The sequence below is a fragment of the Citrobacter sp. Cc139 genome, from assembly GCF_030334645.1.
Lineage (GTDB): Bacteria > Pseudomonadota > Gammaproteobacteria > Enterobacterales > Enterobacteriaceae > Citrobacter > Citrobacter werkmanii.
Map to the genome: position 1 here is coordinate 242,866 of NZ_JAOWDM010000090.1, position 55,261 is coordinate 298,126.

Consider the following 55,261-nt stretch of genomic DNA (forward strand, 5'->3'; position numbering starts at 1 on the left):
TTTGGAGCGGGAAACGAGACTCGAACTCGCGACCCCGACCTTGGCAAGGTCGTGCTCTACCAACTGAGCTATTCCCGCATCACCAAGTAACTTTGTTAATCACTTGATTTTGTTATCGTCTGGCAATCAGTGCTGCCGTTCGATGCGTTGCATTCTACTTACCTGACGCAATGAGTCAACGATATTTTTCACCACTGACGATCGTTTGCTGAAATTTGCGCCGAAACGATCACTGTTCAAGCAAATCTCCCCATGCAGCGCTCAAATACTGGAACATTGACCACAAAGTCAGTACCGCAGCGACGAAGAAAAGTGCGATTCCGGCATACTCTACCCAAATATTTGGACGCCACAGCAGCCACGCCAATGCGGCCATCTGCGAAGTGGTTTTCACTTTACCGATCCAGGACACTGCCACACTGCTGCGTTTACCCAGTTCTGCCATCCATTCACGTAGCGCAGAGATGATAATTTCACGCGCGATCATCGTGGCGGCAGGAAGCGTCACCCACCAGCTGTGATAGTGCTCCGTCACCAGCACCATCGCGATAGCCACCAGCACTTTATCAGCAACGGGGTCGAGGAAGGCGCCAAAACGCGTGCTTTGGTTCCAGCGACGCGCCAGATAGCCATCAAACCAGTCGGTGACCGCCGCAATACAGAAGATCAGCGCACAAACAAAGGGAGCCCAGGTGAATGGCAGATAAAACGCCAATACAAAGAATGGGATCAGGATGACGCGAAACAGCGTGAGCAACGTAGGGATATTAAATTGCATATGACGGATAACTATCTGTTGTCAGTGAAATTACCCCTATGTTGCTACAGAGGGCCTAATGTTTCAACGAGTAGAAGATCTTTTCTGCCAGAGCTTGCGAAATACCCGGCACTTTTGCAATTTCTTCAATACTTGCGTTACGAAGACCTTGCAAACCGCCCATATATTTCAACAACATCTGCCGACGCTTAGGCCCAACGCCTTCAATGGTCTCAAGCGTGCTGGTACTTTTCACCTTCGCACGTTTTTTCCTGTGTCCGCTAATCGCATGATCGTGAGATTCATCGCGGATATGCTGTATCACATGCAACGCGGGCGAATCCGGCGGCAGGCTAAAGCCCTCGCCTTCCGGCTCAAAGAATAGCGTTTCCAGACCCGCTTTACGATCGGCCCCTTTCGCCACCCCCAGCAAAAGTGGGTGCTGTTTATCCCAGGGAACATCCAGCTCAGCAAAAACGGCTTTCGCCTGTCCCAACTGACCTTTACCGCCATCGATCAATATGACGTCCGGAACCTTACTTTCTTCTATCGCCTTACCGTAACGCCGACGCAGAACCTGATTCATCGCCGCATAATCGTCGCCCGGCGTAATGCCGGTGATGTTGTAACGACGATACTCTGCGCGCAGTGGGCCATTGGCATCAAAAACCACGCAGGAGGCGACCGTCTGCTCGCCCATCGTATGGCTGATGTCAAAACATTCCATGCGTTTTACAGCGGGTAACTTCAATACCGATGCCAGCGCCGTCAGTCGCTGAGAAATGGTCGACTGCTGAGAAAGCCTGGTGGTTAACGCTACTGCCGCGTTGGTACGCGCCAGCTTCAGATAACGCGCACGATCTCCGCGCGGTTTCGTCTGAACATTAATCTTCCGCCCGGCCAGTTCAGACAATGAATCCGCCAGCAGAGTTTTATCGCTAAGATTAAAATCGAGCAGGATCTCGCCGGGTAAGGTACGCATCTGACTTCCCTGCAAATAAAACTGCCCGACAAAGGTTTCCACCACCTCGCCGAGTTCTGTTCCATTCGGTACTTTCGGGAAATAGCTGCGACTGCCCAACACTTTACCCTGACGAATGAACAGTACGTGCACACAAGCCATGCCAGCGTCAAACGCCACCCCGATAACGTCCAGATCATCCCCGGAATTCGAGACAAACTGTTTTTCGGTGACGCGACGTACAGCCTGAATTTGGTCACGAATACGCGCAGCCTCTTCAAATTCGAGATTTTGGCTGGCCTTTTCCATCCGGGCGATCAGTTGGGTTAATACCTGATCGTCTTTCCCGGACAGGAATAAACGGACGTACTCGACCTGCTGTGCATACTCTTCCTCACTCACCAGGCCCGCCACACAGGGACCGAGGCAACGGCCAATCTGATATTGCAGGCAAGGTCGCGAGCGATTGCGATACACGCTGTTTTCGCACTGGCGGATGGGAAAAATTTTCTGCAGCAGCGCCAGCGTTTCTCGTACGGCATAGCCGTTGGGGAACGGTCCAAAGTACTCGCCTTTGGCATGCTTGGCCCCGCGATGCATCGCCAGGCGTGGATGAGTATCGCCGCTGAGGAAAATAAAAGGATACGATTTATCATCGCGCAGCAATACGTTATAGCGCGGCTGATACAGCTTGATGTAGTTGTGTTCAAGCAATAACGCTTCGGTTTCGGTGTGTGTCACCGTGACATCAATCTGCTGGATTTGCGCGACCAACGCTTCGGTCTTACGCGACGCGAGATTAGTACGGAAGTAACTGGAAAGCCTTTTTTTCAGGTCTTTCGCTTTCCCGACATAGATAACCGTCCCGGCGGTATCATACATACGATAAACGCCGGGCTGACTGGTTACGCTCTTCAGGAACGCTTTGGCATCAAACTGATCGGTCACTGGCTTGTTAATGTCTCCGCATTACACAGGCCATGGCGAATTGCCAGGTGAGTCAACTCGACATCGCCGTGAATGTTTAATTTACTGAACATTCGATAGCGATAGCTGTTCACCGTTTTAGGACTAAGATTCAGTTGTTCTGAGATCTCATTGACCTTCTGACCTTTGGTGATCATCAGCATAATCTGCAACTCGCGTTCAGACAAACTGGCAAACGGGGTTTCCGTTTTCTCAGGTTCAATCTGGCTGAGCGCCATCTGCTGAGCGATATCGGAGGCAATATAACGTTGCCCGGAATAAACCGAACGAATGGCACTCACAACTTCCTGGGGGGCGGCTCCTTTGCTGAGATACCCCGCGGCACCTGCCTGCATGACCTTTGCAGGTAACGGGTTCTCGGTATGTACCGTCAGCATAATCACTTTAATGTCTGCCGTTGAACGCGCAATTTTGCGGGTTGCTTCGAGACCGCCAATACCGGGCATATTCATATCCATCAGCACAACGTCCACGGTATTTGAGCGGCACCATTTCACCGCATCTTCACCGCAGCACGCTTCGCCGACAACTTTTATGCCTTTTATATCTTCCAGAATGCGTCGTATCCCTGCGCGCACCAGTTCGTGGTCATCAACAAGAAAAACGTTGATCAAAGGAATATCTCCAGAATAGGGATAACGCTACCGATAGTTAATCGGTCCTATGTTAACGGGTTTTATCTCAACTTTGAAATGTAAAAAACGTCCGACTTTCGATTTTGCTCTCGTTTTTGGAAATTAGATTGTACGGCGGGTGGAAAATTTCAGGCCTCATAGCCTGCTGCCACGGTTATATCTGCATAGCTGTTTCAGAATAGTGACAAAAAATTCATATTCCTGCGCTGAATGCAAAACAGGCAGCCAAAGTTGTAACAATAATTAACGAGTAAAATACTCGAAATAAACAACAAGTGGAGAAAATATATGCACTGCAACATGTTGTTTATTTTAATGTCCATCCCTTTAGCTTGCACAAAAAACAACCACTGATATTTTTAGCCTCGCTTATGGTATACTCCGCCGCCTTAAGATCTGACATCGCACTTTTTCATTGAAACATAACGAGGAAAATAAATGAGTACGCCTGACTTTTCCACTGCTGAGAATAACCAGGAACTGGCCAATGAAGTCACCTGTCTGAAAGCCCTGTTAACACTGATGCTGCAGGCAATGGGTCAAGCCGATGCTGGACGCGTGATTCTTAAAATGGAAAAACAGATCGCGCTGATTGAAGATCAATCACAGGCTGCGGTATTTTCCAGCACTGTTAAGCAAATTAAACAGGCCTACCGCCAGTAACAAGAAACCGGCTGACAGCATTGCTATCAGCCGGTTTTGCGTCTGACACTCAGAACGATAATTTATTCAGATAAGCCCGGTCGCAGCGGCGTAACACGCTATCTGCGTTTTGTTTGGCGCATTGAATTTCTTTTGCATATTCTTCTGGTGAAAGTTAACGGTATTTTCAGAAATCGACAGTATTATCGCTATCTCCGAAGACGTTTTCCCCTCTGCGGTCCACTTCAATATTTCTTTTTCCCGCTTGCTAAAACGCATCTCTGGCACCATGACCATGTCATCTTCCAGTCGCGTCAGCACCGACAGGCTTTCCCGCACCAGAAGCTGCATTCTGAGCTCCACTTCATCATTCGCAAAACGACTATTTTGGACACTCGCTCGCGATACTGATAAAAATCCCAACGCCCGATTCGGCAACATTAAACATTGCGTCATCCCTTTGCGTAAACCGTGATTGCGTGCGGCGTCCCACAGGGGTTGCGCATCACGAAACAAGCTATCGTCCCAGGGTAAATGCCCCTGGCTGAAGTTTTCAGGCTTCAGCACCGGATCAATGGCAAAATAATTCTCGGACTGATAATGCGCCACCCATGCTTTGGGATAGGTCGTATGAAGTGACGTTTTAGGACGGGTAAAGGGTACGGGATGACGAACACAGAGTGCGTAGAAATCGAACTCTAAATGCTGCGTCTGTTGTTGTAACTCATTATAGACATCCTCTGCCGTCGCCATTTCCTGAAAGCGTAACAGCATGCTCCGTCGCCAGGTAAAGAAATCATGATCCTGCATACTAAGTGGTAATGCCCCTGCGATTGATAATCATCCAAACATATGAAACAAGCTAACACATAAATGTATTTTATATATGCAAATTATCGGACAAATGAAAAATTACTTGAGCGTGACTCAATCGCCAGAGTAAGCAACAGAATCAAGCATTAATAATAAAGCAATATTTATAAATAGTTATGCGCACAGCACTCACCATAAAACAATGCCGGTGAGTGCTGCTTGTACTATTTATTGCATGAGGAATTTTTCGAGAAACTGACGGGTTCGCGGCTGTTGCGGATGCGTAAATAAAGATTTAGCGGGTCCCTGCTCCACTATCCGTCCTTGATCCATAAATATCGCCCGGTCAGCCACATCACGCGCAAAGCTCATTTCATGCGTCACAATCACCATGGTGCGTTTTTCCTGCGCCAACTGGCGAATGGTATTAAGCACCTCGCCAACCAGTTCAGGGTCAAGCGCTGAGGTGGGTTCATCGAATAAAATAACCTCTGGTCGCATCGCCAGCGCCCGGGCAATCGCCACGCGCTGCTGCTGCCCACCGGACAGGCGGCGCGGATAGCTGGTTTCTTTTCCCGCCAGCCCGACTTTTGCCAGCAGTTCGCGCGCACGGGCAGTCGCTTCGGCTTTAGGTTCGCCTTTGACAATCACCGGACCTTCAATAATGTTTTCCAGCACCGTACGATGGGGAAACAAATTAAAGTTCTGGAACACAAAGCCTACGTGCTGGCGCAACTGGCGAATCAGTCCTTTCTGCTGAGTTAACGACCGCGCGGTATCAATGGTTATCTCACCCACTTTAATGGTGCCCGCCTCCGGTTGCTCCAGCAAATTAATGCTCCTCAGCAGCGTGGTTTTGCCCGAACCGCTCGGTCCGATAATCGCCACAACTTCACCGGGTTTGACGTCGAGATCGATCCCATGCAGCACCGTTTGCCCATGGAATTTTTTGACCAGGTTTCTGACTTCAATAGCACTCATTTCGGCTCTTTCTCCTGGCGGTTCAGTTGTTCTTCAAAATAGTTCTGCAGCGCAGAAAGCACTGTCGCCATTACCCAATAAATCAAGGAGGCCGCCAGATACATAGTGAACACTTCCAGCGTACGCGAGGTAATCAGCTGCGCCTGACGGAACAGTTCAGGAACCTGAATAGTCGCGGCCAGCGAAGTGTCCTTCACCAGGCTGATAAAGCTGTTGCTCAGCGGCGGCAGCGCAACGCGTGCCGCCTGCGGCAGGATCGCCCGGCGCATGGTCTGCCAGCGCGTCATGCCAATACTGGCCCCCGCCTCCCACTGCCCTTTGTCGATGGAAGAGATTGCCGCCCTCAGCGTTTCCGCCGCGTAGGCCGCCGTATTCAGCGACAAACCAATCATCGCCGCCGGGATGGGATCCAGCTCAATACCAAACTGCGGCAGACCGTAATAGATCATAAAAAGTTGGGCGATCAACGGCGTTCCGCGAAAGACAGAGATATAAAAGCGCGCCAGCCAACGTACAGGTAATAGCGGCGACAGGCGCATTAGCGCCAGGATAAACCCCAGCACGAGGCCAAAGAACATCCCGCCGATACTCAGTTGCAGCGTAAAAACCGCGCCTTTAAGCAGATACGGTAGGGAATCGATCACCAGTTGGATACTTTCTTGCATTACGTTTTTCTACCTGATTGTTACACGTGAGGATGGTAGGCAAACAATGCAGGCGCCCCACCGGTATGGATAAAGAGAATTGGCCCTTCATCTTTAAAGCGCTTCTGGCTGATGCCGTCAATCAGACCCGCCATCGCCTTGCCGGTATAGACCGGATCCAACAAGATGCCTTCCAGCCGCGCCAGCAGTTTTACCGCTTCCATGCCCTCTTCGTTTGGCGTACCGTAGCCTGGCGCATAATAATCATCCCATAACAGGATATCCGCTGAGGCCGTCAGTTCCAGTTCACGGGCAATGTCCTGTTGTAGCGTAACAACTTTGGGCTTTTGATCGGCCACGCTGCGCGAGACGGTCACGCCAATCAGCTCGACGTGCGGCATCAGCTGTTCAAGACCAACAGCCAGTCCGGCATGCGTTCCCGCGCTGCCCGACGCCACGACTACGGAAGACAGCTCTACGGCCCCTTCACACTGTTGCGTAATTTCCAGCGCGCTTTCCACATAGCCCAGCGCGCCCAGAGCATTGGAACCCCCAACCGGGATCACATACGGACGGAATCCCTGCGCTTCAATCCGCGTCGCCAGTTCCTGAAGTTGCGCATTCGGATCGGTCAGCGCATCGCACATTTCAATCTGGGTATTAAACAGGTCCAGCAGCAGACGGTTGCCGTTGCTGAGATAGTTTTCCGCCGTGGTGCCAATCGGGTTTTCCAGCAGCGCCACGCAATGCAGGCCAAGTTTAGCCGCTACCGCCGCCGTCTGGCGCACATGGTTAGACTGGATAGCGCCCGCGGTTATCAACGTATCGGCCCCTTCACGCAGCGCATCCGCCGCCAGAAACTCCAGCTTACGCAGTTTATTGCCGCCCATGGCCATCGGCGTAACGTCATCGCGTTTGATGAAAATATCGCACCCAAGATAGTCGGAGAAGCGTGGAAGATATTCGAGCGGTGTTGGTGCGCCAATAAATTCCAGACGTGGAAAGCGCGTTAAGTTATGCAGCGGCATACAGCCTCCGGTATTTGTTGTTGTGATGTTCTTTTTATTATGCACGTTCAGGCGCAATGAAATAAAAAAAGGCGCTGTTAAAGGCGCCTTTTTTCATCGGATGACGATTATTTCGTCACATCCGCTCCAAACCATTTTTCAGACAGCGCTTTCAGCGTACCGTCTTTTTGCATTTCAGCAATGGCGGCATCAACCGCTTTCAGCAGATCTTCATTGCCCTTGCGCAGCGCCACACCAGATTCCTGGCGGGAGAAGGCCTCACCGGTGACGGCCAGCGTATCTTTGGTTTTCTTCACCAGATCCAGCGCTGCCAGACGGTCAACCAGAATCGCGTCGATACGGCCTACACGCAGATCCTGATATTTGGTCGGGTCATCATCATAGGTACGAATATCCACGCCCTGCACGTTCTGGCGCAGCCACTCTTCATAGTTGGTGCCCAGACCCACGCCGACTTTTTTACCTTTCAGATCGGCAGCGGTCTTGATAACGCCTTCATTGCCTTTCTTCACCAGCGCCTGGATACCAGAGACCGTATACGGGGTAGAGAAATCGTATTTTTTCTTCCGTTCGTCAGAGATGGTCACCTGGTTGATAACCACGTCAATGCGTTTGGAATCAAGCGAGGCCAGCATGCCGTCCCACTTGGTCGGCTTCAACGTGGCTTTCACCCCAAGGTGCTTTGCCAGTGCTTCGGCGAACTCCACTTCGAAACCCGTCAGCTTGCCGTCATCGCCCTGAAAACTAAACGGGGGATAGGTCCCTTCCAGGCCCACCAGCAGCGTACCGCGCTCTTTAACTTTATTTAACAGACCTTCATCTGCATAAGTCTTTACGCTCATTCCGGCGACAAGTGCAACAGCCATTACACCCATCAGAGCCTGACGTCCCAGAAGTGCTAATTTCATAGTTACCCCGAATATTGTCATTAGTGACTATCATTTATGACCGTAGTGTAGAGCGTTTGTCGTGATTCACAAACACCACTCCGTTACACCTTATTCGTTTTTAATATATATCAGAACTGGCTGTCCAGGAGGATTTCTGCATATGCCCCATATGCGTATGGGCTTTAAACTGCTCATACTTACGCAATGCGATGCGATAATTGTTGGTACTGGTTTCCGGCAGCCACGGGGCAAGGTTTTCGTCGAGGAACCCTTCCTGCAGCAATTCGTGAGAGATATTTTGTTCGGTCAGATGATTGCCAAGGCGGCGCAGGCGGACAACGTATTCACGTACCGTGCCGTGGCTCATTTCGGTCTGCTCAAATAAAAATTGTTTAAATCCGATGATGTCAAAAAAGTCGCTCTGCTCTTTGCAATGCAAATCACCGCAAAAACGACACAGCGCCACCCACTCTTTTTTCTCCTGTTCCCACTCTGCTTCATCCAGCAACGTGTCCAGGCGGGCGATGGCGATTTTATTAACAATTTGTCCACGGCGAACCAGCGTGATCCTGTCGAGCAACTTCAGGCAATGGGCGCAATGCGTCTGGCTGTGTTTGAAATCTTTGAGGTAGCGGCTTAGAGGCCGTCTTTTTGATTGCTGCACCGTCATGAGAACTCCTGGTAGTCAATTCGTAATGCGGCATTGTTCAGGGGTAATGATTACCCCTATAGCTTACCCAGCTTGGTGCGTAGACGTTTGATGGCCTGGCTGTGCAACTGGCTGACCCGCGACTCCCCGACTTCCAGTACCGCGCCGATCTCTTTCAGATTCAGCTCTTCCTGGTAGTACAGCGTTAACACCAGCTTTTCGCGCTCCGGCAACGCCTCGATCGCCTCCATCACGCGCTGGCGGAGGTTACCCTCAAGTAACTGTTGTAACGGGTTTTCCTGCTGATGTTCTTCCGTCACCAGCTCAATACTATCGCCATGCTCTTCCCGCCACTCGTCGTAGGAGAAGAGTTGGCTGTTATTGGTATCAAGCAACATCTGACGATACTCTTGCACAGGAATAGCCAGACGCTCCGCCACTTCGGTTTCCGTCGCGTTACGCCCTAACTCCTGCTCCAGTTGTCCCATCGCCTGTGCCACTTCGCGAGCATTGCGCCGAACGCTACGCGGCACCCAATCCCGGCTACGTAGTTCGTCCAGCATCGCTCCACGAATACGCTGCACTGCGTAAGTGGTAAATGCCGTTCCTTGCAAAGCGTCATATCGGTCAACTGCATTCAATAACCCGATGCCGCCCGCTTGTAGCAGGTCATCCAGTTCTACGCTCGCCGGCAAACGCACCTGAAGGCGCAATGCTTCGTGACGCACCAACGGTACATAACGCTGCCACAGCGAGTGTTTATCCATTACACCTTCAGCGGTATACAGTGAATTCACGATAAACAGCCCTGCGTTAAATGAGTTATCGGCATGATTATCCGTTTCTGCAGGGGTTTTAATCGGGTGAATAGTGGGTGAAATGGGGGGTTATTTGGGGGTTACGGGTAAAGCTAAATGTAAAAAACCCCGCCGGAGCGGGGTTTGCGCAGTAAGCGTAAATTAACGCAGCAGAGACAGAACGTTCTGCGTGGTCTGGTTAGCCTGCGCCAGAACAGAAGTACCCGCCTGTTGCAGAATGTTTGCACGAGACATGTTGGACACTTCGGTCGCGTAGTCAGCATCTTCGATACGGCTACGAGCTTCAGACAGGTTGTTTACGGTGTTACCCAGGTTGGTGATGGTAGAGTTGAAACGGTTCTGTACCGCACCAAGGTCGGAACGCAGGTCAGCAACCTGAGCCAGCGCCGCGTCGATTTTCGCCAGTGGGCTATCGGTAGTTGCAGTAGCTGCTTCAGACAGTTTAGGTTCTGCCTGGAAGTTGTGACCTTTTGCTTTAGCAGCTGTGTATGTTTTACCTGCAATTTCTACCAGTTCAGTTTTACCGTCAACGCCGCCCAGTTGGTTAAGTGCAGTTGCAGATTTACCAGAAGCATCAGTGTAGGAAGTTGTCTTAAGTTCTACTTTGCCATCTGTATAGGTTGCGGCATATGTTTTGCCACCAACTTCCAGAGCGTAACCACCATCAATTGTCTTATTATTTTTATCGGTATAAGACATTTTGACTAATTTCGCAGCATCAGCATCGGTTGCATCAACACCGGCATCCTTCAATGCCTGAATTGCTGAAGGAGTTACAGTTACAGGAGTACCAACCTGCTCAGCTTTAACGAACCCCGCGGCAGTCCCAACATCAGTAGCAGCGTTTAGTTTAGGGGCACCGTTGGCCAAACTGACATTGCCGTCTTTATCAACAGCGACCTCATACTTACCATTTTTACCAAGATCACCGGCAGCCGTATATCCGCCAACAGTGGCGTAATATTTACCATCTTTGAATGAAATATCAGCTGTGATAGTGTCCCCGGATGTTGCTGGACTACCAAGAGCCGCCTTAACAGCAACGTCATCAAGTCCTGTCAAAGCTGTTTTAGTATCGGTATAGGTAACTGCCGTACCAGTTGTTACTGCTGTAGCTTTAACATCGTAGGCTTTCTGGACGTTCAGTGAATCCAGACCCAGCGTTTTGGAGTTGATTTCTTTCAGGTTGATATCGATGGTTTCGCCATCGTTGGCACCGACCTGGATGGTCAGGGTGTTGTCTTTCGCCAGTACTTTTACGCCGTTGAACTGGGTCTGACCGGATACACGGTCGATTTCGTTCAGACGCTGAGTGATTTCAGCCTGGATGGAGTCGAGGTCAGACTGGGAGTTGGTACCAGTAGAAGACTGAACCGCCAGTTCACGAACACGTTGCAGGTTGTTGTTGATTTCAGACAGAGAACCTTCAGTGGTCTGCGCGATGGAGATACCATCGTTGGCGTTACGGGACGCCTGAGTCAGACCTTTGATGTTAGAGGTGAAGCGGTTAGCAATCGCCTGACCAGCAGCATCGTCTTTCGCGCTGTTGATACGCAGACCAGAGGACAGACGCTCGATAGCGGAGCTCAGAGAAGACTGAGATTTGTTCAGGTTATTCTGGGTCAACAGCGACAGGCTGTTTGTATTGATGACTTGTGCCATGATCTTTTCCTTATCAATTACAACTTGATGTTATTGGGCTGTTGCCCACGGTTTCTCACCGTAACCCTTGTATCGGCACCTTAATTTCGAACTTTAGAAAATTTTTACTTTCCGTCGTTTTTTTTCTTAGCCGCTGAAATACCCTCTATATGCATCACTATTCCGCGCATTATTTTTGCAAAACTATTATTAAACTTTGCGCGCAGATTGCCGATAAAGCGGTTAACTACTGTTTGCAATCACAAGGAATTAGGCATGCCTTCATTTACATCACTGGGCGTTGGTTCGAACTTACCACTGGATACGTTGCTGACAAACTTAACCACTGCTGAGAAAAAGCGTTTAACGCCGATTACCCAGCAGCAGAGCGCTAACACCTCGCGTCTGACTGCGTATGGCACGCTGAAAAGTGCATTAGAAAAATTTCAGACGGCGAATACCGCACTGAACAATGCCGATCTGTTTAAAAGCACCACTGCTACCAGCAGCACAGAAGATTTAAAAGTCAGCACCACCGCGGGCGCTGCTCCAGGGAAATACACCGTCAGCGTCACTCAACTGGCGCAGGCACAGTCATTATCGACTACGGCGAAAATTACCTCGACTAAAGAACAGTTGGGTGATACCAGCATTGATGAACGCACTATTACGATTTCGCAGCCGGGCCGCAAAGAACCGCTGGAAATTAAATTAGGCAAAGGCGAAACCTCACTGGAAGATATTCGCGATGCCATAAATGATGCGGACAGCGGTATTTCCGCCAGCCTGGTGAAGGTTAAAGAAGACGACTACCAATTGGTGTTAACCGCAGAAAGCGGTACTGAAAGTGAAATGACCATCTCGGTGTCCAACGACGCAAAACTGAGCGATTTACTGTCCTATGACAGCAAAGCTGGCAGCGGGAAAATGAAACAGCTGGTCGGTGCACAAAATGCGCAGTTGACCGTTAATGGTATTGATATTGAACGCCAAAGCAATACGGTAACCGATGCACCACAAGGCATTACGCTTGAACTGACTAAAGAAATAAAAGACGCCTCCATCACAGTCAAGAAAAGTGATGAAAAGGCCACTACGGCGATTAAGGCTTGGGTAGAAGCCTATAACTCACTGGTTGATACCTTTGGCACGCTGACGAAATATAAAGAAGTTGAACCGGGTGAAGCAGCTAGCGCAGATAACGGCGCGTTACTGGGTGATAGTGTTCTGCGTACCATTCAAAACGGCATTCGTGCGCCATTTGCTAACAGCGGCAGCGAATCCCCGTTTAAAACAATGACAGAGATCGGCATTACACAGGATGGTGGTACCGGTAAGCTAAAACTTGATGAAGAAAAACTGGCTAAGGCACTGAAAGATAATACCGCTGCCACCCGCGAACTGCTGGTTGGCGACGGAAAAGAAACCGGTATTACCACTAAGATTGCCACCGAAGTAAAAAGCTACCTGGCCGATGACGGCATTATCGATAATGCACAAGACAATATTAATGCCAACCTGAAACTGCTGACTAAGCAGTACCTGACCGTTAGCAACAGTATTGATGAAGTCGTGGCACGATATAAAGCGCAGTTTACCCAGTTGGATTCCATGATGAGTAAGCTGAACAGTACAAGTACGTATTTGGGTCAACAATTTGCAGCGATGAGTAATTCCTGATAACACGAGGTAAGCATGTATACCGCGAGCGGTACCAAAGCCTATGCACAGATCAGTGTGGAAAGCGCCGTGATGAGCGCCAGTCCGCATCAGCTGATTGAAATGTTGTTTGATGGCGCGAATAGCGCCCTGGTGCGCGCTCGCCTGTTTATGCAACAGGGCGATATCGTCGCCAAAGGCGAGGCGTTAAGTAAAGCCATTAATATTATCGATAATGGCCTAAAGGCTGGCCTGGACCACGAGAAAGGGGGGGAACTGGCCACCCATCTATCTGCATTGTATGACTATATGGTTCGTCGTTTACTGCACGCTAATCTGAATAATGATTGTCAAGCCATTGAAGAAGTCGAAGGGTTGCTCGGCAACATTGCGGAAGCCTGGAAACAGATCTCACCGAACGCGTCGTCCCAGGAGTCTCGTTAATGACCTCAGCCGTGGAGTTTATCAACCGTTGGCAGCGCATCGCGCTACTCAGTCACTCGCTGCTGGAACTGGCGCAGCGGGGTGAATGGGACCTTTTACTGGAACAGGAAGTTACCTATCTGCAAAGTATTGAAGTGGTCATGGAAGAGCAAACTCCACCTGGCATTACACGAAGTATTCAGGACTTAGTGGCCGGGTATATTAAACAGACGCTGGATAACGAACAGTTACTCAAAACACTGTTACAACAGCGGCTGGATGAACTCAGCAATCTTATCGGCCAGTCGACGCGCCAGAAGACGCTCAATAACGCCTATGGCCGTCTTTCCGGTATGCTGTTAGTACCCGACGCCCCCACCGCCCCGCAATAATTTTCTGTTAAATCTGAATAATCTTCCATACTCCAGAGGTCGGCCAAACGACTTCTGGAGCACGGAAGATGAAAAATCCCACGTTATTGCAGTATTTTCACTGGTATTACCCCGATGGGGGTCAACTCTGGCCCGAGCTTGCCGAACGCGCAGGCGGACTCAATGATATCGGCATCAATATGGTATGGCTGCCCCCCGCCTATAAAGGCGCATCAGGCGGTTATTCCGTTGGCTACGACTCGTACGATCTGTTTGACCTGGGCGAGTTTGACCAGAGGGGAACCATCCCCACCAAGTATGGCGATAAAAACCAGTTGTTGGCGGCAATTGACGCGCTGAAACACAACGACATCGCCGTACTGCTCGACGTGGTTGTTAACCACAAAATGGGCGCGGATGAAAAAGAGAGTATTCGTGTCCAGCGGGTTAACGCCGACGATCGCACGCAAATAGACGATGAAATCATCGAATGTGAGGCCTGGACGCGCTATACCTTCCCCGCCCGCGCAGGCCAGTATTCACAATTCATTTGGGACTATAAATGCTTCAGCGGCATTGACCATATCGAGAACCCCACCGAAGACGGCATTTTCAAAATCGTTAACGATTATACCGGTGAAGGCTGGAACGATCAGGTGGACGATGAAATGGGTAATTTTGATTATCTGATGGGCGAGAACATCGATTTTCGAAATCACGCCGTGACCGAGGAGATCAAATACTGGGCGCGCTGGGTGATGGAGCAAACCCAGTGTGACGGTTTTCGTTTAGATGCGGTGAAACATATCCCGGCATGGTTTTATAAAGAGTGGATTGAACACGTACAGGAGGTCGCGCCCAAGCCATTGTTTATTGTCGCTGAATACTGGTCCCACGAAGTCGACAAACTGCAAACCTACATTAACCAGGTGGAGGGGAAAACCATGCTGTTCGACGCCCCTTTGCAGATGAAATTCCACGAAGCCTCCCGTCAGGGCCGCGATTACGATATGAGCCAAATCTTCACGGACACGTTAGTCGAGGCCGATCCGTTTCATGCCGTCACGCTGGTTGCCAATCACGATACCCAGCCGTTGCAGGCGCTGGAAGCCCCTGTCGAGTCATGGTTTAAGCCGCTGGCCTATGCGTTGATCCTGCTACGGGAAAACGGCGTACCGTCGGTGTTTTATCCTGACCTCTACGGGGCGCATTACGAAGACACCGGCGGCGATGGCGAAACCTATCCTATCGACATGCCGATCATTGAACAGCTTGCCGAACTGATCCTCGCGCGCCAGCGCTTCGCTCACGGCGTTCAGACGCTCTTTTTTGATCACCCTAACTGTATCGCCTTTAGCCGCAGCGGAACGGACGAAGATCCCGGCTGTGTGGTGGTGTTGTCTAATGGTGATGATGGGGAAAAGACCATCAATCTCGGCGCGAATTACGGTAATAAAACCTGGCGTGATTATCTGGGAAATCGCGAAGAAAGCGTGGTCACCGATGAAAACGGCGAAGCGACGTTTTTCTGTAACGGCGGTAGCGTCAGCGTGTGGGTGATTGAAGACGTGTTGTAATACTCAACCCCGGTGGCCGCTGGCTACCGGGGCGTGCTGCTTATGGCAGCGGCGTGGCCAGCGGTGTTTTCTTTAACGCGTCAGCACATTCCGGCGTCGGGCGATCCACCCGTTGCAGCGTCATGCCATCATACTCCAGCGTATTGCCTTCACGCTCAATCTCATACAGCTCACGTTTCACGGTCACGTTGGTGAGATCGCCGGAAATCATCGTCAGTTTCCCCGGTAGAGCAATGACCCGCTGCCACTGGCGACAATCCAGCGTATCGCCCTCTTTCGTCACCACCAGGCTGGCAATGGCTTCCGGGCTGACCAGGCTGCGTTGCGGACCTTTTGACTGCCAGTAGCCTTCCAGACCTGCTGGCGCTGGCGTTTTCACCACGTCGTTATAATTCTCTACTTCGGCGCATCCGCTCAGCGCCAGAAATACCCCAACGATTGCTAATTTTTTCATCATTCATCCTGCATGCGAAGAAAATGGGATTGTGGCATTAAAGGTCTGATGCCGCCAGCCTTTCGGTAGCATTGAGAAATATTGATCCAGACAGTGTTACCTCTTATTACTCATAGTCAAAAATTCTGATCGGTGTAGTATCCACACTTCTTGTTACATACCTTCTGAGTTCAGAGGCAAAACGCATGTCATGGCAACACTTCAAACAGGCCTGGTTAATTAAATTTTGGGCCCCTGCCCCTGCGGTCATCGCAGCGGGTATTCTCTCTACTTACTACTTCGGCATCACCGGAACCTTCTGGGCCGTTACCGGCGAATTCACCCGTTGGGGTGGTCAAATCCTGCAATTATTCGGCGTTCACGCCGAAGAGTGGGGATACTACAAGCTGATCCATCTTGAAGGCTCTCCCCTGACCCGCATCGACGGTATGATGATCCTCGGTATGTTCGGCGGCTGTTTTGCTGCCGCACTCTGGGCCAACAACGTCAAACTCCGCATGCCGCGCAGTCGGATACGCATAATGCAGGCGATAGTCGGCGGGATGATTGCCGGATTCGGCGCCCGTCTGGCGATGGGGTGTAACCTGGCCGCGTTCTTTACCGGTATTCCGCAGTTCTCACTACACGCCTGGTTTTTTGCGCTGGCAACAGCCATTGGCTCGTGGTTTGGCGCACGCTTTACCCTGCTGCCGATGTTCCGTATTCCGGTCAAAATGCAGAAAGTCTCCGCCGCTTCCCCGCTGACGCAAAAACCGGATCAGGCGCGTCGTCGTTTTCGCCTCGGGATGCTGGTGTTTATCGGCATGATCGGCTGGGCGTTACTCACTGCGATGGATAAACCTAAGCTCGGCCTGGCGATGCTGTTCGGCGTCGGGTTCGGTCTGCTGATTGAACGGGCGCAAATCTGCTTCACTTCAGCCTTCCGCGACCTGTGGATTTCCGGTCGCACCCATATGGCAAAAGCGATCATCTTCGGGATGGCGGTCAGCGCCATCGGTATTTTTAGTTATGTGCAGTTAGGCGTCGAGCCGAAGATTATGTGGGCGGGTCCGAATGCAGTGCTTGGCGGCTTGCTGTTCGGCTTCGGCATCGTTTTAGCGGGCGGGTGTGAAACCGGCTGGATGTACCGCGCGGTTGAAGGCCAGGTGCATTACTGGTGGGTTGGTCTGGGCAACGTTATTGGCTCAACCATTCTGGCTTACTACTGGGATGATTTTGCGCCTGCTCTGGCCACCAACTGGGATAAGGTGAATCTGCTCAACACCTTTGGTCCGCTGGGTGGCCTGCTGGTGACCTATCTGCTGTTATTTACCGCGCTGATGCTCATCATCGGCTGGGAAAAGCGTTTCTTCCGCCGTGCCGGGCTGACGCCAGCCAAGGAGTCTGTATGAAAAATATCGTGCCTGATTATCGCCTCGATATGGTCGGCGAGCCGTGTCCGTATCCGGCAGTTGCCACGCTGGAGGCGATGCCGCAATTGAAGAAAGGTGAAATTCTGGAAGTGGTGAGCGACTGCCCGCAGTCAATCAATAATATTCCACTGGATGCACGCAATCACGGCTATACGGTGCTGGATATTCAGCAGGATGGCCCAACGATTCGCTATTTGATTCAAAAGTAAGTGTTTGCCGGATGGCGCTGCGCTCATCCGGCCTACATTATCTGCACGTTGTCCCTACACCTGCATCGACATCACTTCCTGATACGCCGATACCAGTTTATTACGTACCTGAATCCCCATCTGCATCGACACCGACGCTTTTTGCATATCGGTCATCACATCATTCAGCGCAATACCCGGTTCACCGAGGGTAAATTTCTCAGCCTGGACACGGGACGCGGTCTGTACATCGCTGATTCTGTCTAACGCCGCATGCAGCTGACCGGCAAAACTCACGGTCGGTTGTGGCTGCATATCCTGCATTTTTGCTGACATCGCCGTGGTTTGTAACTGGCTGATGACCCCTTCAATCCCCTGTATTGCCGACATGCTGATCCCCTGGATGAATTTTCACGTAGCTGAGATTACCAGTTAGTCAATAAGATAAAGGCGTTAAATAACGATAAAAAACCACGGTTTTTAACCCATAGAAAAATTCGAAACCGCAAATAATGAGACCGTCAATTTTTCGAGTTTGCTGACCCGGGAGTGAGTCTTGTTCCACTTTGCAAAAAACGCCGTCCACGATAAGCCACGAGGTGCGAGATGAGTGCGACAGCATCGACTGCAACCCAGCTTAAACCTCTCGAGTGGTTAAACCGCCTGCGCGCGAATCCCAGAATTCCTCTGATTGTGGCAGGAGCCACTGCCGTCGCTATCGTTGTGGCGATGGTTCTGTGGGCCAAAGCGCCCGACTACCGCACCTTGTTCAGCAATCTTTCCGATCAGGATGGCGGCGCGATTGTCACCCAACTGACGCAGATGAACGTTCCCTATCGTTTTACTGAGGGAAGCGGCGCGATTGAAGTTCCTGCCGATAAAGTCCACGAGCTGCGCTTGCGTCTGGCGCAGCAAGGCCTGCCAAAAGGTGGTGCCGTTGGCTTTGAGCTGCTGGATCAGGAAAAGTTTGGTATCAGCCAGTTTAGCGAGCAGGTCAACTACCAGCGCGCGCTGGAAGGTGAGTTAGCCCGTACCATTGAAACCCTGGGCCCGGTAAAACGCGCCCGCGTGCATCTGGCGATGCCTAAACCATCGCTGTTTGTACGTGAGCAAAAAGCGCCTTCGGCCTCCGTCACCGTTAATCTGGAACCGGGTCGTGCGCTGGATGAAGGTCAAATCAGCGCGGTCACGCATTTGGTCTCCAGCGCTGTTGCAGGCTTACCGCCGGGCAACGTAACGCTGGTCGACCAGGCGGGTCATCTGTTAACCCAGTCGAACACCAGCAGCCGCGATCTCAACGATGCGCAACTGAAATACGCAAGCGATGTCGAGGCCCGCGTGCAACGCCGGATCGAATCGATCCTGTCGCCGATTGTCGGCAACGGTAACGTACACGCACAGGTCACCGCACAGCTGGATTTTGCCAACAAAGAGCAAACCGAAGAGCAATACCGTCCAAACGGCGATGAGTCCCAGGCCGTGCTGCGCTCACGCCAGTTAAACGTCAGTGAGCAAATTGGTAGCGGAGCGCCTGGCGGCGTCCCGGGCGCATTGTCTAATCAGCCAGCCCCGGCTAATACCGCGCCAATCGCCAACCCACCGGCTAATCAGCAAAATGCGCAAACCACGCAGACAACGAATAACAGTAACAATGCCGGTCCGCGCAGTACGCAGCGCAATGAAACCAGTAACTATGAAGTCGACCGTACCATTCGCCACACCAAAATGAACGTTGGCGATGTGCAGCGTCTCTCGGTGGCCGTCGTGGTCAACTATAAAACGTTACCGGATGGCAAACCGCTGCCGTTAACTGCCGAACAGATGAAACAGATTGAGGATCTGACCCGCGAAGCGATGGGGTTCTCCGACAAACGTGGCGACACCCTGAACGTGGTGAACTCTCCGTTCACAGCGACCGACGATTCCATGGGTGAGCTTCCGTTCTGGAAACAGCCGTTCTTTATTGATCAGTTAATGTCCGCAGGTCGTTGGTTACTGGTTCTGCTGGTCGCCTGGCTCCTGTGGCGGAAAGCCGTTCGCCCGCAGTTGCTCCGTCGCAGCGAAGAAGCGAAAGCCGCGCAAGAACAAACACGTATCCGTCAGGAAACCGAAGAAGCGGTAGAAGTTCGCCTCAGCAAAGACGAACAGACCCAGCAACGTCGCACGAATCAGCGTCTGGGCGCAGAAGTCATGAGCCAGCGTATTCGTGAAATGTCAGATAACGATCCGCGCGTCGTGGCGCTGGTCATTCGTCAGTGGATGAGTAACGATCATGAGTAATGCCCTTACCGGTACCGATAAAAGCGTCATCCTGCTGATGACCATTGGCGAAGATCGCGCGGCGGAGGTGTTTAAGCACCTTTCCACGCGCGAAGTTCAGGCGCTCAGTACGGCGATGGCCAACGTACGCCAGATCTCCAATAAACAGTTGACGGAAGTGCTGGCGGAGTTTGAACAAGAAGCCGAACAATTTGCCGCGCTCAACATTAACGCCAACGAATATCTGCGCTCCGTGCTGGTGAAAGCGCTGGGTGAAGAACGCGCGTCCAGCCTGCTGGAAGATATTCTGGAAACCCGCGATACCACCAGCGGCATTGAAACGCTCAACTTTATGGAGCCGCAAAGCGCCGCCGACCTTATCCGCGACGAGCATCCACAGATTATCGCCACCATTCTGGTGCACCTCAAACGGGGCCAGGCGGCCGATATTCTGGCGCTGTTCGACGAACGTTTACGTCACGACGTCATGCTGCGTATCGCCACTTTCGGCGGCGTACAGCCTGCCGCGCTGGCGGAATTGACCGAAGTATTGAATGGCCTGCTCGACGGCCAGAACCTCAAACGCAGCAAAATGGGCGGCGTGAGAACGGCAGCGGAAATCATCAACCTGATGAAAACCCAGCAGGAAGAAGCCGTTATTACCGCCGTGCGCGAATTCGACGGCGAACTGGCGCAGAAAATTATCGACGAGATGTTCCTGTTCGAAAACCTGGTGGACGTCGACGATCGCAGTATCCAGCGCCTGCTGCAGGAAGTGGATTCCGAATCGCTGCTGATTGCCCTGAAAGGCGCCGAACAGCCGCTACGCGAGAAGTTCCTGCGCAATATGTCGCAACGTGCAGCCGATATTCTGCGCGACGACCTTGCCAACCGCGGTCCGGTACGTTTGTCGCAAGTGGAAAACGAACAGAAAGCGATTCTGCTTATTGTGCGTCGTCTGGCGGAAACCGGCGAGATGGTGATCGGCAGCGGCGAGGATACTTATGTCTAACGAACTGCCGTGGAAAGTCTGGACCCCGGACGATCTCGCCCCACCGGTGGCGGAGTTCGTCCTGGCCGACCACAGTGAAACACCGTTGTCAGAAGAGACCGACGAGCCGGAACTCTCAGCAGAGCAACAGCTTGAGCAGCAGCTCGCGCAGTTGCAAATGCAGGCCCACGAGCAAGGTTATAACGCTGGTCTGGCGGAAGGTCGACAAAAGGGCCACGAACAAGGCTATCAGGAAGGGCTGAATCAGGGCCTGGAGCAAGGCCAAAACCAGGCGCGCGCGCAGCATGCGCCAATCACTGCCCGTATGCAGCAATTGGTGAGCGAATTTCAGAATACGCTGGACGCTCTGGACAGCGTGATTGCCTCGCGCCTGATGCAAATGGCGCTGGAGGCGGCGCGTCAGGTGATAGGTCAGACGCCTGTCGTGGATAACGCCGCGCTGATTAAACAAATCCAACAGCTGTTGCAGCAGGAACCGCTGTTTAGCGGTAAACCGCAGTTGCGCGTACATCCGGACGATCTCCAGCGGGTGGAAGAGATGCTCGGCGCCACCCTCAGTCTGCACGGCTGGCGGCTGCGCGGCGATCCCACGTTGCATCACGGCGGCTGTAAAGTCTCTGCCGACGAAGGCGATCTGGATGCCAGCGTCGCCACGCGCTGGCAAGAGCTCTGCCGTCTGGCCGCGCCAGGAGTCGTGTAATGACCACTCGTCTGACTCGCTGGCTCAATACGCTGGACAACTTCGAAGAGAAAATGTCGCTGCTGCCTGCGGTGCGTCGTTACGGGCGTCTGACCCGCGCCACCGGGCTGGTGCTGGAAGCCACCGGATTACAGCTGCCGCTGGGCGCCACCTGCGTCATTGAACGGCAGGATGGCAACGAAACCCAGGAAGTTGAAAGTGAAGTCGTGGGCTTTAACGGTCAGCGACTGTTTCTGATGCCGCTCGAAGAGGTCGAAGGCGTTCTGCCCGGCGCGCGCGTGTACGCGAAGAATATTGCCGGAGAAGGTCTGCAAAGCGGGAAACAATTACCGCTGGGGCCTGCTCTGCTGGGCCGGGTGCTCGACGGCAGCGGCAAACCGCTCGACGGTCTGCCCGCGCCGGATACCACCGAAACCGGGGCGCTGATGACGCCGCCGTTTAACCCGCTGCAGCGCACACCTATTGAACATGTGCTGGATACCGGCGTGCGCCCCATTAACGCGTTGTTAACCGTCGGGCGCGGTCAGCGTATGGGACTTTTCGCAGGTTCGGGCGTCGGTAAAAGCGTCCTGCTTGGCATGATGGCGCGTTATACCCAGGCCGATGTCATCGTCGTCGGGCTGATTGGCGAACGTGGCCGCGAAGTTAAAGATTTTATTGAAAATATTCTCGGCGCTGACGGTCGCGCACGCTCGGTGGTGATTGCCGCTCCGGCGGACGTTTCTCCGCTGTTGCGTATGCAGGGCGCGGCCTACGCCACGCGCATCGCCGAAGATTTCCGCGATCGTGGACAGCACGTATTGCTGATTATGGATTCCCTCACCCGCTATGCGATGGCGCAACGTGAGATCGCGCTGGCGATCGGCGAGCCGCCAGCAACCAAAGGTTATCCGCCGTCAGTATTCGCCAAATTACCGGCGCTGGTGGAACGTGCCGGGAACGGTATTCACGGCGGCGGGTCAGTTACCGCGTTTTACACCGTCCTGACCGAGGGTGACGATCAGCAGGACCCGATTGCCGATTCAGCACGCGCGATTCTGGACGGTCACATTGTGCTGTCCCGCCATCTGGCCGAGGCAGGTCATTACCCGGCCATCGATATAGAAGCCTCGATCAGCCGCGCCATGACCGCGCTCATTAGTGAGCAACACTATGCGCGGGTGCGTAATTTTAAACAGTTGCTATCCAGCTTCCAGCGTAACCGCGACCTGGTCAGCGTCGGGGCATATGCCAAAGGCAGCGATCCGATGTTGGATAAAGCCATCGCCTTATGGCCACAACTGGAAGCTTTTTTACAGCAAGGCATCTATGAACGGGCTGACTGGGAAGATTCCCTGCACGCTTTAGAACTGATTTTCCCTGGTGTGTGATTGAGCAGGAGAGCATAGGTCATGGCACAACATGGTGCATTAGCAACGCTGAAAGACCTGGCTGAAAAAGAGGTAGATGACGCTGCTGTCTTATTGGGAGAGATGCGTCGTGGCTGTCAGCAGGCGGAAGAACAGTTGAAAATGCTGATCGATTATCAGCATGAGTACCGTAACAATCTGAATAACGATATGGGTCAGGGTATTACCAGTAATCGCTGGATTAACTATCAGCAGTTTATTCAGACCCTGGAAAAAGCGATTGAGCAACATCGCCAGCAGCTCAATCAATGGACACAGAAAGTGGACCAGGCGCTGAACAGTTGGCGCGATAAAAAACAACGGTTGCAGGCGTGGCAGACTCTGCAGGACAGACAAACCTCGGCGGCGTTACTGGCCGAAAACCGTCTGGATCAGAAAAAAATGGATGAATTTGCTCAGCGTGCAGCTATGAGGAAACCCGAATGATTACTTTACCCCAACTGATTACCACCGACACCGACGTAGCCGCAGGTCTTCAGTCAGGCAAAGCGGTAGATTCACCCGAGGATTTTTTAGCGCTGCTGGCTGGCGCATTAGGTGCGGGCGACGCGCAGGGTAAAGGCGCGCCATTGACGCTTGCCGATTTACAGGCGGCGGGCAGTAAACTGCAAAAAGGGTTGCTGCAAAAAAATGGTGATGTCACCCAGGCGGTCAAGTTAACCGATCTGCTGGCGCAAAAAGAGATGCAAACCGATGCTTCTCTTGCCGACATGACTGATGCTCAGCAACTGTTGTCAGCGCTGACGCCGTCGCTGAAAGTGAATGCCCTGACGACACTGGGCAAAACTGTTCAGCAGGATGAAAAAAACACCACGCTCAGCGATGACGATCTCGCCAACCTGAGCGCGCTGTTCGCCATGCTACCGGGACAACCGTTGGCGACACCTGCCGTCGACAACACCCCTGCCCCCGTTGATGCCACGCTTTCGGCGTTGTCACGAGGCACGGCACATGGCGCTATCACCGATAACGCAGGCGAACTGCTGCCCGGTGACGCCAAAAAAAGCAAAGTGGATATTGCCTCACCTGGCGGCAGCCTGGATCAGACAAACAATCCGACGCTAACCCCACTGACGGTAGCGGCGGCGACCAGAGCGGAAATTGACAGCGCCCCTTCGCCGACCAGCATTGGCGTGACGGCGGCTCCGTTAAGTGGCCCACAGACACATGCTCAGCCGTTACCTACCGCCGCGCCGGTGCTAAGCGCTCCGTTGGGTAGTCAGGAATGGCAGCAATCACTGAGTCAGCACGTCACACTATTCACGCGTCAGGGCCAGCAGAGCGCAGAGCTGCGCCTGCATCCGCAGGATCTGGGCCAGGTGCACATTTCCATTAAGCTGGATGACAACCTCGCACAGTTGCAAATGGTGTCACCACACAGTCACGTGCGCGCCGCACTGGAAGCCGCGTTACCGATGCTGCGTACGCAGTTGGCTGACAGTGGGATCCAGTTGGGACAAAGCAACATTAGCAGTGAGAGCTTTGCCGGACAGCAGCAGTCTTCCGGACAGCAACAACAGGCTGGTCGCGCTCAGGGACAAGATATTTTTGCCGCTGAAGATGACGCCATCCTGGCAACGCCAGCCTCGCTGCAAGCCGCTGCCCGCGGTGATGGAGCAGTAGACATCTTCGCCTAACGCCAGAGGTAGCATGATTATCCGCGTCTTTTCCACGCTTTGTCGTGGACAGGACACGGGATAATCAGCCCATAAGCTGTACCGAAACAGGAAGCCCGTATCTGATGACTGACTCCGCGATTAACAAAAAAAGTAAACGCGCTATTTGGATCCCTCTGCTGGTATTAATTACCCTCGCCGCCTGCGCAACTGCGGGGTATAGCTACTGGCGCATGCAGCAGCAGCCGTCCGCCAGCGTCAAAGCGGAACCGGCTCCACCGCCTGCGCCGGTGTTCTTTGCGCTGGATACCTTTACCGTCAATCTGGGTGATGCGGACCGTGTGCTGTATATCGGTATCACGTTGCGCATGAAAGACGAAGCGACACGTGCGCGTCTGAATGAATATTTGCCGGAAGTACGCAGCCGCTTGCTGCTGCTGTTTTCTCGTCAAAATGCGGCTACGCTCGCCACCGAGGAAGGTAAACAACAGCTGATTACCGCCATCAAAGAGACGCTCGCGACTCCGCTCGTTGTCGGGCAGCCAAAACAGGTTGTCACCGACGTTCTTTATACAGCTTTTATTCTGCGGTAAAGACATGGGCGACAGTATTCTTTCTCAGGCTGAAATCGACGCATTGCTGAATGGCGATAGCGAAACCAAAGACGAACCCATTACCGGTATCGCAAAAGAGAGCGATATTCGACCTTATGATCCCAACACCCAACGCCGCGTGGTGCGTGAGCGTTTACAGGCGCTGGAGATCATTAACGAACGCTTCGCGCGCCAGTTCCGTATGGGATTATTTAACCTGTTGCGCCGTAGCCCGGATATTACCGTGGGGGCGATTCGTATCCAGCCGTATCACGAATTTGCGCGTAACTTACCGGTGCCGACCAACCTGAACTTAATCCACCTCAAGCCGCTGCGCGGTACGGGTCTGGTGGTGTTCTCACCAAGTCTGGTATTTATCGCCGTTGATAACCTGTTCGGCGGCGATGGACGCTTTCCGACGAAAGTGGAAGGTCGCGAATTTACGCATACTGAACAGCGCGTTATCAACCGCATGCTGAAGCTGGCGCTGGAAAGCTACAGCGACGCGTGGAAGGCCATCAATCCGCTGGAAGTGGAATACGTTCGCTCCGAAATGCAGGTGAAATTTACCAATATCACCACCTCGCCTAACGACATCGTAGTGAACACCCCGTTCCACGTTGAAATTGGCAATCTGACCGGTGAATTTAACATCTGTCTGCCATTCAGCATGATTGAACCATTGCGCGAGCTGCTGGTGAATCCACCGCTGGAAAACTCACGTAATGAAGATCAGAACTGGCGCAATAATCTGGTGCGTCAGGTTCAGCATTCTGAGCTGGAGCTGGTGGCAAACTTTGCCGACATTCCGCTGCGGCTGTCCCAGATTTTAAAGCTGAAACCCGGCGATGTACTGCCGATTGAAAAACCCGACCGCATTATTGCTCATGTGGACGGCGTGCCTGTACTGACCAGCCAGTATGGCACCGTGAACGGTCAGTATGCGTTACGCGTAGAACATCTGATAAACCCGATTTTGAATTCGCTGAATGAGGAACAGCCCAAATGAGTGATATGAATAATCCGTCCGATGAGAACACTGGCGCATTGGACGATCTGTGGGCTGACGCGTTAAACGAGCAAAAAACCACGACCACCAAAAGCGCGGCCGATGCGGTATTCCAGCAGTTAGGCGGCGGCGACGTCAGCGGCGCTTTGCAGGACATCGACCTGATCATGGACATTCCGGTCAAACTGACCGTTGAACTGGGCCGTACGCGCATGACCATCAAAGAGCTGCTGCGTCTGACGCAGGGTTCCGTTGTCGCGCTGGATGGTCTGGCGGGCGAACCGCTGGATATCCTGATCAACGGTTATCTGATCGCCCAGGGTGAAGTGGTAGTGGTCGCGGATAAATACGGCGTGCGTATCACCGACATTATCACTCCATCAGAACGCATGCGCCGTCTGAGCCGTTAATCATGAACACCCAGGCGACAGTTTCTCAGCCAGCCGCCGTCCCCGGCTCACCGCTGGTACAGGTAAGCGGCGCGCTGCTGGGGATCATTGTGTTGATCCTGGCGGCAGCCTGGGTCATTAAACGCCTGGGCTTTGCCCCCAAAAGCACCGGTACGCGAGGGCTGAAGGTTGCGGCAAGTACCTCACTGGGCCCACGTGAGCGCGTGGTGGTTGTTGAGGTTGAAGATGCGCGCCTGGTGCTGGGCGTCACGGCCTCGCAAATTAACCTATTGCACACCCTGCCCCCGGCACCTGCCGATGCAGAAGAAAAACCGGCCTCCCCTGCGGATTTCCAGGCCATGATGAAGAGTTTGCTCAAGCGTCCCGGGAGATCCTGATGCGCCGTTTGTTTTCCATCACGCTGGCAGGCTTATGGCTTTTCAGTCCAGTCGCCCTCGCCCAACTCCCGGGCCTGGTGAGTCAACCGCTGCCAGGCGGCGGACAAAGCTGGTCATTGCCTGTACAGACGCTGGTGTTTTTCACCTCGCTGACCTTCCTGCCTGCCATTTTATTGATGATGACCAGCTTCACCCGCATCATCATCGTTTTCGGTTTGTTACGAAATGCATTGGGAACGCCGTCTGCACCCCCTAATCAGGTACTGCTGGGGCTGGCGCTATTTTTAACCTTTTTCATCATGTCGCCAGTGATCGATAAAATCTACGTTGACGCCTATCAGCCGTTCAGCGAAGAGAAGATCTCCATGCAGGAAGCCATGGAGAAAGGCGCCCAACCGTTACGCGAGTTTATGCTGCGCCAAACCCGTGAAGCCGATCTGGCGTTGTTCGCCCGTCTGGCAAACAGCGGTCCCTTACAGGGACCAGAAGCCGTACCGATGCGAATTTTGCTTCCGGCTTATGTCACCAGTGAGCTGAAAACCGCATTCCAGATAGGCTTTACCATTTTTATCCCGTTTCTGATTATCGATCTGGTCATCGCCAGCGTGCTGATGGCGCTCGGGATGATGATGGTGCCGCCCGCCACGATCGCGTTACCGTTTAAGCTGATGCTGTTCGTGTTGGTGGACGGTTGGCAATTGCTTGTCGGCTCGCTGGCACAAAGCTTTTACAGTTAGAGGCGCGAAATGACACCTGAATCGGTCATGATGATGGGGACAGAAGCGATGAAAGTCGCTCTGGCCCTTGCTGCGCCTTTGCTGTTGGTGGCCCTCGTCACAGGTCTTATCATCAGCATTTTGCAGGCGGCGACCCAGATTAACGAAATGACGCTGTCCTTCATTCCCAAAATTGTTGCGGTTTTTATTGCCATCATTGTTGCCGGCCCGTGGATGCTTAACCTGTTGCTCGACTACGTGCGTACGCTGTTCAGCAATTTACCGTATATCATCGGGTAGACAACGTTATGTTGCAGGTCAGCAGCGTTGAGTGGATGCAGTGGCTGAATCTTTACTTCTGGCCGTTGCTGCGCATCCTGGCGCTCATCTCCACAGCGCCCATTCTCAGCGAACGCGCTATCCCCAAACGGGTAAAACTGGGGCTGGGATTGATGATAACCATTGTTATCGCCCCATCTATTCCCCCAGCAGACGTCCCCATCTTTTCCATCGGCGCGTTGTGGCAGGCCATGCAACAAATTCTGATCGGTATCGCCTTAGGCTTCACCATGCAGTTTGCGTTTGCCGCCGTGCGTACCGCCGGGGAACTGATTGGCCTGCAAATGGGGCTTTCCTTTGCGACATTCTTTGACCCCGGTAGCCGCCTGAATATGCCAGTCCTGGCACGACTGATCGACATGCTCGCCATGCTGTTATTCCTCACCTTTAATGGCCATCTGTGGCTGATTTCGCTGTTGGTGGATACGTTTCATACCTTGCCCATTGCCGGCAATCCGGTTAACAGCAATGCATTTCTCGCGCTGGCGCGGGCGGGAAGCCTGATTTTCCTCAACGGGCTGATGCTGGCCCTACCGGTTATGACGCTGCTGCTGACGCTGAACCTTGCGCTTGGCTTGTTAAATCGCATGGCGCCACAGCTGTCGATTTTTGTCATTGGCTTTCCTCTCACCCTGACCGTGGGTATTTCATTAATGGCGGCGCTGATGCCATTAATTGCGCCATTCTGCGAGCGCTTGTTCAGCGAAATTTTTAATTTGTTGGCCGATATCGTCAGCGAAATGCCCGGAAAATAATAACCCTTAATTTTTATCCTGTTTTACTAAGGATTGTCCTAAATTTAAAAACCGACAACATCCACCAGGATATCGCTGTCGCGGTTTATTTGTTTTTGCCTCACTCACATAACGCAACATTTACTTTACTTTAAGATGTTTCCTGGCAAATTATACGCAACTTTACGGGATAGTAAATTCGCCTGAAAACAGCGAAAGCGTCATCTTGGGTCGTTATTATTCCGTTTAGTTGTGATGCAATAATCAGGTAAGGGGAATTATCGTTACGCATTGAGTGAGGGTATGCCATGTCAACGATTATTATGGATTTATGCAGTTACACCCGGCTAGGGTTGACCGGATATCTGGTCAGTCGGGGGGTGAAAAAAAGGGAAATCAACAATATTTCCAGCGTTGGTGAACTCAGTCTCGCCTGTGTTTCTCTGCAACCCGCTGTGGTGTTTATTAATGAGGACTGTTTTATCCACGATCCTGCTGACAGTCAGCAAATCAAGCAAATCATTAATCAGCATCCCAGTACATTATTTATTGTATTTATGGCGATTGCCAATGTGCATTTTGATGAGTATCTTTTAGTCAGAAAAAATTTATTGATCAGTTCTAAATCAATTAAACCTGATTCACTGGACGAACTTCTTGGCGATATTCTGAAAAAGGAAGTCAATATTGCTATCGATGTTAATCTGCCGACATTGTCATTAAGCCGTACCGAATCCAGCATGCTACGCATGTGGATGGAGGGACAGGGAACAATACAGATATCAGATCAAATGAATATCAAGGCCAAGACCGTCTCATCCCATAAGGGAAATATAAAACGAAAGATTAAGACGCATAATAAGCAAGTTATCTATCACGTGGTTCGACTCACGGATAACGTCACCAATGGTATCTTTGTGAATATGCGCTAAAACGTTCTGACTGGTGGCGGAACCACCAGTCAGAATCATGCAGAAGAACTTACCTCACTCTATTTTTTCCACAAAGATACCGTCCTGATGACCTGATTCATTAAAGAACCAGATACCGAGCGGGTAGTCTTCCAGCGAAACCAGGTACATGGTGCCTTCACTAAACTCTTCGATTGCCAGTACCACGCCCGGCCGACGTGGACCGCCGTCCGTTTTGACTGTGACCCGATCATTCACCTTCATCATTTTCCTCCTGTGGCTTTGTGCCAGTGTAGAACAAATTCCTTTTTGTGGCAGCGTCCGGCGCATGCGATTGCGGGTTTTCTCGACGGTCTATACTTAAGTGGTGCGCATCTGAGGTTTTGATGCGCTCCCCCGGTATCCTTAACGGTTGAGAGGTATGAGGATGAAAACCGCGAAAGAGTACAGCGATACGGCCAAACGTGAAGTCAGCGTCGATGTAGACGCGCTGCTGAAGGCAATCAACGAAATCTGCGAGAGTGAAATTCATCGCAGTCAGGACGATCCTGAACGCGTCAGCATCGACGGGCGTGATTACCATACATGGCATGAACTGGCCGATGCGTTCGAGCTTGATATCCATGATTTTAGCGTGTCGGAAATCAATCGCTGACTGAGGGTGAAAAAAATCCCGGCCCTCATCGGGCCGGGATCAAGCTTGCTTATGCAAGAAGCACTTGAAAATTCGTTACACCAGGAAATCTGATGTAAAACAAACCTTATCTGCAATTTTTTTGCCTGACAAGAAAATAATTCTCACCAAAATGATAAATATAACTAATGGTTGAGAGTTCGCCGGGTTACGGCCTGGCCCAATGTCAGGTGTCCTTGCAGAGCGATCTTTGCTCGCCGGGCACCAGTTCATCTTCACGGAATGCTTCCCGTTTAACGCCAAAGCCGTCGTACCAGCGACACTCCACCATTCCGCTGGCATACCCGGTAACGATCATGCGTGGGCCACCCTCTTTCGAAGTGACTTCCTCACTGACAGAAAAGACCATACCTGCCTCCTGTATCAAGAGAAACCTTTACACCTTAGACGACAAAAAGGCTTTTTGCGTAATTAATCCGGCGACAATTAGTGCGAAACTCCGCGCAGTCTGGCAACGGTTTTCACCAGCAGAACGACTATTCCACCAATGATAAAGCCGAGCACCAGATTAAGCAGGGTCGGAAGCATAAGCGCCATCAATGCGCTTTGCTGCTGGGCAAAATGTTCTATCGCATGATGCAGCGGTGATATTCCATGTACAACAATCCCGCCCCCTACTAAAAACATCGCCAGCGTGCCCACCACTGAAAGTGTTTTCATCAGCCAGGGAGCAACAACCAGTAGTCCTTTCCCCAGCGATTGGGCAAGCAGGCTGCGCTTTTCTGCCAGCCAGTAGCCGATATCATCCAGCTTAACGATAATCCCTACCAGGCCATACACGCCCACGGTCACCACTAAGGCGATACCTGATAACACCAGCACCTGATTCAACAACGGCGCATCCGCCACAATACCGAGGGTGATGGCGACAATCTCAGCGGATAAAATGAAATCGGTACGTATCGCACCTTTGATTTTATCTTTCTCGAAGGTCAGTGGGTCCTGCGCCGCCAGAGATGCCAGACGCTGCTGGCGCTCTTCCGGGGTCTCTTTGTGTTTACGAGCTTCCAGGGTGTGAAGCACTTTTTCCACCCCTTCAAAACAGAGAAACGCCCCGCCTACCATTAATAAGGGGGTGATCGCCCAGGGGATAAAGGCGCTAATCAATAGCGCCAGCGGTACCAGAATAACTTTGTTAACAAACGACCCTTTAGCCACGCTCCAGACCACCGGGAGTTCGCGGTTCGCCCGCACGCCCGACACCTGTTGCGCATTGAGCGATAAGTCATCTCCCAAGACACCCGCGGTTTTTTTCGCGGCCAGTTTTCCCATGACCGAGATATCGTCGAGTAAGGTAGCGATATCATCGAGTAAGGTCAGTAAGCTACTTCCTGCCAAAATGTTAACCCTCAATATTATTTTTTTGCCGTATATAAGTATGAAGTAAAACACGCCATGCGGAAACTGGCCTTTCTGGTCAACAAATATTTAACAATGGCATGCAATTATAAATCTCGCCAGCACGATAGTTTTGACGTTTACTATGTTGCACCTTTTTATTTCCACCGTGAGGGATTATGCGTTTCAGGCAATTGTTACCACTTTTCAGTGCGCTCTTCGCGCTGTATATCATTTGGGGTTCCACCTACTTCGTTATTCGCATTGGCGTGGAAAGCTGGCCGCCGTTGATGATGGCTGGCGTGCGTTTTCTCTCCGCGGGCATTTTGTTAACCGCATTCTTACTGATTCGCGGGCATAAGCTGCCGCCTCTGCGCCAGCTCCTGAACGCCGCGTTAATTGGCGTCCTGCTGCTGGCTGTGGGTAATGGGCTGGTCACCGTCGCAGAACATCAAAATGTGCCTTCCGGTATCGCCGCGGTGGTGGTTGCTACCGTTCCGCTGTTTACGCTGTGCTTTAGCCACTTTTTTGGTATCAAAACGCGCAAACTGGAATGGGTGGGAATCGCCATTGGGTTGGCAGGAATCATCATGCTGAACAGCGGCGGTAATTTAAGCGGTAATCCTTGGGGCGCTGTATTAATCCTGATCGGTTCGATAAGTTGGGCGTTTGGCTCGGTGTACGGCTCACGCATAACGTTACCCGTTGGCATGATGGCTGGGGCCATTGAAATGTTAGCCGCCGGGGTTGTGCTGATGTGCGCCTCGTTGCTCTCCGGGGAAAAACTGACCACTATGCCGACATTTTCAGGCTTTCTGGCGGTGGCGTACCTGGCCCTGTTTGGCTCTATTATTGCCATTAACGCGTATATGTATCTGATTCGCAACGTCAGTCCGGCGTTAGCCACCAGCTATGCCTACGTTAATCCGGTTGTCGCCGTACTGCTAGGTACCGGTCTGGGAGGAGAAAGTCTGGCGCTCATCGAATGGCTGGCGCTCGGCGTGATCGTATTTGCGGTGGTATTGGTTACCCTCGGTAAATACTTATTCCCTATGAAAGCGGATGCCGTTGCTACCCCGTCGGAAAAGACACTACAGTAAGTGAATACCCTGAGTGTCGATCTGCGCGGTGGCACCGCCGCCGCAGATCCACTCGATGACACGTTCAGATAACGCCTCATCGCCGAGTTTTTCGCGCCCGCGCAGGGCGCACTCCCAGACAATCAGTATACGCCAGCCCAGAGTCTGCAATTTTTCACAATCCCGCGCGTCACGCTGGACATTTTTACCTATTTTTTCCAGCCAGAATTCCGTTCGCGTGGCAGGGACTTTAAACAAGTAGCAGTTGTGATGATGCCAGAAACAGCCATGGGTAAAGATCACACAACGGTAATCATCCACTACAAAATCGGGGCGACCAGGTAACGTCGCATCCTGCACGCGAAACGTTACGCCCTGCTCTGTCAGTACGCTGGCAAGGCGTTTTTCAATGGCGGTATCACGGGTGGCGATCGCCCGCATATTTTTACTGCGCGTTGCTTTATCGTGAACGTCTGCCATGCAGGTTCTCTTTTTCGCGAATAGCAACCGCCTGTTTGATTTTCGGCTCCAGCAGTCTGGCAACCGCCGCGAATGCCGGAACGACCACCGAATTACCAAACTGGCGATAAGCCTGAGTATCCGACACCGGGATCCTGAACTGATAGCCCTGCGGTGATTCAAATCCCATCAGGCGCGCACACTCCCGTGGTGTAAGCCGGCGCGGACGGTGTTGCTGGTTCAACGGATCGTCAAAATCCTTTTCCCCTAGCGCCATATCCCAGCCGCGATCGACAAGGATCTCGGCGCCGTCTTTATAATAGCGTGCGGATAATGTGCGCGTTACGCTATCGGGATTACCAGGATACACCATGCCATAACCAAAACCATTCCCCCGCGCCTGGTGCTTTTTCGCATAGCGGTATAAATATTTCCACAACACCGGCGTCAGCACATATTTCGCATCGACGGTCGGCTCAAGCAGCTCCGCCAGCGTAGTACGTCGCGGCGGATAGCGAGTGACAATATTGCGCAGCGTGAAGTCTGATTTCAGATTCAGATCGCGTCGAAATCCGACGAGCACAATACGTTCGCGATGCTGAGGTAAAAAATGTTGTCCATCGATAATTTTCGGATCGTCGGGCCCATTATCCGCCGCATCCGCGACGTCATAACCCAGCTCATCCAGCGTCTGCATAATGATGCGAAACGTTTTGCCCTGGTCGTGACTTTTCAGATTTTTAACGTTTTCGAGCACAAATATTGCTGGTCGACGCGCATCGATAATGCGCACCACATCAAAAAAGAGTGTGCCTTGTGTATCACAGGCAAAGCCGTGGGCCCGCCCTAACGCATTTTTCTTTGATACCCCAGCCAGGGAGAAAGGCTGACAAGGAAATCCTGCCAGCAGTACGTCATGTTCAGGAATATGTTGGCGAATATGTTCCGCCGCCTGCTGGTCGCTTACTCCATCATGATGACTCAGCGTGACATCGCGAATATCTTCATTAAAGTGATGCTGGAGCGGATCGCAATAATTATTCGCTTTGTAGGTGCGCACCGCATGCTTGTTCCATTCGCTGGTAAACACGCACTGCCCGCCAATCGCCTCAAAGCCGCGACGAATCCCGCCGATGCCGGCAAACAGATCGATAAATCGAAAGGCATAATGCGGATGATGCGCAGGTGGCGTCGGCAGCAAGGAATTCAGATGAGCAAGCTCATTGTCGCTGAGGCGATGCCATGTTTCGTTCGCTACTACTCGCTTAAAGATGGCCGGACTCCAGCGGTTCTCACCAACACCATTCAGATGAGCAACCAGGGTTTTCACGTCATAAATTTCAAGCAACTTAGCCAAAATTACCTGTGCGGCGGCCTTGTTATCATCTGTCATTGGGTTCATGGAGCCTGCTACTGAAAAATTATCCTGCATACATTTAACCGGCCGAAATGGATAACCGACAGATTAACATAAAATAGCGCGGTTGACGTTGCGGCTGTACTGGCGACTAACGTGCTTTAAAGGGTTGAATCGCGTCGAGATCCAGCATTGCATACTCTCCTTTTAACTCCGCACTCAGCTTCGCCATATACGTCAGTAAAAAGTCAGCATTATGCTGCGCTAAATGTCGGCCTTGTTCAGTTTGCATTGTCAGCGGCAGCGTCAATAATTTGGTCTGAAAGTGATCGAGCGCGTACTGTTTATCGTTAAGGCTACGCTTCCGCGCGAATGGATCTTCCGCGTCAAACAGCGCCACGCCTAACGCACCAGACACGGCAAATACGCGCGCTAAACCGATAGCCCCCAGCGCCTCAAGCCTGTCGGCATCCTGCACAATTTTAGCTTCAATAGTTTCCGGTGCGATCTTCGCGCTGAAACTGTGCGCCTCAATGGCATGACATACGGCAGGTATACAGTGTTGCGGAAAATCAGGGAAATCGCGCCTCAGAATGCGGCGTGTTTCCTGCGCCGCCAATACCGATGAGCGATGACGATCCGGATGATTCTTCGGCAAGCTGACAAGATCATGGAAGTAGCACGCTGTAAGAACCACCAGCCAATTTACGGTCGCATCCGTACTTAGCTTTTGCGAAGTCTTCCACACGCGACGAAAATGAGAGATATCATGGGCAGCATCCTGCCCGGAATGGTTATCCTGTAGCCAGGCTTCAAATTTTGACTGCCAATCTTGTCGTTCCATGTGGTCTCTCTTTGCAGAAAGAAAACCACCTTAACAACAATTTTCATTGCAGACCACTGCCAGCGCTTCAATTTATATAAATATATTATCACTCTCAACTTTATATAATCACAGAAATTTATTGTTTCTTGATCACCATAGCAACAGATAATCATATGTAATCAAACAACAAATAACCCCCAAAAATAAAATACACGAAAACAATGAACGCAAGAAATACATAACCCACTGATAAAAATAAATTTATCATGTAAATAGCATTATTAAAAACATATACATTAATTTATAAAAAGACACTATAGAAACATTTTTAAATATCTTAAATATATTTGTTACATGTTATATTTTAAATTAAATGAACTTCATAGATAGTATCCAAATGTAGTCTTTCGGATAGTACTACATATTCATATTAATTATTATCACAAGGGAATACATAATGAAAAGAAAAGTACTGGCACTTCTCCTCCCTGCTTTATTAGCTGCAGGCGCAGCGAATGCCGCTGAAATTTATAATAAGAACGGCAATAAACTGGATCTGTACGGCAAAGTCGATGGTCTGCATTATTTCTCTGACGATGCGGGTAGCGACGGCGATCAGACCTATGTACGTGTGGGCTTTAAAGGCGAAACCCAGATCAACGACACGCTAACTGGTTATGGTCAGTGGGAATATAACGTCCAGGCCAACAGCACAGAAGGTGAAGGTGCAGATTCATGGACCCGCCTGGCTTTCGCTGGCTTAGGTTTTGGTCAGAACGGTACCTTTGACTACGGTCGTAACTATGGCGTTGTCTACGACGTAGAAGCCTGGACCGATATGCTGCCGGAATTCGGCGGCGATACCTACACCCAGACCGACGTGTATATGACCGGTCGTACCAACGGCGTTGCCACCTACCGTAATAAAGGTTTCTTCGGTGAGGTTGATGGTCTGAACTTCGCTCTGCAGTACCAGGGCAATAATGAAGATGGTGGTTCAGGCGAAGGTACTGGTAATGGTGATGGACGTAGACTGTCTCGTGAAAATGGCGACGGTTTCGGTATGTCTACCTCCTATGACTTCGACTTCGGTTTAAGCCTCGGTGCGGCATACTCCAGCTCTGACCGTACTAATAATCAGGTTGCTGCTGGACGTGGCGACAGTAGCCATGCCAACCGCTATGCTGGTGGTGACACAGCTGATGCCTGGACCGTGGGTGCCAAATATGATGCGAATAACGTGTACCTGGCTGCCATGTATGCTGAAACACGCAATATGACCGCATACGGTAAAGGGGATGGAGTTGAAGGCGGTATTGCTAACAAAACGCAAAACTTCGAAGTTGTTGCACAATACCAGTTTGACTTTGGTTTGCGCCCGTCCGTTGCATTCCTGCAGTCTAAAGGCGTTGATTTAGGCGGCTGGGATCACCATAGCAATGGCACCCCACGCTACACCGACAAAGATCTGGTCAAATATGTTGATGTAGGTATGACTTACTACTTCAACAAAAACATGTCCACCTACGTTGATTACAAAATCAACCTGCTGGATGAAGACGATAGCTTCTATGAAAGCAATGGTATCGCGACTGACGACATCGTTGCCGTTGGTTTAGTCTACCAGTTCTGATTGAGATACAAACAGCAAGCCCGCTTCATATGAAGCGGGCTTTTTTCACCGCACGGGGATAAGCTCTGCTAAGAGCGCCAGATATGCGACACGCTTTCAATAGAATTAATGCGGGGAAGATTTAGAAAAAATATTAATAACCAGAACCCCTGCACAAATAAGGAACATGCCTGCGATCGCCGGAAAATCAAGCTTTTGCCCACTTACCAACCAGCCCAAAAGGCTGATTAATACGATTCCAGCACCTGACCAAATTGCGTACGCAATACCCGTTGGAATGGTCGACAGCGTCTGAGCGAGAAGATAAAAAGCAGTGCAGTAGCATACAATGGTTGCTACAGATGGCCATAGACGTGTAAATCCGTCAGAGAACTTCATCAGGGTTGTACCTATTACTTCAGCTACAATGGCCCCGGCAAGGAAAATGTATGAATTCAAAATCTGGCCCCATGTGACAATCTAAAACAATTATCGTATCACAAAGGGTCAGGTGAGTTTGAACACAGCCAAAACTCCTTCAACTTAGTACAAAAAGACCGTCTGAAGCGCCGCGAGGTCTGCTGTGCGCGGACGTTGGGGTTGATGTTAAAGTCACTACAGAGCTGACATCGGTCTGTGGACTGCCAGATTCGAATACCCAGTTTTCCATTTCCCGGGTAAGTTTTTGCTTAGTATCAGCATCAACGACGCCATCAGGAAATCTGATATTTATAACTTTTCCTTTATCATCAATATCATATACTACTTTGAATTTGTTATTTTCATCCACCAACGTCCTTACCCAAGTTTTGCTTATTGTTTCACTTGCATGAGAACTAAAAGCTAAACCTGCCGACAAAACAGCAATAATGGCCACACCCAACAGCTTGTTATTCATAGTGTTATCCACTCGCAAATAAATAATGTTAAATAGAAATAGTTATCATTTCCACCATTTGTTTTTACAGCTACGCAGGGTGTGGCAATATTGAGGGACCTGAACTGTCGCTCTCACGGCGCAGAACCAAACCTAATCTGACGGTCCACTCTGGACAATAATGACGTTGAACAGCACTAATCAATTACAAGCCTGTCGGGCATATCCGTTCAATTCTCAGAGTAAGAAAGGCGGTATCCACTCCCCTCTCTGAAAATGCTGGCAAACCCCGCCTGGCCTAAATGCATACCTGCAATGAGCATTTTTTTGCTGACAGCTTTTTCCATAATTTTCTTCCTTGTTTCCTCGGCCTGAGCGGGATCGGTATCGAATAAAATAGAGACATTCGGGTGCGCTGACTGAATATGAGGGTAGTGGACGATGTCGCCCCATATTAATAAGCATTTATCATCTGCATCAATGCGAAATCCTGTATGCCCGGGCGTATGACCCGGTAACCATACTGGGAGAATACCTTCTGCAATGTTATCCCCGTCGAAAAAACGCAGGTTTCGCGCATAAGCGTGTAACGTTTGGCGGACCAGCCCAAAATTACGTTGCCCGCGCTCATTCGCCATGCTGAGTTTTTTATCATCCAGCCAATGTTGCGCTTCAAGAGGATGAAGCATAATTTGAGCGCGCTGAAAAACTGGCCGTTTTTCAGGATCCAGCAGACCGCCAATATGGTCCGGATGGCAGTGCGTCAATAACACAGTATCGACCTCGTCAGGACTGATCCCCACTGCTGCAAGGTTTATGTTGAGTTGCCCTCCTTTGTTGCTCAGCGGCCCTGCGCCAGCGTCGACCAAAATGACCCGACCCCGACCGCGGATAAGGTAGCAGTTTATATGGATATCGGCAGGCTCATCGAGCCCGGCGTCATTTTGAATGACGTCCGCATCAGCTTTTTCAATGCCTGACAGTAAATCCAGGCTGGCTGACATTGTACCGTCACTCAGCGCCGTAATCTGAAAATCTCCAATCTGCCGAAACGGAAAGAAATGGCTCATCAGTACCTCGGGATTAGTTGCGGGCAAATATGTGTTGTCAGGCCAGATGCCTGTTGGATGGCGAAATCCAGTTCACGAATAAAGTTTTCCATCACCTCCTGCGTTCGAGCAGAGGGCACGGCATTTATGGATAAAATTGTTAAGGTTTTGAACTTGTCAGAGTGGTTTTCAGAAAGATAAAAGGTCAGATTAGGCATTCCATTCTGCCTCGCTTTCAGAATCGTTATACGTACATTCCACGGTATACCACATCAGTTCATCTCCACATGAGTCATAAACGCAAGCAAAACAGTTGCTCAATGATTTTTCATCATGCTACAAGCTAGTTATACGGCTTAAAATCGATAATAAGTCACGGGTTAGTGATGTTTAGTCACTAATTGCAGGCTACAGGCTCAGAGCAAGGAACAAATTTCATGCGCAGAAAAATACCCAGTAGTACGTCCCTTCAGGCTTTTGATGCCGCTGCAAGGCACGGTAATTTTGCCCGCGCTGCAGAGGAATTATCGTTAACGGAAGGGGCCATTAGCCGTCAGATTGCGCGACTTGAAGCTTTGCTGAACTGTAAATTGTTCGATCGTGTGGGAAGCAGGGTAAAGCTCAATCCTGTCGGCGCGCGCTATGCACATCACGTCCGTGAAACGCTCGACAGGCTTGAAAGAGATACGCAGTACATAATGGGCATGCCAGAGGGGAGTAAGAGTCTGGATATCGCCGTCCTGCCAACCTTTTCCAGCCGTTGGCTTATTCCTCGCCTGAACGGTTTTACCTCTTTATTCCCGGATATAACGTTAAATATTGCGGCCAGAACGGATCCTTTCATTTTGTCAGGAAGTGGATTTGACGCTGTCATTCATTTTGAACATTCCGCATGGGCAGGAATGCGTACGCAATTTCTGTTTCAGGAAAATCTGGTGCCTGTTTGTCATCCTGGGCTGCTAACCAGTCATGACGTCACGCAACAGTTGAACGAACTGCCGCGGATACACCGTCGACAAAACCCTGAAGCATGGCATCACTATGCCCGAGAAAGCGGGATATTTCTTGAGAATCCGGCTCAGGGAGTACGCTACGATCTTCATGAAATGGCCATCGCTGCCGTTATGGCGGGACAAGGGGTAGCATTGGTACCACGCATGTATGTCGAGAATGAATTGAGCTGTGGCCTGCTTGCTTCGCCCTGGCCAGCTTCAGACACGCTGAACAAAAGGTTTTGTTTAGTACAACCGACGGAAACGGGAATAAACGAGGCTGCGCTGGAAAGCTTTAAATGCTGGTTGCTTGCTGAAATGAATACGATCACATAATACTGAACGATACATTACGTCCAGGTCTTCAACTCAGTTGCATCCATGCTCACGTTAAACCATACTGGAAATATTTTTATCACTTGCGCTGCAACGGAAGCGTTAATTATATTCTAACGCTCCCAGTGAGCCTACCACTTTGGCAAGGCAATTCTTAGTGTTTAACAGGTCCTGTGGGGTATTTTACTCGGCTAAATAACCACCATCGATTGGATAAACCCCTCCAGTGCAGAACGCCGAATTATCTGACAGCAAAAACAATATAAAGTCTGCTATTTCTTGCATTTTTGCCATCCTTTTCATGGGGTGACTGTTTGCAAAACTACGTACGATATTTTCAGGGAATTCACTCATTCGTGGGGTTTGGACATAGCCGGGAGCGACAGCATTAATCCGAATGTCTTGACTTGCAAACTCTAGCGCAGCGGTTTGGGTTAAACCGATTATACCATGTTTAGCCACGGTGTAAGGCGCTAATCCAGGAATGCCAACCAGACCATTGACTGCAGATAAATTAACTATAGAGCCACCAAATTTCATCATCTCAGGTATTTCATATTTTAGGCAGTAAAAAACACCGCTCAATGAGGTGGCAATAACCTTATCCCAGTTTTCAACTGTCTGCTCTGTTATGTTTTTACCATGTTCACCCGTTAAGCCTGCGTTATTTACGGCATAATCGAGTCTGCCGAAATATTTGATAACCTCATCTATCATTTGCCGTACTTGTTCAGGCTGTGACACATCACATCCGATCCCCAACGCTTGTTGTCCCAGTGAAGATAATCGTTTCGCTTTTTGTTTAGCCTGCTCTGACGAGCGGGATACAATAACAACCTTCGCGCCATGTTTGTGTAATTGCTCGGCGACTGCCTCACCTATACCTGCAGTACTTCCTGTTATTACAGCAACTTTATTCTGGAAATTCATAACTCCCCCTATGAAGTAGAATTGAGTCTTTCATCAGGGTTAGTATACAAATTAGCTATGACAGTTTTTGTCAGTACTCTTTCTCCTCACAAATTCCTTCTTTTATTCTCCATTTTTTCAATAAAACTGTCCTGCTTTCACTATATAGGGAATCCAGCTGTATCAGCTCTTCAATTTTGTCAGTTCTAAAATGACGAAAATCATTTCTCATCTCACACCATGCAACCAAAAGCCAGCACGACTCCATATATACCAATCCGATAGGCCATATAACCCGAGAAGAGTAAGTCTCTTTCTTGTCACAATACTTTATTTTGATTCTGTGTCGCTTTTTAATAGCATTGCGAATACCTGCAAAAAAGATCTCATTGTTTTCTGAAGGACCAATCAGATAGGACTGACTCTCAATAAGATTTTGTAATTCACCGGGAATGACAGCGTGTATTTTGGCAAGTGCAGTCCTTGCGATATTTTTGAAGTCATAATCCGTATTATGAGATACCCAATTTAACCCAAGTGTAATAGCATTAATTTCTTCATGAGAAAGATTTAAGGGTGGTAAATGGAAATCAGACTTAACGATATAACCAATTCCAGCACCACCCTCAATGCACACGCCTTGATGCTGTAGCGTTTTTATATCTCTGTAAATGGAGCGCACACTTATTCCCAATCTTTCAGAGAGAGTGGATGCAGTGATCGGATATCTTTGCGCCCTTAATATCTGTAGTAATTCGAGAAGCCTTTCTGTTCTGGTCATGTTGATAAATCCATCTTAAGCCTGAGAGGCTATCTTAAATCATCTGTTGGATAAGCATCTTAATCCAAAGTTAGCATACACACTTAAGTTGAACTGCCACATTGATTAAGGATGCCCCATTGAACTCACAGCTCAAAGAAGACAGTCAGATTTGATGGCGTTCTGGCTACGCCAACTATCAGAGTAAGAAGGCTCGAGTAAGGACAAACAACTCTTCTCAGGTCACAAAACTGAAAGCCAAGTTGTGGTTTATGACAGAAAAGTGAGAATTTCTCCCACATAGGATCTTCCAGTATTGGGCAAATCAGAAGATGATGATGGCGAGCTTTATACTAAGCGAATATACCGACACTATACCAAGTGTGACATGAGTCGTTGAAAGGAATTGAGCTAAGTGTTTGAATAGTGGCGGAGAGAGGGGGATTTGAACCCCCGGTAGAGTTGCCCCTACTCCGGTTTTCGAGACCGGTCCATTCAGCCGCTCTGGCATCTCTCCGTTTTGGTGGTTGCCATGATGCCAGGTAATTTGGCATTTTAACAGACCCAGTTCCGTCAATTTCGTTCAAGTGACGAGTTTGCGAGCAAAACGATGATTAAGTGGCCCTGGAAAGAGCAAGAAACAGCCCGAAATGACGACTGGCCCTGGGATAACGCCCTGGCTATTCCGCTTCTGGTGAATCTCACCGAGCAAGAACAAGCCAGACTTATCGCCCTGGCCGAGCGTTTTTTACAGCAAAAAAGATTGGTAGCACTTCAGGGGTTTGAGCTGGACCCGCTAAAAAGTGCACGCATTGCTCTGCTCTTTTGTTTACCTGTTCTGGAATTGGGGATCGAGTGGCTCGATGGGTTTCATGAAGTTCTCATCTACCCTGCCCCATTTGTTGTCGACGACGAATGGGAAGACGAAATTGGTCTGGTACACAATCAACGTGTCGTTCAGTCCGGGCAGAGCTGGCAGCAAGGTCCGATAATTCTCAACTGGCTTGATATTCAGGATTCCTTTGATGCCTCAGGCTTTAATCTGATCATTCATGAAGTCGCGCATAAGCTGGATATGCGTAATGGCGATCGCGCCAGCGGAATTCCGGCGATTCCTCTGCGAGACATTGCCGGCTGGGAGCACGACCTGCATGCCGCAATGAACAATATTCAGGATGAAATCGATCTGGTAGGGGAAACCGCATGCAGTATAGATGCCTACGCTGCAACCGATCCGGCCGAATGCTTTGCCGTATTATCCGAGTATTTTTTCAGCGCACCTGAATTATTTGCTCCACGATTCCCGGCTTTATGGCAGCGTTTCATCCTGTTTTACCGCCAAAACCCAATGCAACGGTTACGTGATAACCCCGAAGATGACCATTATCGCTCATCAAATGTGCATTAACACTGAATTTGAAGATTAATTAACCAATTGAAATGACGCGCTAATTTTACTGTTGACACCTCAGGGTGAGGTCAGTAATATGCGCCTCGTTCACACGATTCCTCTGTAGTTCAGTCGGTAGAACGGCGGACTGTTAATCCGTATGTCACTGGTTCGAGTCCAGTCAGAGGAGCCAAATTTAAGAAGCCTGCTTAAGGAAACTTGAGCGGGCTTTTTGCTTTTCAGGCTTACATAAAAGCATCCTGCATAAGCGTTCTGCCTGTTGTACCGCCCCTATTTCATGTCGCATCACACCATTGATTAAAGTTATGTAAATGTAAATCGTTTAAACTTTGCAATTATTGTAACTGCTAGTGATTATCATTTATTGTACGCGAGCCAAAAGAACGAGCCCTGCTCGGTTCACTGTACGTTCCAATTACTCTGGGATATAAACGATGAATGCTCTGCCTCGCACCGGACTGCGCCGTATCACGCTTGCCTCTGCCCTGGTCTTCGCTGTTAGCCTGCCGGCTTTCGCCCAGGAAACATTAACGCTTTACACCACCCGTGAACCAGGTCTGATTCAGCCGTTACTTGATAGCTGGACAAAAACCAGCGGCATCAAAGTCAGTACGGTTTATATCAAGGATGGCATGCTTGAGCGCGTTAAAGCGGAAGGCAAAAACTCCCCTGCCGACCTGCTGATGACCGTTGATGCAGGCAATCTCCTCGATCTCGTGGAAGCCGGAGTGACCCAACCGGTAGAGTCAGAAGCGTTGAAAACCGCGATTCCAGCCAACCTGCGCGGTGCGGATAATCAGTGGTTTGCACTTTCTATGCGCGCTCGTGTGCTGTATGCCGAAAAATCAATGCCCATTGATAACTGGCATTACGAACAACTCGCCAGCCCGGAGTATAAAGGTAAAGTCTGTATCCGCTCCGGGCAGCATCCGTATAACACGGCGCTGATCGCTGCGATGATTGCCCATCACGGTGAAGCTAAAACCGAAGACTGGCTGCGCGGCGTGAAGGCTAACCTGGCCCGTAAAGCCACCGGCGGCGACCGCGACGTTGCCCGCGATATCCTCGGTGGAATTTGTGATATCGGTCTGGCTAACTCCTATTACGTCGGCCATATGAAAAATGCCAAAGAAGGCAGCGATGCTCGCCAATGGGGCGATGCCATCAAAGTCGTAAAACCAACCTTTGAGAATGGCGGCACGCACGTCAATATCAGCGGCGCTGCCGTTGCCCGCTATGCGCCAAATAAAGCCGATGCCGTTAAGCTGATGGAGTATCTGGTTTCCGCGCCTGCCCAGCAGCAGTATGCGAAAGCGAACTTTGAATATCCGGTACTGAAAGGCGTAACGCTTGATCCGGTTATCAGCGCAACCATCGGTGAAATTGATGTCGATAAGACACCGTTAACTGAAATCGTGAAGTATCGTAAACAAGCTAGCCTGCTGGTAGATAAAGTTGGATTCGATCAATAAACCTTTGCAGTTTCCAGCGTTACGCGGCCTGGTTTCCGGGCCGCAGTCATTATTAACGCCGTTGCATCTTGGCGCGCTGTGCGTGGCGCTTGGCGTCCTGACCCCCGTCATTGCGCTGATCTGGCAGGCTACCCAGGCCGATTTATCTCACTGGGATAATCTCCTGACGTGGGTGTTGCCCGCCGCGTTAAAAAATACCGTACTGTTGTTAGCGGGTGTCGCCGTGATGGTCGGCGTCATTGGCGTAGGTAGCGCATGGGCGGTGACGGCATGGGATTTTCCTGGACGCAAAATTCTCAGTTGGGCGCTACTGTTGCCGCTGGCGATGCCGACCTACATCGTCGCCTTTGCCTGGCTCGATCTGCTGCATCCGATTGGTCCCCTGCAAACCTTTATTCGTTTCTTACTGGGCTTTGACAGCCCACGACAGTTCCGCTTGCCAGATTTACGCTCTCTTTCCGGTGCAATAATTCTGCTCGGCTTAGTACTTTATCCTTACGTGTACCTGACCACCCGCGCCATGTTTATCAGCCAGCCGGCTCATTTACTGGAAGCCGCACGTACGCTGGGATGCAGCGCGACCGGAACTTTTTTTCGCGTTGCCCTCCCCATGGCACGTCCGGCCCTGGCCGTTGGCATCAGTCTGGCATTGCTGGAAACGCTTAACGACATCGGCGCGTCGGAATTCCTTGGGGTGCAGACGTTAACTGTTACCGTGTACACCACGTGGATCTCGCGCTCCGATTTATCTTCAGCGGCGCAAATCGCCTGCATGATGCTGATGTTTATCTTCTTTATTCTGACGCTGGAATTTTATGGCCGCAGAAAACAGGGGTTCAGCAGCCGCAGTCTGCGGGAAATTCAACCCACGCGCGTGCAGGGTTGGCGCGGCTGGCTGCTTGGTGCCGTTATTTCTCTGCCGGTTGTGCTGGGTTTTCTGGCCCCGGTGCTGTTTTTAATGTGGGAAAGCGCCAAACGTATCGGCGATGACAATCTTCTCTCCCCCTCGTTACTGTCAGCATTACAAAATACGCTCTTGCTCGCGGCGGGAACCACGCTGGTGGTGGTTTGCGTCAGTATGTTGGTAGCCTGGAGCGCACGCCATAGCGCTGCAGACAACGCGATGCCGGGGTTTCGCCGTGGCGTGATGCGCCTGGCCTCTTTAGGCTACGCGGTTCCCGGCACAATCCTGGCGATTGGTTTTTTAACGCCCGCCATGGCGGTTGACCGTTGGCTGGCTGACTTGCTGGATGTGCGTGGCCTGCCGCTGATGTCAGCCGGGATCCTGCTGGTCATTTGTTGCGCCATGCGTTTCCAGGCGATTGCCATCGGCGCGCTGGATTCCGGTCTGGGACGCATTCCACCTTCGCTGGAGCAGGCTTCCCGGCTGTTGGGCGAGAATGGCGCGGGCACGTTTGCACGGGTTCATTTCCCTCTACTGCGCCCGGCGCTGATAAGCAGCGCCCTGCTGGTTTTTGCCGACGCGATGAAAGAGCTACCCACAACATTGCTTTTGCGTCCGGTTAACTTCGAAACGCTGGCAACATTGCTGTATGCGGAAGCCGCTCGTGGAACTTATGAAGAAGGTGCTATCGCCGCGCTAATGATTGTTTTAGCTGGCACGCTACCGGTTATTTTATTGGTGCGTCACCAAATGACTCGCCGGGGTTAAGAGAGTAACAATGTCAGAAATTGCATTACGCCTCCAGGATGTGCACGTTGCCTATGGCAACAACCAGCAATCGGTACTGAATGGATTTTCAATGTCGGTACGCAAAGGGGAAATCGCCTGTCTGTTAGGGGCTTCAGGCTGCGGAAAAACCACGGTTCTACGCGCCGTTGCGGGGTTTGAACGACTGCGAAGCGGAGAGATCTATGTGTCTCAGCATCGTGTTGCCGCTCCCGGTGTTCATCTCCCGCCTGAAAAGCGTCATGTCGGCATGGTTTTTCAGGAATATGCGTTATTTCCGCATCTGACCGCGCACCAAAATGTCGCCTTTGGATTACGCCGTATGCCGCGTGAAGAACAGCAGGCCCGGGTGGCGGAGCTGTTAAAAATGGTGGAATTACATAGCCATGCCAACCGCTATCCCCATGAACTTTCCGGCGGTCAGCAGCAGCGCATCGCGCTCGCGCGTGCGCTGGCACCGCATCCGGAAATCCTGTTGCTGGATGAGCCCTTTTCCAGCCTTGATAAGCGCACGCGCGAGCGTCTTGGCAACGAGGTACGGGATATTTTGCGCGCTGCCGGGCAAACGGCACTGCTGGTTACCCACAGCGAACACGAAGCGCAGCTAATGGCAGACCATATCGGCGTGGTAAAAATGGGGCAGTATCAAATTAAAAAAGCGCCCCACCTTATCTGACGATAAACCTGGGCCGCTTTAATATTAAAAATGCTGCTGAACCTGGCTGATGTTCACCGGCATACCGGAACGTCTTTCCAGGGCCTGATTCCCGCGGTTCACATCCACGCCACTCCCGCTGATAAATGTGCGCAAAGCGGGAGTGATCGGCAAGGGAACCTTTCTGTCAGACTCGTACTCAGAACGATTTCGTGACAGCGGCTCATGCACTTCTACCCAGCGACTGCCGTCTGGTTCCTCGCTGTATTTCACCGGGCGGTCAATCAGTTGCACACGCGTCCCAACCGGCACCGTGTCAAACAAGTACTTAATATCGTCATTACGCAAACGGATGCAGCCCTGGCTCACCCGCAGACCAATACCAAAGTTAGCATTAGTGCCGTGAATGGCATAAAGCCTGCCGATATAAATCGCATATAGGCCCATCGGGTTATCTGGTCCGGCAGGCACAAACGCCGGCAAGGTTTCCCCACGTGCGGCATATTCGCGGCGGGTATTCGGCGTCGGCGTCCAGCTCGGCGCTTCCTGCTTACGCTCGACCGCCGTCACCCAATTACGCGGCGTTTCTCTCCCCGCCTGTCCAATGCCAATCGGCAAAACTTCAACCGTGTTTGTGCCCGGAGGATAGTAATAAAGACGCATTTCGGCGACGTTGATAACAATGCCTTCACGCACGGTATCCGGCAAGATCAGTTGCTGCGGTACGACCAGCGTTGAGCCAGACTTAGGCAGAAAAACGTCTACGCCGGGATTGGCCTCGAGCATATTGCTCAACCCCTGCCCGTACTGCGCGGCAAATGCCTCCAGCGGCTGGGTGTTTCCGGGCGGGACCGTAATCGTCAGCGGGCTACCTACCAGACGACTACCTTCTGGCGGCAGCGGATAGCTCACCGCTTGTGCTACCTGACTCGCAAGCAGCATGATGAGTGAACAAAGCAGTTTTACACGACGCATCTTTTTCCTTTCCGTTGCCGCAGCAGATATCCGGTAATTATAGCTTTTATTATCTGTTTTAGTGGGTTACGAATTCAATGCGCAAAAATAAACCTCGCCATGCGGCGAGGTTCAGGGGGCACGTAACTATGCTTCTTTACCATCCGGTAGCACAATGTTGCTGGCGGCTAACTGCCCCATGTTGTGGTACATCGCGCAGGCTGCCTCAATAATCGGCATCGCCAGCGCGGCCCCGCTGCCTTCACCTAAACGCATCCCCATATTCAGATACGGATCCAGCTCCAGATGCGCCAACGCAGTGCGGGCCCCCTTCTCAGCAGAGAAATGTGACGGGATCAGATAGGGTTTAATCTGCGGTGCTAGCTGGCAGGCCGCCAGCGCAGCAGAGTATGAAAGAAAACCATCCAGCACGACCGGCAGCCCACAGGAGGCCGCGCCCAGCATCACACCCGCCATGCCAACCAGATCAAATCCACCCACTTTTGCCAGTACATCGATACCGTCATTGCGATCCGGTTGATTGACGGCAATGGCTCGCCGCACAACCTCTACTTTATTACCTACTCTGGAAAGCGGCAGGTTAGCGCCGATGCCCACCACATCTTCGGCATCGCTGCCGGTCAGCACGCTGACGATAGCCGCCGCGGGCGTGGTATTTGCCATACCGAGTTCACCCACGCCAAACAGCGTTACGCCCTCTTTCGCCAGTTCATGGGTATAGCGAATAACTTCCAGCAGCAGTTCCTCTGTCTGCGAACGGCTCATTGCCGGGCCCTGGGCAATATTGCCGCAGCCGCGCGCGACGCGCATATTCACCACGCCGGGGATAAGCTCCGCGTCAATTCCCACGTCAATGACATGCACCTTTGCCCCAGCCTGAGCGGCCAGAACGCAAACGCCGGTCGTCCCACGCGTCATATTGGCGGCCTGAATAGCCGTGACCACTTTAGGCGAAACGGCAACCCCTTCATCCCAGACGCCATGATCGGCGCACATCACCAGCATCGCTTTGTCCTTTACATGCGGCACACCTTTCAGGCCAGGCATACCAGCCAGTTGCACAGCAAGAGATTCGAGCCGACCCAGACTTCCCGGCGGCTTTAGTAAGCCATCAATATGCTGCTGAGCACGCAGCATCGCGGCACTGTCAGGTGAAGGGATCGCGTGGAGTAAAGAGGTTAAAGTCTGCATAAGGGTTCCAGTATGTTGGCTGACTCAAAGCAGAGCCAGCAAGAATATCAACTCGCCAAGTTCAATGGCTGCGCCCAACGTATCGCCGGTTTGCCCACCCAACGTACGTTTTAATAACTGCCCAAGTATGAAAATCGCCACCATCGTGACAGCCATCGCTGCTACGCCGCGCATGCCCGGAAGCAGCACGGCGGCCAGGATTGCCGCCAACCCCAGTGTGACGCAGGTTTGACGCCCGGTAACTTTGCCGATAAAGACATTGCCCAGCCCTTCTTCGCGGGCGTAGCGATGTCGATACATCAGCAAAACAGCGCTACCCCGCCCGGCGACACATGCCGCAGCCAGCGCCGCCAGCATTGGCGTGCCACGTAAAGCCAGTTCGCTCACCACCAGCACTTTGGCCAGCAAAACAAAAATTAACGCCAGCCCGCCATGGGTTCCCAGGCGACTGTCGCGCATGATTTCCAGCATCCGTTCGCGTCGACGGGCAGAAAAAATACCGTCACAGGTATCCGCCAGACCGTCCAGATGAAAACCACCGGTCAACAACGCCAGCGTCAATACGGCAAATAAGGCTGCCAGTGGAGTACCACACCAGGGCTGCAGCGCCATAAAGACCAGCCCCGTCAGCCCGCCCAGCACCACGCCTATCAGGGGAAACATCACGATACCGCGCGAATAGTGCTCGAAATCCAGTCCTTGCGACCAGCGAGCAGGAACGGGCAAGCGGCTGATAAAAGAAAGCATTGCCCAGAACAACTTACTCATTTAATTTTGACTCCAATTCCTGATACCACCAGCCACACCTCATCAGCTGCCGTCGCCAGTCTCTGGTTCACGCGTCCGGCAATATCGCGAAAATGCCGGGCCAGACGGTTCTCCGGAACGATCCCCATTCCGACTTCGTTAGTCACCAGGACCACCGTTGCCGGGCAACGGTGACAGGCAGCAATCAGCAAACGGATCTCATCCTCGATGGACTGCTCCATCGCCGCGTAATCCCAGCTATCCGGGTCGCTGTCACCGCCCAGAGCGAACAGCAGATTGGTCACCATGGTGGTGATGCACTCCAGCAAAATGGCTTCCTGAGGATCGTTTGTTGCCGTAATCAGTTCATCGAGATGTTGCCAGCGCTCGGCAGTACGCCAGTGCGCAGGGCGTCCATCGCGATGATGCTGAATGCGCGCCGCCATCTCCTCATCAAAAATTTGCGAAGTCGCGATATACAGAACGTTTGGGGAATCAGCGATTAGCGCTTCCGCATGTCGACTCTTGCCGCTTCGTGCGCCGCCCGTAACCAGAATCATCATACGGGCTCCCGGTGTTGCTTCATGATGGTATAAATTTTCTCAATATCGATGTGTTGCCGCATCGCATCCGCCAGCAGATCAAACTGCTGCGATTTATATTGCGCGTAATGGAAGGTGGAATCCAGCGGTGCTAATCCTTTGCGTACGCGCAGGCCATTCACCAATGCACGGGTAAATTCATCGCTGTCGAACAGACCGTGAAGATAGGTGCCGAACGCCAGGCCATCCGGTGTTATCGCGCCGTCAGCCACATGTCTGCCTTCTTTGCGCAGCGTCATCACCGACTGGCATGCTTCGGATAATGCCGTTTCGCCCATATGGATTTCATAACCGCGAATGGATAAGTCTGCCGCGCCCGCCAGCCAGTCGGGCAGCGAAGAAGACATTTTCCCCTCAACCAGGGTCGTGGTTTTATGCTGGGCAAAATGGGTCACCGTATTAAGCAAGCCCAGACCCGGCAGCGTACCGAGCCCTGATTCCACCTCATCAATGATGGTGTCGCCGAGCATTTGGTAGCCACCGCAAATCCCCACCACCGGAACGTTATTACGATGCAATTGCACGACGCCATGCGCCATTCCGCTTTCACGCAGCCACACCAGATCGCCCAGCGTGTTTTTGCTGCCTGGCAGAATCACCAGATCGGCCCCCGCCAGTTCTTCAGGCTGGCGAACATAGCGCACGCGCACATCCGGTTGTGCCGCAAGCGCATTGAAATCAGTAAAATTAGAAATGTGCGGAAGTTGAACAACGGCAATGTCGATGTCGCGTTTGTCAGTACGCAGATACTTGCCCTTTTGCAGCGCCACGCCGTCTTCATCTTCCAGATCAACATCCAGCCATGGCATGACGCCCAGCACCGGAACGCCGGTCAGCGCTTCAATTTGCTCAATACCGGAGTACAGTAACGCCACATCACCGCGAAACTTATTAATTATCACCCCTTTTACCCTGGCCCGTTCATGGTCATGCAGTAGCGCCAGCGTGCCGTAAATAGAGGCAAACACGCCGCCGCGATCGATATCGGCCACCAGAACGACCGGGCATTGCGCCATCTCAGCCATGCCCATATTGACGATATCGCGATCGCGCAGGTTAATCTCAGCGGGGCTTCCCGCGCCTTCCAGCACCAGCACATCGAACTCCTGCGCCAGGCTGTTATATACTGACAGGATCTGCTCACGCAGGCGCGGCTTATACTCGTGGTAACTCACCGCATCCATATCGGTCGCCACTTTGCCCATCAGCACAACCTGCGCTTTACGATCGCTGGTCGGCTTAAGCAGCACCGGATTCATACGCACATCCGGCGTAATGCCGGCCGCCTCAGCCTGAAAAATTTGCGCGCGGCCCATCTCTTTACCCTCTGGCGTAATGCCCGAGTTCAGCGCCATATTCTGCGATTTGAACGGCGCGGTACGCAGTCCGTCCTGATAAAAAATTCGACACAGCCCGGCGACCAACACGCTTTTACCCACATCAGATGCCGTTCCCTGCAACATTATTGCCTGCGTCATGACGCCTCCTTCAGTGCGTTCTCTCGCATACGACTAAAAAATTCAGCCTCTGTTTTACACAGCGGGAAACCCAGCTCAGTATGCAGCTTCACCAGCCAGGGCTGGGTCAATCCAGCTTGTTCAATAAGATCCGTCCGGGCGAAAACCTCACCCGGCGTGCCGTGCGTCAGCACTTCGCCCCGGCGTAAAACGTAAACTGCATCGCTGACCTCATAGATAAGATCGATATCATGGCTGGAGATAACCACGTGGTTTCCTTGCGCTACGATGCGTTTGATTATCTCAATCATCTGCGTGCGGCCTGATGGGTCAAGGCCTGCAGTAGGTTCATCCAGTAGCAGATATTGCGCCTGCAACACCAGCGCACCGGCAATCGCCACGCGTTTTTTTTGCCCGTGGCTTAAACACTGAATAGGCTGATGGCGAAAATGCTGGGCATCAACCAGCGTGAGCGCATCTTCCACCCGACGTGAGATTTCAGCTTCATCCACCCCAAGGTTGCGCAGACTGAACGCAATATCGCTGTCGATATCGGTATAAAAGATTTGCTGATCGGGATCCTGAAATACGGTTGCCACCTGCTGGCGCAGCGCCAGCAGGCCGCGCTTGCTGTAATCCAGCGGTTTGCCCTGCCACATCACCGCGCCTTGCTGCGGTCGCAATAACCCGCTCAGATTCATAAACAGCGTGGATTTCCCGCAGCCATTGGCCCCTACCAGCCCGGTGACGGCATGCGTAGAAAAGTCCAGCGTTAGCCCTTTGAGGATCGGGTCATCCTGATAGCGAAACCAAAGCGCTGAAGTGGCAAGCATACTTTTCCTTACAGGTGAAAATCACCTTGATACAGTTTGATATCCAGTGTGGTGGTCATTTGCTGGTAGCGGATCAACACACGGGTAAATAACAATCCCACCAGCATCGCCAGCGAGCGGTAGCCCAACGGCAAGCTACGATAACCAAAACGCAGCGTTTGCGCGCGATGAATAGCCAGCGCCTCGTCTAACAGGATAAAAATAAACCGCCAGGTCAGCAGGATCTGTTCAGTCAGCAGGCGAGGAACGTGTGCGCGTTTGAGTAAAATAATCAACTGCGGAAACGGCAGATTCAGCACTAACCAGAAGGTTGCCGCCAGCGCCGCAAGGCTGCGCCAGAAGGTTTCATTGGCAGTGACCAGGCCTGGCGCGCTCACGCCTAACCAATAGCTTCCTACGGGGATACTGGCCAGCAGGGTTTGCGGATCGCGGCTAAAACTAAACAGGATGGTCACAACACCAACCGTCAGAAAACCAAACGGCAATGCCATCCAGCGGCACCAGCGCCAGAAGGAAATGCGCAGCAGCCAGCAGCTCAGCGCGGCAATCAGTAACAGCTCGATACCCTGCCCCAACGGGGGCAGGGTAAACGCCAGAATCATCATCATCAGCCAAAGCAGAAATTTCCGCACCGGCGAGACATGAAACCAGCGGCTTTGATAGCTAAGCCTGTCAAGCCCGGTCATCACGGCGTTGTCTGCCCTTGGTGTAACCCAGAATGTAGAAAATTACGGCTGCGCCCAGCGACCCCTGGAGCGTAAACAGCAGGCTTTCAATTTCGCCACTTGCCGGTTCGTACAACGGCTGGAACCACGGCTCATAATGCGGGGCGATAGCCTGAATCTGGCTTTCCGCCTCACCGTCTGAACCACCGTACTCTCCACCGTGGTTGATAAAGAACGGCAGGATCACCAGCGCCACCACCATGCCTAACAAAATCAGCGTCTTTTTCATCGTTAATGTCCTTGTGCGGTTATCAACTGGCGTTTGGTTAGCTGGTCATAAATCATTACGGTGAGCAGACCTTCCGCAATCGCGATGGGGATCTGCGTCAGGCAGAAAATGCCCATGAATTTCACAATCGACCCCATTGCGCCTGCGGACGGATCCGGGAACGCAACGCCCAGTTGCACCGAGGTAACAAAATAGGTGACGAGATCCGCCAGCATGGCGCACAGGAAGACGCAGACATCCCGGCGTAGCCCCGCGCGGCAGGCCATTTTCCACACCATGTAACCTACTACCGGGCCAATCACCGCCATCGACATACCGTTGGCGCCGAGCGTCGTTAAACCACCGTGCGCCAGCAGCAAGGCCTGGAACAGCAGGACGATTGCACCGAGAATAGCGACCACACCCGGTCCGAACAGGATAACCGCCAGGCCGACACCAGTCGGATGCGAGCAGCTTCCGGTAACGGAAGGAATTTTCAGCGCCGACAGCACAAAAATAAACGCGCCGCAGAGGGCCAGTAACACTTTTTGGTGGCTGTCTTCCTGGACGATTTGACGCAAGCGCACTAATCCGTACCACAGGCAAGGTAAAAACAGCAGCCACCAGGCCAGCGCCCACATTGGCGGCAAGAAGCCTTCCATAATGTGCATGGCGAACGCTTGCTCAGGGACAATCATCAGTAATAGCGCCGCAGCCAACCCGCTGAAAGACAGCTGTTTTAGCTGTTGTTCAAGCTTCATTGTGCATACTCCCACTGTTTATTAACCAGAATGGTCGAGAAATAAGGCAGCGGCTGGTCGTCGCTGACTTCGTTGAGATGACGCCAGCACTGCTCACCCGGCAGCGTGGCTTCAGACATCATCAATGCGCAATTCAACAAGCCCTCTTGTTGCAGCAACGCTTTGATGCGCGCAAAACGACCGTATACTTTCATCAGCACCAGGCTGTCATGCTGCTTTAACGCCTGCTGGATTTCCGCTTCCGGCGCGGTACAGGAGACCACCGCCAGCGACTGTTGCTCCATGGCGAGCGGCGTTTTCGAACGCGCGGCAATCGCGGCAAAAGAAGTCACACCCGGAACGATTTCCAACCAGTCAGGGTTGCCAATACGCTGGAGTAAAAAGACCCATGTACTAAACAGCATGGCATCACCAAGGGTAATAAAACCAACCTGTTTACCGGCCTCCACTTCCTGAACCAGCGCGGCGGCAACCTCATCCCAGACAGCCTCTTTTTCAGCGCTGTCGGCACTCATAGGAAAATGGCAGCAGCGGACTTCGGTCTGCTCGCCGATATACTCCCGCACGATCGACAGCGCCAGGCTATCGCCGCCTTTACGCCCGGCAGGCGCATAGAGAATATCGAGCTGAC

General features: G+C 51.7%; 64 protein-coding genes, 3 tRNA genes and 1 pseudogene (1 of these 68 cut by a window edge). 32 read left to right on the top strand and 36 right to left on the bottom strand.

The window, feature by feature from the left end; all coding sequences use genetic code 11:
• Window positions 1-2: 2 nt before the first annotated feature.
• The 4 genes from OGV69_RS17490 to uvrY form a co-directional block, all read right to left on the bottom strand.
• Window positions 3-78 (bottom strand) — tRNA-Gly (locus OGV69_RS17490).
• Between the two features lie 151 nt (window positions 79-229).
• Window positions 230-778 carry a CDP-diacylglycerol--glycerol-3-phosphate 3-phosphatidyltransferase gene (gene pgsA, locus OGV69_RS17495; RefSeq protein WP_038641531.1) on the bottom strand — a complete coding sequence of 183 codons (549 nt, stop codon included), beginning with the start codon at window positions 776-778 and terminating at the stop codon, window positions 230-232.
• A 55-nt stretch (window positions 779-833) separates the two neighbouring features.
• Window positions 834-2,666: an excinuclease ABC subunit UvrC gene (uvrC, locus tag OGV69_RS17500; protein WP_069323576.1), complete on the bottom strand. Its 1,833-nt coding sequence runs from the start codon at window positions 2,664-2,666 to the stop codon at window positions 834-836.
• Window positions 2,663-3,319 (bottom strand): UvrY/SirA/GacA family response regulator transcription factor, encoded by a 657-nt coding sequence (gene uvrY, locus OGV69_RS17505; protein WP_038641535.1) that lies wholly within the window; start codon window positions 3,317-3,319, stop codon window positions 2,663-2,665. Before uvrY ends, uvrC begins: the two co-directional genes overlap by 4 nt.
• Window positions 3,320-3,615: 296 nt before the next feature.
• On the opposite strand from uvrY, the gene OGV69_RS25380 reads away from it, so the two are divergent.
• Both OGV69_RS25380 and OGV69_RS17510 read left to right on the top strand, forming a co-directional pair.
• Complete coding sequence (locus tag OGV69_RS25380) at window positions 3,616-3,759, top strand: hypothetical protein (RefSeq protein WP_470261520.1); 144 nt, start codon at window positions 3,616-3,618, stop codon at window positions 3,757-3,759.
• Between the two features lie 19 nt (window positions 3,760-3,778).
• Window positions 3,779-4,003 (top strand): DUF2594 family protein, encoded by a 225-nt coding sequence (locus OGV69_RS17510; RefSeq protein WP_006684077.1) that lies wholly within the window; start codon window positions 3,779-3,781, stop codon window positions 4,001-4,003.
• A 66-nt stretch (window positions 4,004-4,069) separates the two neighbouring features.
• Here OGV69_RS17510 and sdiA read toward each other — a convergent pair whose 3' ends face one another.
• The 8 genes from sdiA to OGV69_RS17550 form a co-directional block, all read right to left on the bottom strand.
• The gene (gene sdiA / locus OGV69_RS17515; protein WP_038641538.1) at window positions 4,070-4,792 is read right to left on the bottom strand and encodes a quorum-sensing transcriptional regulator SdiA; all 723 of its coding nucleotides are present in this window, start codon (window positions 4,790-4,792) and stop codon (window positions 4,070-4,072) included.
• Window positions 4,793-5,023: 231 nt separating this feature from the next.
• Window positions 5,024-5,776: an L-cystine ABC transporter ATP-binding protein TcyN gene (tcyN, locus tag OGV69_RS17520; RefSeq protein ID WP_003030477.1), complete on the bottom strand. Its 753-nt coding sequence runs from the start codon at window positions 5,774-5,776 to the stop codon at window positions 5,024-5,026.
• Window positions 5,773-6,441 (bottom strand): cystine ABC transporter permease, encoded by a 669-nt coding sequence (tcyL, locus tag OGV69_RS17525; protein ID WP_006684074.1) that lies wholly within the window; start codon window positions 6,439-6,441, stop codon window positions 5,773-5,775. The genes tcyN and tcyL overlap by 4 nt, the downstream gene beginning before the upstream one ends.
• Window positions 6,442-6,461: 20 nt before the next feature.
• On the bottom strand, window positions 6,462-7,448 hold the full coding sequence (gene dcyD / locus OGV69_RS17530) for a D-cysteine desulfhydrase (protein ID WP_069323575.1): 987 nt from the start codon (window positions 7,446-7,448) through the stop codon (window positions 6,462-6,464).
• Between the two features lie 107 nt (window positions 7,449-7,555).
• The gene (tcyJ, locus tag OGV69_RS17535) at window positions 7,556-8,356 is read right to left on the bottom strand and encodes a cystine ABC transporter substrate-binding protein (protein WP_032939603.1); all 801 of its coding nucleotides are present in this window, start codon (window positions 8,354-8,356) and stop codon (window positions 7,556-7,558) included.
• Window positions 8,357-8,456: 100 nt separating this feature from the next.
• Window positions 8,457-9,008, bottom strand: coding sequence for a flagella biosynthesis regulatory protein FliZ (gene fliZ / locus OGV69_RS17540; protein ID WP_069323574.1), 552 nt, complete (start codon window positions 9,006-9,008; stop codon window positions 8,457-8,459).
• Window positions 9,009-9,064: 56 nt separating this feature from the next.
• Window positions 9,065-9,784 carry an RNA polymerase sigma factor FliA gene (gene fliA / locus OGV69_RS17545; protein WP_038641545.1) on the bottom strand — a complete coding sequence of 240 codons (720 nt, stop codon included), beginning with the start codon at window positions 9,782-9,784 and terminating at the stop codon, window positions 9,065-9,067.
• A gap of 162 nt (window positions 9,785-9,946) precedes the next feature.
• Window positions 9,947-11,467, bottom strand: coding sequence for a FliC/FljB family flagellin (locus OGV69_RS17550; protein WP_069323573.1), 1,521 nt, complete (start codon window positions 11,465-11,467; stop codon window positions 9,947-9,949).
• 255 nt (window positions 11,468-11,722) lie between these two features.
• Between OGV69_RS17550 and fliD the strand changes: the two genes are divergently transcribed.
• The 4 genes from fliD (at window position 11,723) to amyA (ending at window position 15,476) form a co-directional block, all read left to right on the top strand.
• Window positions 11,723-13,126 (top strand): flagellar filament capping protein FliD, encoded by a 1,404-nt coding sequence (gene fliD / locus OGV69_RS17555; RefSeq protein ID WP_069323572.1) that lies wholly within the window; start codon window positions 11,723-11,725, stop codon window positions 13,124-13,126.
• A gap of 15 nt (window positions 13,127-13,141) precedes the next feature.
• The gene (gene fliS / locus OGV69_RS17560; protein WP_069323571.1) at window positions 13,142-13,549 is read left to right on the top strand and encodes a flagellar export chaperone FliS; all 408 of its coding nucleotides are present in this window, start codon (window positions 13,142-13,144) and stop codon (window positions 13,547-13,549) included.
• Complete coding sequence (gene fliT / locus OGV69_RS17565; RefSeq protein ID WP_003030458.1) at window positions 13,549-13,920, top strand: flagella biosynthesis regulatory protein FliT; 372 nt, start codon at window positions 13,549-13,551, stop codon at window positions 13,918-13,920. Before fliS ends, fliT begins: the two co-directional genes overlap by 1 nt.
• 68 nt (window positions 13,921-13,988) lie before the next feature.
• On the top strand, window positions 13,989-15,476 hold the full coding sequence (amyA, locus tag OGV69_RS17570) for an alpha-amylase (RefSeq protein ID WP_069323570.1): 1,488 nt from the start codon (window positions 13,989-13,991) through the stop codon (window positions 15,474-15,476).
• 40 nt (window positions 15,477-15,516) lie between these two features.
• On the opposite strand, the gene yedD is transcribed toward amyA, so the two are convergent.
• Window positions 15,517-15,930, bottom strand: coding sequence for a lipoprotein YedD (gene yedD, locus OGV69_RS17575; protein WP_038641556.1), 414 nt, complete (start codon window positions 15,928-15,930; stop codon window positions 15,517-15,519).
• 164 nt (window positions 15,931-16,094) lie between these two features.
• On the opposite strand from yedD, the gene yedE reads away from it, so the two are divergent.
• Both yedE and yedF read left to right on the top strand, forming a co-directional pair.
• Window positions 16,095-17,321 carry a selenium metabolism membrane protein YedE/FdhT gene (gene yedE / locus OGV69_RS17580; protein ID WP_371414781.1) on the top strand — a complete coding sequence of 409 codons (1,227 nt, stop codon included), beginning with the start codon at window positions 16,095-16,097 and terminating at the stop codon, window positions 17,319-17,321.
• Window positions 17,318-17,551 carry a sulfurtransferase-like selenium metabolism protein YedF gene (gene yedF / locus OGV69_RS17585; RefSeq protein ID WP_000790504.1) on the top strand — a complete coding sequence of 78 codons (234 nt, stop codon included), beginning with the start codon at window positions 17,318-17,320 and terminating at the stop codon, window positions 17,549-17,551. The genes yedE and yedF overlap by 4 nt, the downstream gene beginning before the upstream one ends.
• Window positions 17,552-17,605: 54 nt before the next feature.
• On the opposite strand, the gene fliE is transcribed toward yedF, so the two are convergent.
• Window positions 17,606-17,920 carry a flagellar hook-basal body complex protein FliE gene (fliE, locus tag OGV69_RS17590; RefSeq protein WP_016153486.1) on the bottom strand — a complete coding sequence of 105 codons (315 nt, stop codon included), beginning with the start codon at window positions 17,918-17,920 and terminating at the stop codon, window positions 17,606-17,608.
• 216 nt (window positions 17,921-18,136) lie between these two features.
• Between fliE and fliF the strand changes: the two genes are divergently transcribed.
• From fliF to rcsA, 14 genes are all read left to right on the top strand, one after another.
• Window positions 18,137-19,810: a flagellar basal-body MS-ring/collar protein FliF gene (gene fliF / locus OGV69_RS17595; RefSeq protein WP_069323569.1), complete on the top strand. Its 1,674-nt coding sequence runs from the start codon at window positions 18,137-18,139 to the stop codon at window positions 19,808-19,810.
• Window positions 19,803-20,801: a flagellar motor switch protein FliG gene (gene fliG / locus OGV69_RS17600; protein ID WP_003030443.1), complete on the top strand. Its 999-nt coding sequence runs from the start codon at window positions 19,803-19,805 to the stop codon at window positions 20,799-20,801. Before fliF ends, fliG begins: the two co-directional genes overlap by 8 nt.
• The gene (gene fliH, locus OGV69_RS17605) at window positions 20,794-21,501 is read left to right on the top strand and encodes a flagellar assembly protein FliH (protein WP_069323568.1); all 708 of its coding nucleotides are present in this window, start codon (window positions 20,794-20,796) and stop codon (window positions 21,499-21,501) included. The genes fliG and fliH overlap by 8 nt, the downstream gene beginning before the upstream one ends.
• On the top strand, window positions 21,501-22,871 hold the full coding sequence (gene fliI, locus OGV69_RS17610) for a flagellar protein export ATPase FliI (RefSeq protein ID WP_038641572.1): 1,371 nt from the start codon (window positions 21,501-21,503) through the stop codon (window positions 22,869-22,871). Before fliH ends, fliI begins: the two co-directional genes overlap by 1 nt.
• Window positions 22,872-22,892: 21 nt before the next feature.
• Window positions 22,893-23,336, top strand: coding sequence for a flagellar export protein FliJ (gene fliJ, locus OGV69_RS17615; protein ID WP_003030438.1), 444 nt, complete (start codon window positions 22,893-22,895; stop codon window positions 23,334-23,336).
• Window positions 23,333-24,547 (top strand): flagellar hook length control protein FliK, encoded by a 1,215-nt coding sequence (fliK, locus tag OGV69_RS17620; protein WP_069323567.1) that lies wholly within the window; start codon window positions 23,333-23,335, stop codon window positions 24,545-24,547. The genes fliJ and fliK overlap by 4 nt, the downstream gene beginning before the upstream one ends.
• 104 nt (window positions 24,548-24,651) lie before the next feature.
• Window positions 24,652-25,119 (top strand): flagellar basal body-associated protein FliL, encoded by a 468-nt coding sequence (gene fliL, locus OGV69_RS17625; protein ID WP_038641578.1) that lies wholly within the window; start codon window positions 24,652-24,654, stop codon window positions 25,117-25,119.
• A 4-nt stretch (window positions 25,120-25,123) separates the two neighbouring features.
• The gene (gene fliM / locus OGV69_RS17630) at window positions 25,124-26,128 is read left to right on the top strand and encodes a flagellar motor switch protein FliM (protein WP_038641580.1); all 1,005 of its coding nucleotides are present in this window, start codon (window positions 25,124-25,126) and stop codon (window positions 26,126-26,128) included.
• Window positions 26,125-26,538, top strand: a complete 414-nt coding sequence (gene fliN, locus OGV69_RS17635; protein ID WP_005127761.1) for a flagellar motor switch protein FliN — start codon at window positions 26,125-26,127, stop codon at window positions 26,536-26,538. The genes fliM and fliN overlap by 4 nt, the downstream gene beginning before the upstream one ends.
• The gene (fliO, locus tag OGV69_RS17640; protein ID WP_087856017.1) at window positions 26,538-26,915 is read left to right on the top strand and encodes a flagellar biosynthetic protein FliO; all 378 of its coding nucleotides are present in this window, start codon (window positions 26,538-26,540) and stop codon (window positions 26,913-26,915) included. The genes fliN and fliO overlap by 1 nt, the downstream gene beginning before the upstream one ends.
• On the top strand, window positions 26,915-27,652 hold the full coding sequence (gene fliP, locus OGV69_RS17645; RefSeq protein ID WP_069323565.1) for a flagellar type III secretion system pore protein FliP: 738 nt from the start codon (window positions 26,915-26,917) through the stop codon (window positions 27,650-27,652). Before fliO ends, fliP begins: the two co-directional genes overlap by 1 nt.
• A 9-nt stretch (window positions 27,653-27,661) precedes the next feature.
• Window positions 27,662-27,931 (top strand): flagellar biosynthesis protein FliQ, encoded by a 270-nt coding sequence (gene fliQ / locus OGV69_RS17650; protein ID WP_032939600.1) that lies wholly within the window; start codon window positions 27,662-27,664, stop codon window positions 27,929-27,931.
• Window positions 27,932-27,939: 8 nt separating this feature from the next.
• Window positions 27,940-28,725 carry a flagellar biosynthetic protein FliR gene (gene fliR, locus OGV69_RS17655; protein WP_069323564.1) on the top strand — a complete coding sequence of 262 codons (786 nt, stop codon included), beginning with the start codon at window positions 27,940-27,942 and terminating at the stop codon, window positions 28,723-28,725.
• A gap of 287 nt (window positions 28,726-29,012) precedes the next feature.
• Complete coding sequence (rcsA, locus tag OGV69_RS17660; protein ID WP_038641587.1) at window positions 29,013-29,636, top strand: transcriptional regulator RcsA; 624 nt, start codon at window positions 29,013-29,015, stop codon at window positions 29,634-29,636.
• 54 nt (window positions 29,637-29,690) lie between these two features.
• Here the strand turns inward: rcsA and dsrB are convergent, their stop codons facing one another.
• Window positions 29,691-29,879 carry a protein DsrB gene (gene dsrB / locus OGV69_RS17665; RefSeq protein ID WP_038641589.1) on the bottom strand — a complete coding sequence of 63 codons (189 nt, stop codon included), beginning with the start codon at window positions 29,877-29,879 and terminating at the stop codon, window positions 29,691-29,693.
• A gap of 163 nt (window positions 29,880-30,042) precedes the next feature.
• Here dsrB and yodD point away from each other — a divergent pair, with 163 nt between their 5' ends.
• Window positions 30,043-30,270: a YodD family peroxide/acid resistance protein gene (gene yodD, locus OGV69_RS17670; RefSeq protein WP_032939599.1), complete on the top strand. Its 228-nt coding sequence runs from the start codon at window positions 30,043-30,045 to the stop codon at window positions 30,268-30,270.
• Between the two features lie 205 nt (window positions 30,271-30,475).
• On the opposite strand, the gene OGV69_RS17675 is transcribed toward yodD, so the two are convergent.
• Window positions 30,476-30,658 (bottom strand): YodC family protein, encoded by a 183-nt coding sequence (locus tag OGV69_RS17675; protein ID WP_069323563.1) that lies wholly within the window; start codon window positions 30,656-30,658, stop codon window positions 30,476-30,478.
• A 77-nt stretch (window positions 30,659-30,735) separates the two neighbouring features.
• Entirely contained in the window at window positions 30,736-31,647 is a 912-nt protein-coding gene (locus tag OGV69_RS17680; RefSeq protein ID WP_069323562.1) for a DUF808 domain-containing protein, read from the bottom strand.
• A 179-nt stretch (window positions 31,648-31,826) separates the two neighbouring features.
• Between OGV69_RS17680 and yedA the strand changes: the two genes are divergently transcribed.
• Entirely contained in the window at window positions 31,827-32,747 is a 921-nt protein-coding gene (gene yedA, locus OGV69_RS17685; protein ID WP_069323561.1) for a drug/metabolite exporter YedA, read from the top strand.
• Here the strand turns inward: yedA and OGV69_RS17690 are convergent.
• The 3 genes from OGV69_RS17690 to OGV69_RS17700 all read right to left on the bottom strand — a co-directional run bounded on the left by OGV69_RS17690 (window position 32,739) and on the right by OGV69_RS17700 (window position 35,386).
• A complete protein-coding gene (locus tag OGV69_RS17690) occupies window positions 32,739-33,206 on the bottom strand; it encodes a very short patch repair endonuclease (protein WP_069323560.1) in 468 nt (155 codons plus the stop codon). The two genes, yedA and OGV69_RS17690, sit on opposite strands and share 9 nt — an antisense overlap.
• On the bottom strand, window positions 33,187-34,617 hold the full coding sequence (locus tag OGV69_RS17695) for a DNA cytosine methyltransferase (RefSeq protein WP_038641600.1): 1,431 nt from the start codon (window positions 34,615-34,617) through the stop codon (window positions 33,187-33,189). The genes OGV69_RS17690 and OGV69_RS17695 overlap by 20 nt, the downstream gene beginning before the upstream one ends.
• Window positions 34,618-34,693: 76 nt before the next feature.
• Window positions 34,694-35,386 (bottom strand): phosphohydrolase, encoded by a 693-nt coding sequence (locus OGV69_RS17700; RefSeq protein WP_069323559.1) that lies wholly within the window; start codon window positions 35,384-35,386, stop codon window positions 34,694-34,696.
• Between the two features lie 439 nt (window positions 35,387-35,825).
• Here OGV69_RS17700 and ompC point away from each other — a divergent pair, with 439 nt between their 5' ends.
• Complete coding sequence (gene ompC, locus OGV69_RS17705; RefSeq protein ID WP_069323558.1) at window positions 35,826-37,001, top strand: porin OmpC; 1,176 nt, start codon at window positions 35,826-35,828, stop codon at window positions 36,999-37,001.
• 105 nt (window positions 37,002-37,106) lie between these two features.
• Here the strand turns inward: ompC and OGV69_RS17710 are convergent, their stop codons facing one another.
• From OGV69_RS17710 to OGV69_RS17720, 3 genes are all read right to left on the bottom strand, one after another.
• On the bottom strand, window positions 37,107-37,439 hold the full coding sequence (locus OGV69_RS17710; protein ID WP_003839058.1) for an EmrE family multidrug efflux SMR transporter: 333 nt from the start codon (window positions 37,437-37,439) through the stop codon (window positions 37,107-37,109).
• Window positions 37,440-37,518: 79 nt separating this feature from the next.
• Window positions 37,519-37,878 (bottom strand): hypothetical protein, encoded by a 360-nt coding sequence (locus OGV69_RS17715; RefSeq protein WP_069323557.1) that lies wholly within the window; start codon window positions 37,876-37,878, stop codon window positions 37,519-37,521.
• Between the two features lie 209 nt (window positions 37,879-38,087).
• Window positions 38,088-38,927: an MBL fold metallo-hydrolase gene (locus OGV69_RS17720; protein ID WP_069323556.1), complete on the bottom strand. Its 840-nt coding sequence runs from the start codon at window positions 38,925-38,927 to the stop codon at window positions 38,088-38,090.
• A 416-nt stretch (window positions 38,928-39,343) separates the two neighbouring features.
• Here OGV69_RS17720 and OGV69_RS17725 point away from each other — a divergent pair, with 416 nt between their 5' ends.
• Window positions 39,344-40,234, top strand: a complete 891-nt coding sequence (locus tag OGV69_RS17725; RefSeq protein ID WP_069323554.1) for a LysR substrate-binding domain-containing protein — start codon at window positions 39,344-39,346, stop codon at window positions 40,232-40,234.
• Window positions 40,235-40,417: 183 nt separating this feature from the next.
• Here the strand turns inward: OGV69_RS17725 and OGV69_RS17730 are convergent, their stop codons facing one another.
• The gene (locus OGV69_RS17730) at window positions 40,418-41,164 is read right to left on the bottom strand and encodes an SDR family NAD(P)-dependent oxidoreductase (protein WP_069323553.1); all 747 of its coding nucleotides are present in this window, start codon (window positions 41,162-41,164) and stop codon (window positions 40,418-40,420) included.
• Between the two features lie 70 nt (window positions 41,165-41,234).
• On the bottom strand, window positions 41,235-41,924 hold the full coding sequence (locus OGV69_RS17735) for a helix-turn-helix transcriptional regulator (RefSeq protein ID WP_069323552.1): 690 nt from the start codon (window positions 41,922-41,924) through the stop codon (window positions 41,235-41,237).
• A gap of 187 nt (window positions 41,925-42,111) precedes the next feature.
• Here OGV69_RS17735 and OGV69_RS25385 point away from each other — a divergent pair.
• Window positions 42,112-42,303: pseudogene (locus OGV69_RS25385) on the top strand (hypothetical protein); the annotation flags it as partial.
• 27 nt (window positions 42,304-42,330) lie between these two features.
• Here OGV69_RS25385 and OGV69_RS17745 read toward each other — a convergent pair.
• Window positions 42,331-42,420, bottom strand: a tRNA-Ser gene (locus OGV69_RS17745).
• 93 nt (window positions 42,421-42,513) lie between these two features.
• Here OGV69_RS17745 and mtfA point away from each other — a divergent pair.
• The 5 genes from mtfA to OGV69_RS17770 all read left to right on the top strand — a co-directional run bounded on the left by mtfA (window position 42,514) and on the right by OGV69_RS17770 (window position 47,152).
• Entirely contained in the window at window positions 42,514-43,311 is a 798-nt protein-coding gene (mtfA, locus tag OGV69_RS17750; protein WP_038641617.1) for a DgsA anti-repressor MtfA, read from the top strand.
• Window positions 43,312-43,410: 99 nt separating this feature from the next.
• Window positions 43,411-43,486 (top strand) — tRNA-Asn (locus OGV69_RS17755).
• Window positions 43,487-43,748: 262 nt separating this feature from the next.
• The gene (locus OGV69_RS17760) at window positions 43,749-44,786 is read left to right on the top strand and encodes an extracellular solute-binding protein (protein WP_038641620.1); all 1,038 of its coding nucleotides are present in this window, start codon (window positions 43,749-43,751) and stop codon (window positions 44,784-44,786) included.
• A complete protein-coding gene (locus OGV69_RS17765) occupies window positions 44,770-46,458 on the top strand; it encodes an ABC transporter permease (RefSeq protein WP_069323551.1) in 1,689 nt (562 codons plus the stop codon). The genes OGV69_RS17760 and OGV69_RS17765 overlap by 17 nt, the downstream gene beginning before the upstream one ends.
• Before the next feature lie 10 nt (window positions 46,459-46,468).
• A complete protein-coding gene (locus OGV69_RS17770; protein WP_069323550.1) occupies window positions 46,469-47,152 on the top strand; it encodes an ABC transporter ATP-binding protein in 684 nt (227 codons plus the stop codon).
• 24 nt (window positions 47,153-47,176) lie between these two features.
• Here the strand turns inward: OGV69_RS17770 and ldtA are convergent, their stop codons facing one another.
• The 10 genes from ldtA to OGV69_RS17820 form a co-directional block, all read right to left on the bottom strand.
• On the bottom strand, window positions 47,177-48,106 hold the full coding sequence (gene ldtA, locus OGV69_RS17775; RefSeq protein ID WP_227409060.1) for a L,D-transpeptidase: 930 nt from the start codon (window positions 48,104-48,106) through the stop codon (window positions 47,177-47,179).
• Between the two features lie 126 nt (window positions 48,107-48,232).
• Window positions 48,233-49,297: a nicotinate-nucleotide--dimethylbenzimidazole phosphoribosyltransferase gene (cobT, locus tag OGV69_RS17780; RefSeq protein WP_038641629.1), complete on the bottom strand. Its 1,065-nt coding sequence runs from the start codon at window positions 49,295-49,297 to the stop codon at window positions 48,233-48,235.
• A gap of 24 nt (window positions 49,298-49,321) precedes the next feature.
• Window positions 49,322-50,065 carry an adenosylcobinamide-GDP ribazoletransferase gene (gene cobS, locus OGV69_RS17785; RefSeq protein WP_038641631.1) on the bottom strand — a complete coding sequence of 248 codons (744 nt, stop codon included), beginning with the start codon at window positions 50,063-50,065 and terminating at the stop codon, window positions 49,322-49,324.
• Window positions 50,062-50,607, bottom strand: a complete 546-nt coding sequence (cobU, locus tag OGV69_RS17790; protein ID WP_069323548.1) for a bifunctional adenosylcobinamide kinase/adenosylcobinamide-phosphate guanylyltransferase — start codon at window positions 50,605-50,607, stop codon at window positions 50,062-50,064. Before cobU ends, cobS begins: the two co-directional genes overlap by 4 nt.
• Window positions 50,604-52,124 carry a cobyric acid synthase gene (locus tag OGV69_RS17795; RefSeq protein ID WP_069323547.1) on the bottom strand — a complete coding sequence of 507 codons (1,521 nt, stop codon included), beginning with the start codon at window positions 52,122-52,124 and terminating at the stop codon, window positions 50,604-50,606. Before OGV69_RS17795 ends, cobU begins: the two co-directional genes overlap by 4 nt.
• Window positions 52,121-52,936, bottom strand: coding sequence for an energy-coupling factor ABC transporter ATP-binding protein (locus tag OGV69_RS17800; RefSeq protein ID WP_038641638.1), 816 nt, complete (start codon window positions 52,934-52,936; stop codon window positions 52,121-52,123). Before OGV69_RS17800 ends, OGV69_RS17795 begins: the two co-directional genes overlap by 4 nt.
• Window positions 52,937-52,944: 8 nt before the next feature.
• Window positions 52,945-53,622: an energy-coupling factor ABC transporter transmembrane protein gene (locus OGV69_RS17805; RefSeq protein WP_016156861.1), complete on the bottom strand. Its 678-nt coding sequence runs from the start codon at window positions 53,620-53,622 to the stop codon at window positions 52,945-52,947.
• Entirely contained in the window at window positions 53,609-53,890 is a 282-nt protein-coding gene (locus tag OGV69_RS17810) for an energy-coupling factor ABC transporter substrate-binding protein (RefSeq protein ID WP_006683999.1), read from the bottom strand. Before OGV69_RS17810 ends, OGV69_RS17805 begins: the two co-directional genes overlap by 14 nt.
• 2 nt (window positions 53,891-53,892) lie before the next feature.
• The gene (cbiM, locus tag OGV69_RS17815) at window positions 53,893-54,630 is read right to left on the bottom strand and encodes a cobalt ECF transporter S component CbiM (protein ID WP_038641642.1); all 738 of its coding nucleotides are present in this window, start codon (window positions 54,628-54,630) and stop codon (window positions 53,893-53,895) included.
• Window positions 54,627-55,261: the 3' portion of a cobalt-factor II C(20)-methyltransferase gene (locus tag OGV69_RS17820; RefSeq protein ID WP_069323545.1), read on the bottom strand. 79 nt of this gene lie beyond the right edge of the window; the window shows 635 of its 714 coding nt (coding positions 80-714); its start codon lies off the right edge, out of view; the stop codon is at window positions 54,627-54,629. Before OGV69_RS17820 ends, cbiM begins: the two co-directional genes overlap by 4 nt.

Bases quoted from the DNA above. Each gene is read 5' to 3' on its own strand.
- pgsA (WP_038641531.1), bottom strand. From the start codon at position 778: ATGCAATTTAATATCCCTACGTTGCTCACGCTGTTTCGCGTCATCCTG.
- OGV69_RS17510 (WP_006684077.1), top strand. From the start codon at position 3,779: ATGAGTACGCCTGACTTTTCCACTGCTGAGAATAACCAGGAACTGGCC.
- sdiA (WP_038641538.1), bottom strand. From the start codon at position 4,792: ATGCAGGATCATGATTTCTTTACCTGGCGACGGAGCATGCTGTTACGC.
- tcyN (WP_003030477.1), bottom strand. From the start codon at position 5,776: ATGAGTGCTATTGAAGTCAGAAACCTGGTCAAAAAATTCCATGGGCAA.
- tcyL (WP_006684074.1), bottom strand. From the start codon at position 6,441: ATGCAAGAAAGTATCCAACTGGTGATCGATTCCCTACCGTATCTGCTT.
- dcyD (WP_069323575.1), bottom strand. From the start codon at position 7,448: ATGCCGCTGCATAACTTAACGCGCTTTCCACGTCTGGAATTTATTGGC.
- tcyJ (WP_032939603.1), bottom strand. From the start codon at position 8,356: ATGAAATTAGCACTTCTGGGACGTCAGGCTCTGATGGGTGTAATGGCT.
- fliZ (WP_069323574.1), bottom strand. From the start codon at position 9,008: ATGACGGTGCAGCAATCAAAAAGACGGCCTCTAAGCCGCTACCTCAAA.
- OGV69_RS17550 (WP_069323573.1), bottom strand. From the start codon at position 11,467: ATGGCACAAGTCATCAATACAAACAGCCTGTCGCTGTTGACCCAGAAT.
- fliD (WP_069323572.1), top strand. From the start codon at position 11,723: ATGCCTTCATTTACATCACTGGGCGTTGGTTCGAACTTACCACTGGAT.
- fliS (WP_069323571.1), top strand. From the start codon at position 13,142: ATGTATACCGCGAGCGGTACCAAAGCCTATGCACAGATCAGTGTGGAA.
- fliT (WP_003030458.1), top strand. From the start codon at position 13,549: ATGACCTCAGCCGTGGAGTTTATCAACCGTTGGCAGCGCATCGCGCTA.
- amyA (WP_069323570.1), top strand. From the start codon at position 13,989: ATGAAAAATCCCACGTTATTGCAGTATTTTCACTGGTATTACCCCGAT.
- yedD (WP_038641556.1), bottom strand. From the start codon at position 15,930: ATGAAAAAATTAGCAATCGTTGGGGTATTTCTGGCGCTGAGCGGATGC.
- yedF (WP_000790504.1), top strand. From the start codon at position 17,318: ATGAAAAATATCGTGCCTGATTATCGCCTCGATATGGTCGGCGAGCCG.
- fliE (WP_016153486.1), bottom strand. From the start codon at position 17,920: ATGTCGGCAATACAGGGGATTGAAGGGGTCATCAGCCAGTTACAAACC.
- fliF (WP_069323569.1), top strand. From the start codon at position 18,137: ATGAGTGCGACAGCATCGACTGCAACCCAGCTTAAACCTCTCGAGTGG.
- fliG (WP_003030443.1), top strand. From the start codon at position 19,803: ATGAGTAATGCCCTTACCGGTACCGATAAAAGCGTCATCCTGCTGATG.
- fliH (WP_069323568.1), top strand. From the start codon at position 20,794: ATGTCTAACGAACTGCCGTGGAAAGTCTGGACCCCGGACGATCTCGCC.
- fliI (WP_038641572.1), top strand. From the start codon at position 21,501: ATGACCACTCGTCTGACTCGCTGGCTCAATACGCTGGACAACTTCGAA.
- fliJ (WP_003030438.1), top strand. From the start codon at position 22,893: ATGGCACAACATGGTGCATTAGCAACGCTGAAAGACCTGGCTGAAAAA.
- fliK (WP_069323567.1), top strand. From the start codon at position 23,333: ATGATTACTTTACCCCAACTGATTACCACCGACACCGACGTAGCCGCA.
- fliL (WP_038641578.1), top strand. From the start codon at position 24,652: ATGACTGACTCCGCGATTAACAAAAAAAGTAAACGCGCTATTTGGATC.
- fliM (WP_038641580.1), top strand. From the start codon at position 25,124: ATGGGCGACAGTATTCTTTCTCAGGCTGAAATCGACGCATTGCTGAAT.
- fliN (WP_005127761.1), top strand. From the start codon at position 26,125: ATGAGTGATATGAATAATCCGTCCGATGAGAACACTGGCGCATTGGAC.
- fliP (WP_069323565.1), top strand. From the start codon at position 26,915: ATGCGCCGTTTGTTTTCCATCACGCTGGCAGGCTTATGGCTTTTCAGT.
- fliQ (WP_032939600.1), top strand. From the start codon at position 27,662: ATGACACCTGAATCGGTCATGATGATGGGGACAGAAGCGATGAAAGTC.
- fliR (WP_069323564.1), top strand. From the start codon at position 27,940: ATGTTGCAGGTCAGCAGCGTTGAGTGGATGCAGTGGCTGAATCTTTAC.
- rcsA (WP_038641587.1), top strand. From the start codon at position 29,013: ATGTCAACGATTATTATGGATTTATGCAGTTACACCCGGCTAGGGTTG.
- dsrB (WP_038641589.1), bottom strand. From the start codon at position 29,879: ATGAAGGTGAATGATCGGGTCACAGTCAAAACGGACGGCGGTCCACGT.
- yodD (WP_032939599.1), top strand. From the start codon at position 30,043: ATGAAAACCGCGAAAGAGTACAGCGATACGGCCAAACGTGAAGTCAGC.
- OGV69_RS17675 (WP_069323563.1), bottom strand. From the start codon at position 30,658: ATGGTCTTTTCTGTCAGTGAGGAAGTCACTTCGAAAGAGGGTGGCCCA.
- yedA (WP_069323561.1), top strand. From the start codon at position 31,827: ATGCGTTTCAGGCAATTGTTACCACTTTTCAGTGCGCTCTTCGCGCTG.
- OGV69_RS17690 (WP_069323560.1), bottom strand. From the start codon at position 33,206: ATGGCAGACGTTCACGATAAAGCAACGCGCAGTAAAAATATGCGGGCG.
- OGV69_RS17695 (WP_038641600.1), bottom strand. From the start codon at position 34,617: ATGCAGGATAATTTTTCAGTAGCAGGCTCCATGAACCCAATGACAGAT.
- OGV69_RS17700 (WP_069323559.1), bottom strand. From the start codon at position 35,386: ATGGAACGACAAGATTGGCAGTCAAAATTTGAAGCCTGGCTACAGGAT.
- ompC (WP_069323558.1), top strand. From the start codon at position 35,826: ATGAAAAGAAAAGTACTGGCACTTCTCCTCCCTGCTTTATTAGCTGCA.
- OGV69_RS17715 (WP_069323557.1), bottom strand. From the start codon at position 37,878: ATGAATAACAAGCTGTTGGGTGTGGCCATTATTGCTGTTTTGTCGGCA.
- OGV69_RS17720 (WP_069323556.1), bottom strand. From the start codon at position 38,927: ATGAGCCATTTCTTTCCGTTTCGGCAGATTGGAGATTTTCAGATTACG.
- OGV69_RS17725 (WP_069323554.1), top strand. From the start codon at position 39,344: ATGCGCAGAAAAATACCCAGTAGTACGTCCCTTCAGGCTTTTGATGCC.
- OGV69_RS17730 (WP_069323553.1), bottom strand. From the start codon at position 41,164: ATGAATTTCCAGAATAAAGTTGCTGTAATAACAGGAAGTACTGCAGGT.
- OGV69_RS17735 (WP_069323552.1), bottom strand. From the start codon at position 41,924: ATGACCAGAACAGAAAGGCTTCTCGAATTACTACAGATATTAAGGGCG.
- mtfA (WP_038641617.1), top strand. From the start codon at position 42,514: ATGATTAAGTGGCCCTGGAAAGAGCAAGAAACAGCCCGAAATGACGAC.
- OGV69_RS17760 (WP_038641620.1), top strand. From the start codon at position 43,749: ATGAATGCTCTGCCTCGCACCGGACTGCGCCGTATCACGCTTGCCTCT.
- OGV69_RS17770 (WP_069323550.1), top strand. From the start codon at position 46,469: ATGTCAGAAATTGCATTACGCCTCCAGGATGTGCACGTTGCCTATGGC.
- ldtA (WP_227409060.1), bottom strand. From the start codon at position 48,106: ATGCGTCGTGTAAAACTGCTTTGTTCACTCATCATGCTGCTTGCGAGT.
- cobT (WP_038641629.1), bottom strand. From the start codon at position 49,297: ATGCAGACTTTAACCTCTTTACTCCACGCGATCCCTTCACCTGACAGT.
- cobS (WP_038641631.1), bottom strand. From the start codon at position 50,065: ATGAGTAAGTTGTTCTGGGCAATGCTTTCTTTTATCAGCCGCTTGCCC.
- cobU (WP_069323548.1), bottom strand. From the start codon at position 50,607: ATGATGATTCTGGTTACGGGCGGCGCACGAAGCGGCAAGAGTCGACAT.
- OGV69_RS17795 (WP_069323547.1), bottom strand. From the start codon at position 52,124: ATGACGCAGGCAATAATGTTGCAGGGAACGGCATCTGATGTGGGTAAA.
- OGV69_RS17800 (WP_038641638.1), bottom strand. From the start codon at position 52,936: ATGCTTGCCACTTCAGCGCTTTGGTTTCGCTATCAGGATGACCCGATC.
- OGV69_RS17805 (WP_016156861.1), bottom strand. From the start codon at position 53,622: ATGACCGGGCTTGACAGGCTTAGCTATCAAAGCCGCTGGTTTCATGTC.
- OGV69_RS17810 (WP_006683999.1), bottom strand. From the start codon at position 53,890: ATGAAAAAGACGCTGATTTTGTTAGGCATGGTGGTGGCGCTGGTGATC.
- cbiM (WP_038641642.1), bottom strand. From the start codon at position 54,630: ATGAAGCTTGAACAACAGCTAAAACAGCTGTCTTTCAGCGGGTTGGCT.